Origin of the sequence: Veronia pacifica (genome assembly GCF_001707825.1) — a bacterium.
Taxonomy (GTDB): domain Bacteria; phylum Pseudomonadota; class Gammaproteobacteria; order Enterobacterales; family Vibrionaceae; genus Veronia; species Veronia pacifica.
Genome location: NZ_LYBM01000002.1, coordinates 115,343 through 173,013 on the forward strand (window position 1 = coordinate 115,343; position 57,671 = coordinate 173,013).

52 protein-coding genes, 2 pseudogenes and 2 riboswitches (2 of these 56 running past the window's edge) are annotated in these 57,671 nt (G+C 44.8%); of the genes and pseudogenes, 30 read left to right on the plus strand and 24 right to left on the minus strand.

Annotated features, from left to right (window positions below):
* The 6 genes and pseudogenes from A8L45_RS02035 to A8L45_RS02065 all read left to right on the plus strand — a co-directional run.
* Nucleotides 1-2,461 carry the 3' portion of an AraC family transcriptional regulator gene (locus A8L45_RS02035; RefSeq protein WP_068898701.1) on the plus strand. Its footprint begins 206 nt before the window's first position, so 2,461 of the gene's 2,667 nt are visible here — the last part of the coding sequence; its start codon lies off the left edge, out of view; the stop codon is at nucleotides 2,459-2,461.
* 507 nt (nucleotides 2,462-2,968) lie between these two features.
* The gene (locus A8L45_RS02040) at nucleotides 2,969-3,199 is read left to right on the plus strand and encodes a FeoA family protein (RefSeq protein ID WP_068898703.1); all 231 of its coding nucleotides are present in this window, start codon (nucleotides 2,969-2,971) and stop codon (nucleotides 3,197-3,199) included.
* A pseudogene (gene feoB, locus A8L45_RS02045) lies at nucleotides 3,192-5,470 on the plus strand (Fe(2+) transporter permease subunit FeoB). The gene A8L45_RS02040 and the pseudogene feoB overlap by 8 nt, the downstream one beginning before the upstream one ends.
* Nucleotides 5,457-5,672, plus strand: a complete 216-nt coding sequence (locus A8L45_RS02050) for a FeoC-like transcriptional regulator (RefSeq protein ID WP_068898705.1) — start codon at nucleotides 5,457-5,459, stop codon at nucleotides 5,670-5,672. Before feoB ends, A8L45_RS02050 begins: the two are co-directional and overlap by 14 nt.
* Before the next feature lie 375 nt (nucleotides 5,673-6,047).
* Nucleotides 6,048-7,319 (plus strand): annotated as a pseudogene (locus A8L45_RS02060) (OmpP1/FadL family transporter).
* Between the two features lie 13 nt (nucleotides 7,320-7,332).
* Entirely contained in the window at nucleotides 7,333-10,050 is a 2,718-nt protein-coding gene (locus A8L45_RS02065; protein WP_068898711.1) for a hypothetical protein, read from the plus strand.
* A gap of 25 nt (nucleotides 10,051-10,075) precedes the next feature.
* Here the strand turns inward: A8L45_RS02065 and A8L45_RS02070 are convergent, their stop codons facing one another.
* Nucleotides 10,076-10,513: an HIT domain-containing protein gene (locus A8L45_RS02070; RefSeq protein ID WP_068898713.1), complete on the minus strand. Its 438-nt coding sequence runs from the start codon at nucleotides 10,511-10,513 to the stop codon at nucleotides 10,076-10,078.
* Between the two features lie 393 nt (nucleotides 10,514-10,906).
* Here A8L45_RS02070 and A8L45_RS02075 point away from each other — a divergent pair, with 393 nt between their 5' ends.
* Nucleotides 10,907-11,506, plus strand: a complete 600-nt coding sequence (locus A8L45_RS02075; RefSeq protein WP_068898714.1) for a DUF924 family protein — start codon at nucleotides 10,907-10,909, stop codon at nucleotides 11,504-11,506.
* Nucleotides 11,507-11,592: 86 nt separating this feature from the next.
* On the opposite strand, the gene argS is transcribed toward A8L45_RS02075, so the two are convergent.
* A complete protein-coding gene (gene argS / locus A8L45_RS02080) occupies nucleotides 11,593-13,323 on the minus strand; it encodes an arginine--tRNA ligase (protein ID WP_068898716.1) in 1,731 nt (576 codons plus the stop codon).
* A gap of 554 nt (nucleotides 13,324-13,877) precedes the next feature.
* On the opposite strand from argS, the gene A8L45_RS02085 reads away from it, so the two are divergent.
* On the plus strand, nucleotides 13,878-14,453 hold the full coding sequence (locus A8L45_RS02085; protein ID WP_068898718.1) for a VOC family protein: 576 nt from the start codon (nucleotides 13,878-13,880) through the stop codon (nucleotides 14,451-14,453).
* A gap of 67 nt (nucleotides 14,454-14,520) precedes the next feature.
* On the opposite strand, the gene purU is transcribed toward A8L45_RS02085, so the two are convergent.
* The 3 genes from purU to A8L45_RS02100 all read right to left on the minus strand — a co-directional run bounded on the left by purU (nucleotide 14,521) and on the right by A8L45_RS02100 (nucleotide 18,088).
* Nucleotides 14,521-15,354: a formyltetrahydrofolate deformylase gene (purU, locus tag A8L45_RS02090; RefSeq protein WP_068898720.1), complete on the minus strand. Its 834-nt coding sequence runs from the start codon at nucleotides 15,352-15,354 to the stop codon at nucleotides 14,521-14,523.
* 327 nt (nucleotides 15,355-15,681) lie between these two features.
* Complete coding sequence (locus A8L45_RS02095; protein ID WP_068898722.1) at nucleotides 15,682-17,184, minus strand: flavin-containing monooxygenase; 1,503 nt, start codon at nucleotides 17,182-17,184, stop codon at nucleotides 15,682-15,684.
* Nucleotides 17,185-17,206: 22 nt separating this feature from the next.
* Nucleotides 17,207-18,088, minus strand: coding sequence for a metal-dependent hydrolase (locus tag A8L45_RS02100; protein ID WP_139122283.1), 882 nt, complete (start codon nucleotides 18,086-18,088; stop codon nucleotides 17,207-17,209).
* A gap of 820 nt (nucleotides 18,089-18,908) precedes the next feature.
* On the opposite strand from A8L45_RS02100, the gene yoaA reads away from it, so the two are divergent.
* The 6 genes from yoaA to rnd all read left to right on the plus strand — a co-directional run bounded on the left by yoaA (nucleotide 18,909) and on the right by rnd (nucleotide 26,147).
* The gene (yoaA, locus tag A8L45_RS02105; RefSeq protein WP_068898726.1) at nucleotides 18,909-20,867 is read left to right on the plus strand and encodes a DNA repair helicase YoaA; all 1,959 of its coding nucleotides are present in this window, start codon (nucleotides 18,909-18,911) and stop codon (nucleotides 20,865-20,867) included.
* A complete protein-coding gene (tsaB, locus tag A8L45_RS02110; protein ID WP_068898728.1) occupies nucleotides 20,868-21,563 on the plus strand; it encodes a tRNA (adenosine(37)-N6)-threonylcarbamoyltransferase complex dimerization subunit type 1 TsaB in 696 nt (231 codons plus the stop codon).
* Between the two features lie 24 nt (nucleotides 21,564-21,587).
* Nucleotides 21,588-21,875: a chromosome segregation ATPase gene (locus A8L45_RS02115; protein ID WP_068898729.1), complete on the plus strand. Its 288-nt coding sequence runs from the start codon at nucleotides 21,588-21,590 to the stop codon at nucleotides 21,873-21,875.
* Nucleotides 21,876-22,053: 178 nt separating this feature from the next.
* On the plus strand, nucleotides 22,054-22,914 hold the full coding sequence (locus A8L45_RS02120; protein ID WP_245680626.1) for an alpha/beta fold hydrolase: 861 nt from the start codon (nucleotides 22,054-22,056) through the stop codon (nucleotides 22,912-22,914).
* A gap of 309 nt (nucleotides 22,915-23,223) precedes the next feature.
* Nucleotides 23,224-24,909: a long-chain-fatty-acid--CoA ligase FadD gene (gene fadD, locus A8L45_RS02125; protein WP_068898733.1), complete on the plus strand. Its 1,686-nt coding sequence runs from the start codon at nucleotides 23,224-23,226 to the stop codon at nucleotides 24,907-24,909.
* Nucleotides 24,910-25,022: 113 nt separating this feature from the next.
* Nucleotides 25,023-26,147: a ribonuclease D gene (rnd, locus tag A8L45_RS02130; protein ID WP_068898735.1), complete on the plus strand. Its 1,125-nt coding sequence runs from the start codon at nucleotides 25,023-25,025 to the stop codon at nucleotides 26,145-26,147.
* Between the two features lie 26 nt (nucleotides 26,148-26,173).
* On the opposite strand, the gene minE is transcribed toward rnd, so the two are convergent.
* The 3 genes from minE to minC are packed head-to-tail and all read right to left on the minus strand — an operon-like array spanning nucleotide 26,174 to nucleotide 27,937.
* Entirely contained in the window at nucleotides 26,174-26,437 is a 264-nt protein-coding gene (gene minE, locus A8L45_RS02135; RefSeq protein ID WP_068898737.1) for a cell division topological specificity factor MinE, read from the minus strand.
* 3 nt (nucleotides 26,438-26,440) lie between these two features.
* Nucleotides 26,441-27,253 (minus strand): septum site-determining protein MinD, encoded by an 813-nt coding sequence (gene minD, locus A8L45_RS02140; RefSeq protein ID WP_068898739.1) that lies wholly within the window; start codon nucleotides 27,251-27,253, stop codon nucleotides 26,441-26,443.
* Nucleotides 27,254-27,274: 21 nt separating this feature from the next.
* Nucleotides 27,275-27,937, minus strand: a complete 663-nt coding sequence (minC, locus tag A8L45_RS02145; RefSeq protein WP_068898741.1) for a septum site-determining protein MinC — start codon at nucleotides 27,935-27,937, stop codon at nucleotides 27,275-27,277.
* Between the two features lie 181 nt (nucleotides 27,938-28,118).
* On the opposite strand from minC, the gene A8L45_RS02150 reads away from it, so the two are divergent.
* Nucleotides 28,119-28,433, plus strand: a complete 315-nt coding sequence (locus A8L45_RS02150; protein WP_432416285.1) for a YcgL domain-containing protein — start codon at nucleotides 28,119-28,121, stop codon at nucleotides 28,431-28,433.
* Between the two features lie 10 nt (nucleotides 28,434-28,443).
* Nucleotides 28,444-29,421 carry a lytic murein transglycosylase gene (locus A8L45_RS02155; RefSeq protein WP_068898743.1) on the plus strand — a complete coding sequence of 326 codons (978 nt, stop codon included), beginning with the start codon at nucleotides 28,444-28,446 and terminating at the stop codon, nucleotides 29,419-29,421.
* Between the two features lie 375 nt (nucleotides 29,422-29,796).
* Here the strand turns inward: A8L45_RS02155 and A8L45_RS02160 are convergent, their stop codons facing one another.
* Entirely contained in the window at nucleotides 29,797-30,195 is a 399-nt protein-coding gene (locus A8L45_RS02160) for an H-NS family histone-like protein (protein WP_068898745.1), read from the minus strand.
* A gap of 315 nt (nucleotides 30,196-30,510) precedes the next feature.
* Nucleotides 30,511-30,692: riboswitch (Lysine riboswitch) on the plus strand.
* Nucleotides 30,693-30,780: 88 nt separating this feature from the next.
* Here A8L45_RS02160 and A8L45_RS02165 point away from each other — a divergent pair.
* On the plus strand, nucleotides 30,781-32,361 hold the full coding sequence (locus A8L45_RS02165; RefSeq protein WP_068898991.1) for a Na+/H+ antiporter NhaC family protein: 1,581 nt from the start codon (nucleotides 30,781-30,783) through the stop codon (nucleotides 32,359-32,361).
* 194 nt (nucleotides 32,362-32,555) lie between these two features.
* Nucleotides 32,556-33,134, plus strand: a complete 579-nt coding sequence (locus A8L45_RS02170; RefSeq protein ID WP_068898747.1) for a thymidine kinase — start codon at nucleotides 32,556-32,558, stop codon at nucleotides 33,132-33,134.
* A 41-nt stretch (nucleotides 33,135-33,175) separates the two neighbouring features.
* Here A8L45_RS02170 and A8L45_RS24380 read toward each other — a convergent pair whose 3' ends face one another.
* Complete coding sequence (locus A8L45_RS24380; protein ID WP_175401883.1) at nucleotides 33,176-33,325, minus strand: hypothetical protein; 150 nt, start codon at nucleotides 33,323-33,325, stop codon at nucleotides 33,176-33,178.
* Nucleotides 33,326-33,381: 56 nt separating this feature from the next.
* Nucleotides 33,382-34,014, minus strand: coding sequence for a class I SAM-dependent methyltransferase (locus A8L45_RS02175; protein WP_068898749.1), 633 nt, complete (start codon nucleotides 34,012-34,014; stop codon nucleotides 33,382-33,384).
* A 122-nt stretch (nucleotides 34,015-34,136) separates the two neighbouring features.
* Between A8L45_RS02175 and A8L45_RS02180 the strand changes: the two genes are divergently transcribed.
* Nucleotides 34,137-35,036, plus strand: a complete 900-nt coding sequence (locus A8L45_RS02180) for a LysR family transcriptional regulator (RefSeq protein WP_083228150.1) — start codon at nucleotides 34,137-34,139, stop codon at nucleotides 35,034-35,036.
* A gap of 293 nt (nucleotides 35,037-35,329) precedes the next feature.
* Here A8L45_RS02180 and mobA read toward each other — a convergent pair whose 3' ends face one another.
* From mobA to A8L45_RS02195, 3 genes are all read right to left on the minus strand, one after another.
* A complete protein-coding gene (mobA, locus tag A8L45_RS02185) occupies nucleotides 35,330-35,914 on the minus strand; it encodes a molybdenum cofactor guanylyltransferase MobA (protein WP_068898751.1) in 585 nt (194 codons plus the stop codon).
* 373 nt (nucleotides 35,915-36,287) lie between these two features.
* Entirely contained in the window at nucleotides 36,288-36,752 is a 465-nt protein-coding gene (locus tag A8L45_RS02190) for a hypothetical protein (protein WP_175401884.1), read from the minus strand.
* Between the two features lie 119 nt (nucleotides 36,753-36,871).
* Nucleotides 36,872-38,494, minus strand: a complete 1,623-nt coding sequence (locus A8L45_RS02195) for a trypsin-like serine protease (protein WP_068898756.1) — start codon at nucleotides 38,492-38,494, stop codon at nucleotides 36,872-36,874.
* 441 nt (nucleotides 38,495-38,935) lie between these two features.
* A riboswitch (TPP riboswitch) is annotated at nucleotides 38,936-39,031 on the plus strand.
* A gap of 92 nt (nucleotides 39,032-39,123) precedes the next feature.
* On the opposite strand from A8L45_RS02195, the gene thiD reads away from it, so the two are divergent.
* From thiD to thiE, 7 genes are all read left to right on the plus strand, one after another.
* Nucleotides 39,124-39,948: a bifunctional hydroxymethylpyrimidine kinase/phosphomethylpyrimidine kinase gene (gene thiD / locus A8L45_RS02200; RefSeq protein WP_068898758.1), complete on the plus strand. Its 825-nt coding sequence runs from the start codon at nucleotides 39,124-39,126 to the stop codon at nucleotides 39,946-39,948.
* Complete coding sequence (locus A8L45_RS02205; RefSeq protein ID WP_068898760.1) at nucleotides 39,941-40,699, plus strand: ABC transporter ATP-binding protein; 759 nt, start codon at nucleotides 39,941-39,943, stop codon at nucleotides 40,697-40,699. Before thiD ends, A8L45_RS02205 begins: the two co-directional genes overlap by 8 nt.
* Entirely contained in the window at nucleotides 40,686-41,480 is a 795-nt protein-coding gene (locus A8L45_RS02210; protein WP_139122285.1) for an ABC transporter permease, read from the plus strand. Before A8L45_RS02205 ends, A8L45_RS02210 begins: the two co-directional genes overlap by 14 nt.
* A gap of 36 nt (nucleotides 41,481-41,516) precedes the next feature.
* A complete protein-coding gene (locus A8L45_RS02215) occupies nucleotides 41,517-42,458 on the plus strand; it encodes an ABC transporter substrate-binding protein (protein ID WP_068898762.1) in 942 nt (313 codons plus the stop codon).
* A gap of 21 nt (nucleotides 42,459-42,479) precedes the next feature.
* Nucleotides 42,480-43,148 carry a thiaminase II gene (gene tenA / locus A8L45_RS02220; RefSeq protein ID WP_068898764.1) on the plus strand — a complete coding sequence of 223 codons (669 nt, stop codon included), beginning with the start codon at nucleotides 42,480-42,482 and terminating at the stop codon, nucleotides 43,146-43,148.
* Nucleotides 43,149-43,157: 9 nt separating this feature from the next.
* A complete protein-coding gene (thiM, locus tag A8L45_RS02225; RefSeq protein WP_068898766.1) occupies nucleotides 43,158-43,943 on the plus strand; it encodes a hydroxyethylthiazole kinase in 786 nt (261 codons plus the stop codon).
* Between the two features lie 78 nt (nucleotides 43,944-44,021).
* Nucleotides 44,022-44,633, plus strand: a complete 612-nt coding sequence (gene thiE / locus A8L45_RS02230) for a thiamine phosphate synthase (RefSeq protein WP_068898998.1) — start codon at nucleotides 44,022-44,024, stop codon at nucleotides 44,631-44,633.
* A 164-nt stretch (nucleotides 44,634-44,797) separates the two neighbouring features.
* Here the strand turns inward: thiE and A8L45_RS02235 are convergent, their stop codons facing one another.
* The 8 genes from A8L45_RS02235 to A8L45_RS02270 form a co-directional block, all read right to left on the minus strand.
* Nucleotides 44,798-45,232, minus strand: a complete 435-nt coding sequence (locus A8L45_RS02235; protein WP_068898768.1) for a pseudoazurin — start codon at nucleotides 45,230-45,232, stop codon at nucleotides 44,798-44,800.
* A gap of 587 nt (nucleotides 45,233-45,819) precedes the next feature.
* Entirely contained in the window at nucleotides 45,820-46,083 is a 264-nt protein-coding gene (locus A8L45_RS02240; protein ID WP_068898769.1) for a S24/S26 family peptidase, read from the minus strand.
* 43 nt (nucleotides 46,084-46,126) lie between these two features.
* Complete coding sequence (gene sodN, locus A8L45_RS02245; protein WP_068898771.1) at nucleotides 46,127-46,630, minus strand: superoxide dismutase, Ni; 504 nt, start codon at nucleotides 46,628-46,630, stop codon at nucleotides 46,127-46,129.
* A 3-nt stretch (nucleotides 46,631-46,633) separates the two neighbouring features.
* Nucleotides 46,634-46,828 carry a DUF6732 family protein gene (locus tag A8L45_RS02250; protein WP_068898773.1) on the minus strand — a complete coding sequence of 65 codons (195 nt, stop codon included), beginning with the start codon at nucleotides 46,826-46,828 and terminating at the stop codon, nucleotides 46,634-46,636.
* A 12-nt stretch (nucleotides 46,829-46,840) separates the two neighbouring features.
* Nucleotides 46,841-47,263, minus strand: a complete 423-nt coding sequence (locus A8L45_RS02255; protein WP_068898775.1) for a DUF2753 family protein — start codon at nucleotides 47,261-47,263, stop codon at nucleotides 46,841-46,843.
* 164 nt (nucleotides 47,264-47,427) lie between these two features.
* Nucleotides 47,428-47,967, minus strand: coding sequence for a GDYXXLXY domain-containing protein (locus tag A8L45_RS02260; protein ID WP_068898778.1), 540 nt, complete (start codon nucleotides 47,965-47,967; stop codon nucleotides 47,428-47,430).
* A complete protein-coding gene (locus tag A8L45_RS02265) occupies nucleotides 47,964-49,022 on the minus strand; it encodes a DUF4401 domain-containing protein (protein ID WP_068898780.1) in 1,059 nt (352 codons plus the stop codon). Before A8L45_RS02265 ends, A8L45_RS02260 begins: the two co-directional genes overlap by 4 nt.
* Nucleotides 49,019-49,999, minus strand: coding sequence for a DUF2157 domain-containing protein (locus A8L45_RS02270; protein WP_068898783.1), 981 nt, complete (start codon nucleotides 49,997-49,999; stop codon nucleotides 49,019-49,021). Before A8L45_RS02270 ends, A8L45_RS02265 begins: the two co-directional genes overlap by 4 nt.
* Nucleotides 50,000-50,664: 665 nt before the next feature.
* On the opposite strand from A8L45_RS02270, the gene A8L45_RS02275 reads away from it, so the two are divergent.
* The 3 genes from A8L45_RS02275 (at nucleotide 50,665) to A8L45_RS02285 (ending at nucleotide 52,759) form a co-directional block, all read left to right on the plus strand.
* A complete protein-coding gene (locus A8L45_RS02275) occupies nucleotides 50,665-51,642 on the plus strand; it encodes an LPD7 domain-containing protein (RefSeq protein ID WP_068898785.1) in 978 nt (325 codons plus the stop codon).
* Nucleotides 51,643-51,731: 89 nt separating this feature from the next.
* Complete coding sequence (locus tag A8L45_RS02280) at nucleotides 51,732-51,965, plus strand: DUF2835 family protein (RefSeq protein ID WP_068898787.1); 234 nt, start codon at nucleotides 51,732-51,734, stop codon at nucleotides 51,963-51,965.
* Between the two features lie 281 nt (nucleotides 51,966-52,246).
* The gene (locus A8L45_RS02285; protein WP_068898789.1) at nucleotides 52,247-52,759 is read left to right on the plus strand and encodes a GNAT family N-acetyltransferase; all 513 of its coding nucleotides are present in this window, start codon (nucleotides 52,247-52,249) and stop codon (nucleotides 52,757-52,759) included.
* 49 nt (nucleotides 52,760-52,808) lie between these two features.
* On the opposite strand, the gene A8L45_RS02290 is transcribed toward A8L45_RS02285, so the two are convergent.
* Together A8L45_RS02290 and A8L45_RS02295 are read right to left on the minus strand one after the other, a co-directional pair.
* Nucleotides 52,809-54,659 (minus strand): M3 family metallopeptidase, encoded by a 1,851-nt coding sequence (locus A8L45_RS02290; RefSeq protein ID WP_068898791.1) that lies wholly within the window; start codon nucleotides 54,657-54,659, stop codon nucleotides 52,809-52,811.
* Between the two features lie 248 nt (nucleotides 54,660-54,907).
* Nucleotides 54,908-56,113 carry an NnrS family protein gene (locus A8L45_RS02295; protein ID WP_068898793.1) on the minus strand — a complete coding sequence of 402 codons (1,206 nt, stop codon included), beginning with the start codon at nucleotides 56,111-56,113 and terminating at the stop codon, nucleotides 54,908-54,910.
* Between the two features lie 415 nt (nucleotides 56,114-56,528).
* On the opposite strand from A8L45_RS02295, the gene A8L45_RS02300 reads away from it, so the two are divergent.
* Nucleotides 56,529-57,671, plus strand: partial view of a HEPN domain-containing protein gene (locus A8L45_RS02300; protein WP_068898795.1) — the 5' portion only. 540 nt of this gene lie beyond the right edge of the window; only the first 1,143 of its 1,683 coding nucleotides appear in the window; the start codon lies at nucleotides 56,529-56,531; its stop codon lies off the right edge, out of view.

Below are 57,671 nucleotides of genomic sequence, written 5' to 3' on the forward strand. Positions count from 1 at the left end.
TTTTCATCGCCTTATCTACGATGATGCCAAACAGGCGCTTTGGTTACTTGCTGACGATCAACTGTATCGTTACACACTAAAAAATGATGGCTGGGACGGTTATTTTAAGGGAAAAATCGATACGGAAAGTGTGATTGCGCAAAGCAGTAAAGGGCTCCTTGTCACAATGGGTAAAACATTGTGGCGCTTCGACTCTTCTTCTCGGCTCTTTGTTTTTCAAAAAAGTACAACGTCGGATATCACAGGTATTTTCCTCGCTGACGATAGAATTCATATTGCAACAGCGAAGCAACTTTTATTATTTCAGCATGGTGAATATTCTGAGATCTGGAATTTTTCCGACAAAACTGTTTCTGGTGTTCTTCACCTTGCTAATCTTCACCTGATTGGAACGGATAACGGGCTTTTTATCGTTCATGATGATGGTCAGGCTGAACAAATCCCTCTCAATGGCTCGTCTAAGATCATTGATCTAACTAAAAATACTGAAGCGATATGGGTCGCTACCCCTGATGGTGTTCATGGATTAAGACGTGAGGGAAAAAAGCTCTCAACAATCCAGAATAAAAAGCTCTTTGTCACCACGGACAAGCCAGCAAGGGCAAATGATCTAGCCATCTCAGGTGACACTTTGTGGATTGGTAGTACAACAGGCATTGGTTATCGGCCAATTGAAGCTTCGTCAATTATTAGGCGGATTACGACAGATAAAAAAGGTAATTTGACAGGAATAACTCCGACTGAAAGTGGATACCTGGTTTCAACAGCACACACTATTGAGCTCTATGATTTAACGGGCAAAAAACGTTGGCAAAGAGATATTGTTGACCGAGTCCACTCGCAAACGGTGTTGGAAGATTTCGCCTGGCTTGCTACCTCAGAGGGGATCAGACGTATCTCACTGACTGACGGTAAGGTTGATGATGTGTTGACGATAGATGATGTGGAGTTGTCGTCGGCAGAGCGAATATTTTCAGACGGCCGCTCACTGTGGATATGGTCACTCAGTTCAGGTCTGTCCCGTTACTGGCCTGAAAACCAGTCATATCAGTCGCTGGACTTTGGCTGGGATGGAGGGCGAAATGCGAGGGTGACAAACGTCATACCGGGTGAAGACGAGACAATATGGCTGACGACGACAGCAGGCATCTATTCGTATCGCAATGGTCAGTTTACGTTGCAGAAAGAGTCGGAATATGAAAGGCCAGCAAATGCGCTGATATCGCACCAAGACGTATTGTGGTTCATTGACGCGGGTCAGCTCTTTCAATGGGCTCAGAACTCTGAAACAGAAGCATTTCGTATCGATAACCCTAGGCTGTTTAACGCGCAGTGCATCTTATCTGTGGGTAGCCGAGTCGTTGTCGTTACCCAGCATCACCTTGCTTGGGCTAAAAATACCAGAAGCGGTAAACTGGAATGGAATACATCGCAGTTGGCAGGTACGTTTTGGCCTGATTCCAATACACTGTTTTGTGGTGAAAAAAACGGTAATTTAGTATTAGCGTCGGCAAATAAGCTCGTTATATTCTCTTCACGCTATTTTGACGAAATTGACGTTTTGAAATACAGCGCATTTGTCAGTCAGATTTCTGCAGAGGGGCGTAAGTGGCGTATTGGCGTAGATGCTGATGGGATCTATAACGTCCCGAAAGGGCAAGATATTGAAATCGAGTTGTCGAAGCTCAATGATTCAAATCATGTCACTGATTACCGTTTATCGGGAGACGAGCCGGGCTTATGGCGTCGCATTGGAAGTGGCGAGCCGCTAAAGATTTATCGCTTGCCAGCAGGAAATTATCAGCTGAGTGTCAGAGAGGGAGGAACCGAAAGAAGGGTCATGGCGTTTTCTGTTACTTCACCTTGGTATCACAGCAAACTGACTATTTCATTTGTTCTTTTTCTTTGCCTCGCGTTCGTATCTGTATTGATTACAAAAAATATTCACCTGCGGCGAGTAAATCGAGGCTTAAAGTATTTAGCAAAGACAGAACGGGTAAATGCTTGTCCGCTTATTGATGAAAGCCAGGGGCATAATGCTGAAAAAGTGTTTTCTTCGTCTGACAACACCCCGGTTCAGAGTATTGAGACGCCTTCTTCCTGTGAAAAAGAACCCCTAGAAAATCCAGAACTAAACTGGGTGAGAGAAGTGAAACAGGTTATCGATAATCACTATCATGACCCTTCATTTTCAACATTTTACCTAGCAACCCTACTTTCAACATCAGAAAGAACACTGCAGCGAAAGTTTCGGGCGCACTTTCAAATGTCTGTCAAAGAGTACATTAATGTTACTAGGCTTGAGAAGGCGAGAAAGATGCTACTGAATAATGTTCGTGTTACGGATGTGGCGTTGAAATGCGGATTTAACGAAGCGTCATATTTTTCACAGAGATTTAAGCAGCAGTTTGGGTTATCACCAACCGTTTACATTGAGGAGATGCGGAAATTAGCAAAATGAAAAAAAAGAGCGTGGTATAGCGCAAGCCATACCACGGGCGTCAAAGACACCTTCGCTTGCTGCCGGAGGTGTGTGGGAGGGCCACACACCATCTGGAATTCTTTATTGTGAATCAACTGTTATATTTATAAGATTTTTTACGTTTGATTTATAGTAATTTTCCGCCAATCTGCCCTTTTTTAAATAAACGCTCTTTTTTTGTGATGTATATCAACTAAATTGAACGAGAAGAAAACGTTATAGATACAACTGTTTTTACAGATTGACGTTTTTGACAAGCAAAATAGTGAGAGCTGAGTCACTCCATTCCAATGCATTTGTTAACAGAGATGATCGTATCTTCCGCCTGACGTTTTTTTTTGACGTTTTTGATGTGAAGAAAATGTATATCTGTACACTTTTCCATCCACCCGCGAGATTTTTCAAATTGATCTAGATCAATTTTTATTTGTAACTTTGTGTAATAATCCGCGTGAAAATATTTCTGATTCTCATTTGGGTGTTTATATGAATTTGGCTGAGCTGGAGGCTGGTCGTGCAGCACGAGTGATATCACTCGATAATGTGCCTGTGGTTGCAAAGAAAAAGTTGATGGTAATGGGAGTACTGCCTAATACCGAAGTCAAAATCGTGCGTTTTGCACCAATGGGCGACCCAATTCAACTCCGTGTTCGCGGTTTTGATGTTGCTGTTCGTAAATCTCTGGCGACTGCAATCGAGGTGACGACTGATGCATAACCGTATTGTCACTGTCGGTAACCCAAACAGCGGTAAAACAACACTGTTTAATCAGCTCACAGGTGCGAGACAACAGGTCGGTAACTGGGCCGGTGTAACCGTTGAAAAGAAAACGGGTCAGTACACATTTAACAATAATAAGGTGAGCATCACCGACTTACCGGGCATTTACTCTCTCGATAACTCTGATGACATTAATAGCCCAGATGAATCTATCGCGGTAAAAGCACTTTTTTCCAGCGATGTCGATCTTATTATCAACGTTGTTGATGCAAGTAGTCTGGAGCGTAGCTTATACCTCACCATGCAGCTCAGAGAACTGGGCGATCCTATGGTTGTGGTCCTGAACAAAATGGACGTGCTGGAGCGTCAGGGCTTTAGTATCGATACTGATAAGCTTGCGGCCGCGCTACAATGCCAAGTGCTAACGGTATCAGCGACGAAGAATAAACAGGTTCAGTCATTGAAAGCTGAGCTTGAAAACGTTTTGTCTTCGCCTCTGAGACCGGCTCCTAAAAAGATGGACTACGGCCAAAGTATTGAAACGGCGATTTCAGAACTTGAATCTATCCTAGTTTCGGTTAACGAAGATCATAGACGTGCTTCAGCTATCCGTTTGATGACTGAAGATCAGTTAATGATCAAAAGTCTGCCAACAGATACCGCAATGAAGTATCAAAAGTTATCAAGAAGCACTGTGCTGATGATGACAATGATTTGATGATTGCGAACACACGCTACACTGCCATTGCTAATATTTGTCAGGACTGCCGCAAGAAAACAGTCACTACTCGTCAGCGAATGACTGACGCGATTGACTCTATTGCGCTGCATAAATTTTTTGGTATTCCTTTCTTTTTTGCCGTCATGTACCTGATGTTCTTGTTCTCCATTAACATCGGCAGTGCATTTATCGACTTTTTCGATATTGGTGTTGGTGCCATTCTTGTTGATGGTGGGCATGCCCTGATGGACGGACACCTGCCAGTATGGCTGACGACCCTGTTGGCTGATGGTATTGGCGGTGGTATTCAAACTGTCAGTACATTCATTCCTGTTATCGGCTGCCTGTACTTGTTCATGTCATTACTTGAGAGTTCAGGTTACATGGCCCGCGCAGCATTTGTTCTTGACCGTGCAATGCAAAAAATTGGCCTGCCAGGTAAAGCGTTTGTCCCTCTGGTTCTCGGCTTTGGTTGTAATGTTCCTGCTATCATGGCGACCCGCACACTTGATCAGGAGAGAGAGCGTAAACTAGCAGCAGCAATGGCTCCGTTTATGTCATGCGGTGCTCGTCTACCTGTTTATGCTTTATTTGCTGCGGCATTCTTCCCAGAGTCTGCACAAAACATTGTATTCCTTCTTTATCTCGCAGGTATTGCTGTTGCAATCCTGACTGGTGTCATTTTAAGAAAAACACTGTACCCGGGTGAGAGTGAAAGCATGCTGATGGAGATCCCTGAATATGAGATCCCAACCATGCGTAACATTCTGATCAAAACCTGGAACAAACTGAAGCGTTTCGTTCTTGGTGCCGGTAAGACTATCGTTGTTGTCGTTACTCTTCTGACAATGGCAAACTCTGTTGCACTCGATGGTACTTTTGGTCATACCAATACTGATGAGTCAGTCCTGTCTAAGGCCGCTCAGATTGTGACGCCTATTTTCTCTCCAATTGGTATTGAAGAAGATAACTGGCAGGCAACAGTGGGTATTATTACTGGTATCTTCGCTAAAGAAGCGGTAGTTGGTACTTTGAGTAGCCTTTATAACCAGTCAAACGACGACGAAGATGGTGAGTTCAATCTGAAGGACAAGTTACTGGAAGCTGTGAATTCAATTCCAAACAACCTTGTTGGACTGAACTTCGCTGATCCTCTGGGTATCGCAGTTGATACAGATAAGACGGCACTTGCTGAAGAACAAGATGTTGACGTAAGTATCTTCACAAGCCTTCAGCAGAAGTTTACTGCATCTGGTGCATTTGCTTACCTGGTCTTCATTCTTCTTTACACGCCGTGTGTTGCTGCAATGGGCGCTTACGTAAGAGAGTTTGGCAAACCATTCTCAGCCTTTATTGCCAGCTGGACAATGTTACAGGCGGTGGTCTTCGCAATTGTCACGTACCAGTTGCTTAACATCGTCGATCACCCTGTCCATGCTGCAATGTGGATCGCAATCAGTATGGCTATGTTGGCAGCCAGTGTGATGGCACTTAAACAAGCGAAAGCTCGACAAGACAATAGGTTAGTCGGTTATGATTCTATCTAAACTTGAAAACTATCTCAGAATGCACCCAGGTGCGTCGCAGACTGAGATGGCTAAACATTTCTCACTGACTGAGGATGGAATTGATGCCATGATGGCGGTGTGGTCCCGTAAGGGAAAAGTGAAAGTGGTGTGCAGCCGAGCCGGAAAATCGACGTATCATTGGCTGAATGACACTGAAATCGCCATTAGGATTTGCCACTAAACACAAAAAATAGTTAATAAATAACCCAAAACCAGTGAGTTATATTCATCATTAACATATAGGAAAGGTCAGCATTTGCTGGCCTTTTTTGTTCTTCATATCCGGCTCTTTTAACCCCTCTTTGTAAATATCCGCACATCAATAAAATACGATTTTCAGCATGTAAAACATAAAGATATAAAATTAATTGCTAATAAAGATATTTATTATATTGAAGGTGAGACATGCTTATTTGATGTGAACACTATACTCACGTGGTATGACCAGTGTATAAGCAATTACTTGATCGAATGCGGGATAAAAATAAAAAGAATTTTTTTTTGAGTGTTTTTGCAGGGAAGTTAGCTCAGAAGACAAATATGGAGGTTCTAAAACGTGTTAAAACACCCAGTAACTGTCATTCCCGTAATACTCTTTTCATCATCAGCGATGAGTGCCTCTTTTTATCTCAACGAAAAATATTCTACTGGTATCGGGAGAGCGAATTCAGGCGAAGCAGCAGTGGCTGATGGCCCAACTGTGCTCGCCCACAATCCAGCAGCCATCACCCGGTTCGATGGCTTACTTATCTCTACAAATCTCACTTTAACCTCACAGCAACTTGACATCGAAAGTGTTGAAATAAACTAGAAAGCGACAGATACCATCCCTCTTCTGGCGTTTCCAACCACGTTTGTGTCTTACAAAGTCAATGATGATTTTGCTGTTGGAGCCGGCGTTTATAGTGCGTATGGCTTTGCCGGTGAATATCCCAAAGATTTTGTGCATGGTGATTTAGCTGGTGAGTCCAGAATTATTACCCTCTCACTGAACCCTGTTGCTGCCTACCGGGTAACCGATCAACTCAGTCTCGGCGCGGGTCTGCTCGTCAATTATGGCAATGTCAAAATTTCCAGAACCGTTGGCGCATTCGCACAAGTTTTCGACACATTAAAGATCACTGATCTCGGACTTATTATGCGGACAGAGGGCTTCGGTTTTGGCTATAACTTAGGTGCGTTATTCGAGTTTAATGACGACAATCGTATCGGCCTTTCTTATCGGGGCGCATCAAAAATACGATTCAAAAATGGCGAACTTACTGATTACACTGGCCGCTATATTCCCCCCGATGGCGGTACGACAGATGTAAAGATGGAGCTGACATTACCGGATATTATCCAATTTTCTGGTTACCACCTTTTTCATGATGATTGGGCACTCCACTATGACGTGCTCTGGGCTGGGTGGGAAAAAGTGAAGGGGATTGTCGTCAAAGATAAAACTGGCAACACCTGTCAATTTAACCGTGAACCCGATAAGACTGGACTCTGTGTAGATAACGAACTGATACTTGACAATAATCTTCGCTATTCAGCAGGTCTGACCCATTATTTCAATGATAACTGGACCTTTCGGACTGGCATTGCCTTTGATGAACAGGCAGCTGAGACCACAGTAGCGCTGCCGGATATGAGTGTTCTGACGTTTGCTGGTGGAACGACATATCAGTACTCACCCGACCTCTCCTTTGATGCTGGCCTTTCTTTTTCAAAGCCGAAAACAGTCGAGTTTATCGATCGTGATTTAACCTTCAAACAACCCTACCTATTTCGGGTAACGCGGTCAGCCATTTTTTTGAGTCTTGGTGTCAACTACCAATTTTGATGGGAAGCAAGAGATGAAAACATTAAGTGTCAGTTATTACTTTCAAATTCTGTTTGTTTTTTGTTTTGTTGTCCTTACTGGTTGCGATGCTAAGCCGAAGAATGAAGGGGCCGAAACGGAAACGCTGTTCCTACCGCAGTTTGATGGCAGTTTGAATGCGCAAACGAAGGTGACGTTTATTCTGGGAGGTCCGGGAGAAGATTTGCCAAGGCCTTATTTTATTATTCAGGACTCTCTGGATGGCACAGTTAACCTACCTGCAGATTATGGTACGGACAGTAGTCTTGAAAATCCATTTCACTCGTTAAGCACACTGGATGGTTGGTCTGTCAGTAAGTTTATTCAAGTGGGTTTTTCAGGCAAAGGCTTTCCAGAGGAACAGCAAACCATAACAGAGGGGGTTCACCTGTTCAGAATTAACCAAAGTTTTGACAAAGGTACTCCCGAAATAACAGCGGAAATTCCGGTATCTGCTTATACCCGTGGCAAAAACTTATTTATCCAACCTCTGGAATTGCTTGATGCTAAAAGCGAGTACATCTATGTAGTGACCGATGCTGTTCGGGATAGAGACGGTGTGCCTGTCGGAACCTCACGCGCTTATGCAACCCTTGCCACTGGAACAACACCCGCTCTTGGTGACAGGTTGAACCGAGCATCACGGATCACCGTCAGCCTGAATGAGATCCTTGATGATCACAGTACTGAGAGCTTCGATATTGAATCGGAAGACATTATTTTCTCAGGTTGGTTTACTACCCAATCAATTGGCGATGATCTGAAATCGACCAAATATGCCATGCTGAAGTCGGTCGAGCAGGGGGGCTTAGAGACCTTGTGGAAAGGGAGCAAGGCCAATCCCAATAACGTTGACCTCAGTCGTGCCTACCAAATGTCGTTCGATAACACGCAGGACTTTGGCTCATTTTTAAGTGCAGACCAAAATTTTGATAAGTATGTTGTATCTCAGGCCGGGGGGGATGCACCGCAGCCTGGTAGCGGACCCTCGCCACTGAAACAGTTACTGCTGGACCTTAATGGTGGCCTTGCATTACTCGATCCACTGCTTGGCGGAGTCAAAATGCAGGTGACGACAGGTAAAGTGAGTTTGCCATATTTTCTCTATTCAGATGATAACTGGCGTTCGTTACGTGCAAGGCCAGCATCACCAAACATATACACACTCAGCCACCTCCTTAACAAGGGCGAACCTGAAGATCGCGCAGCCATTACCCGTCAACTGAACACACTGAGTGTTGAGCCAGAACTCATCGCATCGATGGACATTCTGCATAAACAAGATGAAATGATTAAATTGCTTGGGGCGGATATTCGTCTGGCTGATGGGAGTCATCCGGACACAGTCGTTATTGATGGAGGTTCAGTCCCCTCTACAGTGGGAAATATTACCCGGTACAGTCCATATCCTGCAGTTCAACGACTTGAAGATGTGCCATTTCTCCTCATCACCCCCCAAACACTAGCGCCAGATAAGCCTCTTAATTTGGTTATCTACAAACATGCTGTTATCGCCTCAAAAGAGACAGTGCTTGCTATGGCGCCACGCATGATTGCGCTTAATCGTTTGTCATCATTTTGGACTGGACTGGTAGGTTCATTTCAGCCATTTATTAATATTTTTGGAGATATACTGACCTTGTTCGGGATTGATCCCGACTTTTCATGGATCCGAGGCGATTCTGCTAACCTTGCTATTCTGGTGATTGATTTACCTTTGCACGGTGAGCGAAGTCTTGATGAAGAACGGTCTGCGAATGTCGACCCTACTGCTTACATTGCTTTGCAGAATATGGCTGTAGGTAAATCTGTTTTCTATCAGACGGTTTACGACTTACTGGGCTTACGATTGGCCGTTGATATTGCACAAGATACTGGTGCATTAGTGGGGACGCCGCTTGAAGCAATGAATACTGAGCCACCGAGCTTTATGGCACATTCTCTCGGGGGGGTGGCAGGCCTGACCGCGGTTGCGATTGCGCAAAATGACGATGGTAGTGATGTTGACCATGCGTCGTTAAATTTTTCTTCGATTGCCATGGCGACTGTCAGTGCCGGTATCTCAGATACTTTGCTCAACTCCAGTGAATTCGAGTTAACGGTGAAACATTTTATTTCGGAAGCCCAAAGCAAAGGCTACCGCAATTATATGGAGAGTGCCGGTGAGGTATGTGACAGCCAACTCTCTGATGATCTCGGGCAGTGCTACGCTGAATTTGTTGTCGCGGCGCAAAATTCCGCAGAGCTTAGTGATGTTCAGGTGTTTCTTGAGGAGCAGTTTGTCCTGTTCTCTTTTGCCGCGCAAATGATGCTCGATTCTGTCGATCCTCATAACTATGCGAAGCTTAAAAATCAGGATGGCAGTTATTCTCTTGGAGAAATTCCTATTCTAGCTTTTCAGGTAGAAGATGACTTGTTTCTATCAAATAGCATAGATAATTCACCCTTTTCGGGGTCTGAACCTTTGGCTAAATTACTTGGTTTACCATCTATTGATCAGGCGTCGAATCAAGCGAAAGGGGACAGAAATATTGTTAAGTTTAACAGTGATGCTGTTCACACCTCTGTTATCGGGCCAACGAATCCTGATCCCGATACGGGGCAGAGCCTTGATTTTCGTCATAACAGTTATATGCAAATATTGTTCGCAGAGTTTTTTGACAGTCAGGGACAGACATTTGGTGATATCCCAACTGAGTTATTAGCAGAATAAAGTGGGGTCGAAAGACCCCCTTTCTTTATTGGCTATTTGCGGGGATAAAGCCCTCAACCTTTGACAGTTGGTCGCGCCATTTAGCGCATACTTCTTCTTGTGCCTCTTTACCTCTCTGAATGCCCTGTGTATTTCCCCACACAGGGCCCGGCCACGCGATATCATTTTTAAAGCGGGCGATATGGTGGATATGGAGTTGCGGCACCATATTGCCTAGTGCGCCGATGTTAATTTTATCGGCATTGGTAGACGATTCGAGTATCGAGGCAACAGCAGACGACTCTGAAATAAGTTGGATTTGCTGCTCATGTGGTAGGTGATGAATCTCTCTAAGATTATCTATTTTGGGTACCAGTATTAGCCACGGACCGATATCCTCTTTACTCAAAAGGACCCGACATAAAGGGAAGTCGCCAATAACCGTGGTGTCTTGTTCTAACCGAGAGTGAAGTGCAAATGTCATAAAAAATACTGCTACAAGGATAAACTCTAACCCTAAAAGTTCTTGGTGTAGGTGTAAAGATATTACCGTTTGTTAATAAGAGGCATCCTCTCATTGACTCGTTGCCACGTTGCGAATCGCTGATTTGTTACCTGAGTTTGCCGTCATCGTTCAATCGGTTAATTGGCGCTTTTGTTTTAATTTCAGTGGTATTTGATGAACAGGCAGTTCAGTCGATCATTCATCTAAAATGGTTGGGTATATTGAGACGGCGTTACTTAATATTTCGTACAATTTTATGTAACGTCACAAATTTTCACTAGAGTTTATGAAAATTACGTTTGTTTTCCCTGGCAATCGTTAATCTAAAGGAGAAAACTTCAATTTGTTCCCGTAATAGGAGTACAAGTCGCTATGGACAAAAATGAAATACTCCATTTCTGGTTTGGTGAGCTTGAGGGAGATGTGACCAAAGAAAACCGCCAGAAACTATGGTTTACAGGGGGACAGGATGTCGACCAGCAAATCAAAGACAAATTTCAGGATATTGTCAGTCAAGCAGGGCAGGGAAAATTGACAGAATGGATGGATACGCCTGAGGGGATGCTGGCATTGATCGTGTTACTCGATCAGTTTACTCGCAATATTTATCGCGGCATCGGAGCTGCATTCCGTCATGATGAATTTGCACTGGCCATTTGCAAAAAGGGCCTTGCGAAAGGATTTGATTCCCGTTTACCCGCTATTCAGAGAGTGTTTTTCTATTTACCTCTGGAGCACTCTGAGTCGCTTGAAGATCAAGAAGAGTCATTATTTCGTTTTAGTCAGCTGGCAAAACTGGTTGCACCAGAGCACAAAGCCGTCTTTGAAAACTTCTTCGATTTTGCTAAAAAACATCACGATATCATCGCTCAGTTTGGTCGGTTTCCCCATCGAAATTCTACTTTGGGGAGGTTATCAAGCGAAGAGGAAATACGCTGGCTCAATGAAGGTGGAGCCAGATTCGGCCAATAGCACCTGGTAATAATCTGTTCGTTCATACCTTTAAAGAAAAAGCCCCGAAGAGGGGCTTTTTTGCTATAAGGCATTGAGCTTGGATATTACATGCGTTCCAGCGTATTGATACCCAGCAGCGACAAACCTTGTTTGATAGTTTTTGCTGTCAGGGCGGCAAGCTTCAGACGGCTTTGGCGAGTTTCACCCTCTGAACTCAGGATTGGGCACGCTTCGTAGAAGCTTGAGAAGTTACCCGCCAGCTCAAACAGGTAGCTACACATGATGTGTGGCTGACCTTCACGAGCGACAGACTGAACCGCTTCTTCAAACTGCAACAGCTTAGACACCAGCGCTTTCTCTTTCTCTTCGGTAACGATGATGGCACCGTCAAGGTTGTCTGTATCCAGGCCTGCTTTAGCAAAGATAGAAGCTACACGGGTATAGGCATATTGCATGTACGGCGCAGTATTACCTTCGAATGCAAGCATGTTGTCCCAGTCGAAGATGTAATCTGTGGTGCGGTGCTTAGAGAGGTCTGCATACTTAACGGCTGCCATTGCAACTGTTTCGGCAATCTGCGCTTTTTCTTCTGCCGACATTTCAGGATTTTTTTCTTCAATCAACTTGGATGCGCGGATTTCTGCTTCATCCAATAGATCTGCAAGGCGAACAGTACCGCCAGCACGGGTTTTAAATGGGCGGCCGTCTTTACCCAGCATCATGCCAAATGCGTGGTGCTCAAGGCTCACTGATTCTGGGATGTAGCCCGCTTTGCGAACGATAGACCAAGCCTGCATGAGGTGTTGATGCTGGCGTGAATCAATGAAATAAAGTACGCGATCAGCATTTAGCTGCTCATAACGATACTTCGCACAGGCAATGTCTGTAGTCGTATACAGGTAGCCACCGTCACGCTTCTGGATGATCACACCCATCGCTTCGCCATCTTTATTCTTAAATTCATCAAGGAAGACAACTTGAGCGCCATCATCTTCAACGGCGATGCCTTTTGCTTTCAGGTCTTCAACAACACCAGCCAGCATGTCGTTATACATGCTTTCGCCCATCACATCTTTGTCGGTCAGCGATACGTTCAAGCGGTCATAGTTGCGTTGGTTCTGCTCAAGTGTAATTTTAACCAGTTGCTGCCATTTTTCTTTGCAGTACTCATCACCACTTTGAAGGCGAACAACATAGTTTCTCGCTGTTTGCGCGAATTCTTCGTCTTCGTCATAGAGTTTTTTCGATTCACGATAGAAACCTTCGATATCGCTAAGGTCCATCGAGATATCGCCGCCCTCAGCTTCATGACGCTCTAGGTTCGCGATTAACATCCCGAATTGCGTACCCCAGTCACCGAGATGGTTAGCGCGGATAACATTATGACCAAGAAACTCGAGTGTGCGGACAACTGCGTCACCTATGATGGTTGAACGAAGGTGACCAACGTGCATCTCTTTAGCAACATTAGGAGCAGAATAATCAACAATGATGTTTTGTTTCTCTGCGCTTTCTACGCCGAGACGGCTGTCTGCCAGTGCCGATTCAGCCTGCTCAGCGAGCCATGCTGTGCTAAGGAAAATATTGATAAAGCCCGGGCCTGCAATTTCGGTTTTTGCAGCAATGCCATCAATATCCAGCACTTCAATGACTTTCTGCGCAAACTCACGCGGGTTAGTACCAAGTTTTTTCGCCACACCCATGACGCCATTTGCCTGATAATCACCAAACTGAGGTTTAGCGGATTGACGTACGGCTGCCGGGCTTCCTTCAGGGGCGCCAGCGGCCACTAGGGCTGCAGAAACTTTTTCGTTAAGAAGAGCTTGAATATTCACTTACTTACCTTGATATATTAATAGCGGTTAGCCTGCACAGACCCTGCGACCAACCGACTAAATGAGCGTGTTTGCTTCGCACTAAAGCAAAAAATCCGTCAACAATACCCACATGGTCAATTCTTGTTACGGCATTGTTGACGGCTTTAGCGCCGATACCAGATATTCCATTCTGGGCTGGGGGTGATAGCCAAGTCGCCTGATGTCCCAGCTTTACGGTTACTTGGATATATAACCGCTAATGATACCAATAAAGGCACGCACAAGTGCAAGCGAAATTTGAACTCAATCACGATTAAATTTCATCAGGCCTGAGTGACACTATGATGTTCCTAACGTGCTGATTCATGAGGACTGCTGCGTGTTTCAGACTAAAAGTTGGTGTTATTTCTTTCTGTTCGGCTAAATATTATTCACTCTACAACATAACATTCTGACAAATAGCATAAAAGCTTTATGGAACCTTACTCAATATGGGGTCGATAAATTCATTCTGGATACCTGTAATAGGCGTGTTAGAGTTACCCAGTAGTGAATTTCCGTGAATAATTACAATGAACCCAACCCTCTCAATTGAAGAATTAAAACTGGACTTGCCTCGTTTTCATCAACGCATTAAAACATTGATAAGCAAACTGGGTCTGGATTTGTCGTCCTATCAAGCCGATCATATTGCCCTCCGTGTTAACGAGCAGTGTCTTGCCAGCGAGCTTCATCAAAACTGGTCACTGCACGGAAAAGTGATTTCAGACAAGGAAATCAATGGCAGGCCTATTGTCGTCATCAAAGAGACACAGTCATTTTCATTTGGTGAGTGGCTGGTGGATTGTGTTGAGTTACCTTACCCGGCAGCAAAACGGTACCCCCATCAAGGGTGGGAGCATGTTGAATTTGTCGTGCCATCAGACGCGACAGACGCGGACACCTACCTGTCTGAACTTCTTACAATGTTTCCAGCACTTGCAGACAGATGGGATACGTTGGCATCTAGGGGGGTAAAGGTAAAATTGAGTTCACCGGCAGGCGAGGGTGAGCGCATCCCCAATCCAACCGTTGCTTTTAAGGCAGGCGATGTCTGTATTAAACTTCACCCGGTTTCTCTGGAGGATGTGATTGCCAGTGAAAAGTGAGATCAGCAAAGAGGATGATGTTTGTCAGTCACTCCTTCTACATCGCTCGCTGATCCTCAATTTGTAGTTACAGAATGACTGTTTTGTTGCCCTGCACGAAGACTCTGTCTTCAAGAATTTGATGCAGGGCCTGACTCAAAACCGATTTCTCAACATCTCTTCCCGCCCTCGCCATTTCTTCGGCGTTGAACGTGTGGTCAACGTGAATCACGTTTTGTCCGACAATCGGTCCTTCATCGAGGTCGTTAGTGACAAAGTGTGCCGTTGCACCAATAATTTTAACGCCTCTTGAATACGCTTGATGATAAGGGCGTGCGCCAATGAAAGCAGGCAAAAAGCTGTGATGAATGTTGATGATACGGTGCGGGTAACGGGCAACAAAGTCAGGTGTGAGTATCCGCATGTATTTAGCCAGCACGATGTAGTCCGGCTGATATCGGTCGATGGCGGCGATCAGTTCCTGTTCATGCGTATCGCGATCTTTTGCTTCATGGCTGACAAGGTGGAAGGGGATACAGAATTTCTCTGTCAACGCGCAAAGGTTATCATGGTTTCCAATGACTGCTTGAATGTCGACATCCAACGAGCCATCAAAGGCCTTCATCAAAATATCACCAAGACAGTGCGATTCTTTTGTCACCAGAATAACAATCCGTTTTCGCTTTGAATCAATCAGCTGGCGACGGCTTCCCTTAGGTAGGGCTTGATCGATATCGGTCAAAAAGGGTTCATCACAGAAAATGCCTTCAAGCTCGGTACGCATAAAAAACCGACCCGTTTCGTTATCAACATACTCGTTATTCTGAATAATATTGAGCTGGTGCTTGTAACAGATATTGGTAATTTTCGCGATAAGCCCTTTTTCATCGGGACAGTCGTTAAGCAGTATTTTTCGTTCCATGTTTTTGCCTGAATATAAACGGGTTTCATTATTTTACTGGCACTTACAACGACCAAAGCCAGAACCTCAACGCAGTTCAGGTAAATTGCTAAGGCTGTTTACGCGTCACAGCTCTCATTCGTTGTACTGATTAATCTGAGTCAGGTCAAAGTCTAACTCGACTCAAACGGGTGATATGACAAAGTGTTCACCGAATATATTTCGGTTGGAAAAGATAAAAGTAGCAGAAAACTTAGCCAGTTGAGTGCATGGCAGAGATGAATAAGCTCGGGCGTATTAAAAACAGGATTTAACGGGGAATGACATCCGCTGCCATTCCCCCAAACATCAGGCTGTATGGGCAGAAGCCTGTGGAGGTTGATTCACTGTGCTTTTATGGTCTTCTATTTTGTAGAAGGTCATGGCTTTGTCTTCAACATTTTGATATTTCAGATTAATCATATCCTGAATATAGTTTTGGTAAAGTTTCCAGGGTCGGATATGGCCTTGTTTTGGCAGCAAATGAGCAGCCCGTTTGAAATAGCCAGCTTGCAGATCCTCAATGGGTTCTTCTCTGACATATGCTCCTTTCAGCTCCGGCTGACAATAATCGTAGCCGTTTTCATCCATATAATTTAATAGGCGGGTAATGTACTTTGCCGACAGATCGGCCTTAAGCGTCCATGAGTTGTTGGTGTAACCGAAAATAGCGGCATAATTTGGGATACCGCTGGCCATCAACCCTTTGTAGTTCATTACCGAACCGTAATCGACTTCGTCATCATCCATGAACACTTTAATACCACCGAGCGGCTTGAGGATGAGTCCGGTTGCTGTAACGATGAGGTCTGCATCAATACGCTCGCCGGATTTGAGTTGAATGCCTGTCTCATCAAATGTTTCTATGTGATCAGTCACTACACCTGCTTTCCCTGAGCGTATTGCTTTGTATAAGTCGCCATCGGCGACAGCACATAAACGCTGATCCCAAGGGTTATAAGTTGGGACAAAGTGTTTGTCGACATCAAGATGTCCACCAAGCTCTCTTCGGATCATACCCAGCAATATTTTTTTCATTAGAGCGGGGGATTTTCTACTGATGGTGTACACCATGATGGTGTATAAAATATTCTTCCAACGAGACGCCTCGTAAGCCAATTTTTCTGGCAACAATCGGCGCGCCCATTTTGCAAAGATATCAACGGCAGGTCTATATCCCATGTAGGTGGGTGAGCGCTGCAGCATGGTGACGTGGGCAGCTTTGTCTGTCATTGCAGGAACCATAGTCACCGCCGTTGCTCCACTGCCAATGATCACCACTTTCTTCCCAGTATAATCGTAGTTCTCTGGCCAGAATTGTGGGTGAATAATATCACCATTGAAGCGTTCTCTTCCCTCGAAACCGGGGTCATAGCCTTGGTCGTAATCGTAATAACCGGCACACGAGATGATAAAACGCGTCTTGATGATTTCGACGTCTTCACCATGTTGAATGGTAACCGTCCAGTATCCTTTTTTACTGGACCATCTCGTTTCGATCACCTTTCGATTGAAGCGAATCTTCTCATTCATCTCAATTTCGGAAGCCGTCTCCTTAATGTAAGAGAGAATGGTGTCACCCGGCGTTATCGATCTCTCCCCAAGCCAGGGTTTAAAATTAAAACCAAAGGTGTACATATCAGAGTCAGAACGGATGCCCGGATATTTGAAGAGATCCCATGTGCCTCCGATGTTTTCTCTACGCTCCAGAATCACAAACTTTTTACCTGGACTGTATTTTTGTAGATGATAGGTGGCTGTGATACCGGATATCCCAGCTCCTATAATCACTACATCTAATATTTCGGCCATTCCTGAGTTCCTCTCATCAAAATCAATTTATGTCTGAGTATTCACGCTTGTTTTGCTGATATGTTTTGATATATTCCGTCCACTTCTCAAGCAGCTCGCTGTCGTCAACCTTGTCTGGGTGAAATCCTTTTTTTAAAAAACGTTTTAATTCTGGCCAGATACGTCTGAATACTCCTTGTTGACCAAAAGAATATTTCCACGCAGTTTTCCATTCTTGCCACTTGAAAAAACGTTTCTGTTTGAATGTGTGGACTGCTGCACCAAGCGCCGCACCTACCAAAAGTTGAAGCATTGACACCCCGCCCACCCATCGCAGAAGACCGGGTTTGTTGACCGTCTTCTGATACACATTAAATGCAACGGCTTTGTGCTCTATTTCTTCAATCGAATGCCAAACCAACATATTGTGCATGTCTTTATGCACGCCATGTCTGATTGACTCGTTTCGAAGGAAGTAGGCGCCAAGCACTGCGGTTAAATGCTCAAGGGCGACTGTTGCGGCAAGGTTAATTGCTGCAGGGTACCTTTTCGTCAGCCCACGGGTCTTCCTGATACTGGTTGCCGTCACTTTTGAGGACGAAAATTCAGTGCTTTTTTCAATGATGTCGTTGATCATCCTGTGTTGCTTACCGTGGTGCGCCTCTTGTGCGATGAACGCTTCAACCTGCACTTTCAGTGTTGAGTCATGTATTCTTTTACTGTAATGCTGAACAGAGCGAATAAAATAGGCCTCGCCAGGTGGAAAGACGGCAGACAAAAAATAAAAAAAACCGCTCAAAAAACTGCAATCTTTCACCAAAAATTTCGGTACGCTTGTTATTAATTCAAAGTCCATCTCTCTGACAACAGGTATTGAATCGGGTGCTTCACCTGCCCGGGTGTGACTGTGGTGACTCTGAGACACGGCTGCAGCCCTCTTGTGTACGTTGCCATTTCTCCAAGATCTATGTTCGAAACGACGCTGTGAAATATATTGAGTCCATCTGCTGACAGTTAACTGCGAGTAAACAACCCCGTTTCTGAGTTCGACTAATGGTTTTACACCGTCATGCAACTGCCCCAGTCTCTATTCATCTCGCTTGAAATAAATACCCGCAGTACCAACAATCTGAAAACGAATGTAGTCAGTTTTAGTAGAATAAGAAGAAAGATCAACTTAGCTGAGTATCAGGTTTGAGAATATTATGGGGTTCTTCTTGGTGATGCGGCGTAATGACGTTTTTTGACAAAAAAATTCTATTTTTGTCTTCGTTTGAATAGTTTGGCTTTATTGTTATCGCCTAATATTATTTATTTAATATTCTGATTTAATTAGTTATTTTTTTATTTTTGATTGATATCCCTCGTTGCGAATTTTTATTTGTTTGAAAATTGTCTGCTGCAATTATATTTAAAGCCTTATCACCGCTATATTCTCAATGAAGAGAAAAAAAAGAATAAGTTGATACTGATGCATATAGTTTGTAACTGATGTATGACCAGAGTGGGTGTCGACTACCACATGTTCTCAAAACCCTCTTTTGCATTCTACTTGTTGGGTGGGGCATGGAATCGGCTCTGAAATCTATGTATCAGGTTGAGTCAGTGGCATAAACCAAAGCAAATAATCTGACATCGGCCTGATTGATTGCTGCGAGGGTGCCAACACTTCTTCTTGTTTACATAGCTCGGAATAGGATTTGTTGGCATAATGCCTGTCCATAAAAATACTGTATATATAGACAATGATCTCACAGGTTTTCTCACGTAACGGTGCCCTGGCCAAGGCCATCCCGGGCTTTCAGCCACGACAACCTCAAACTGATATGGCTGAGGCTGTATATCAGGCAATCACAGATAACAGCCAACTGGTTGTTGAGGCAGGCACAGGTACAGGGAAGACCTACGCATATTTGGCTCCCGCATTGTTGAGCGGAAAAAAAACGATCATCAGTACCGGATCAAAGAACCTTCAAGAGCAGCTTTTCCACCGTGACTTGCCGTTAATGACTGAGACATTGGGATATTCAGGCCAAGTCGCTCTCCTCAAAGGACGCGCCAATTATCTCTGTCCAGAACGGCTTTCCCGCCAGATGGTTGAGAGCCATGATGGTCATGCTGACCCTACCTTGTTATCGCAACTGGTCAAAGTACGCAGTTGGTCATCTGAGACCAAAACCGGAGATCTTGGGGAGTGTGATGATCTGGCTGAAGACAGTCCGGTGATCCCCAGTATCACTTCAACAAATGATAACTGCCTTGGCAAAGAATGCCCCAGTTATCAGGACTGTTTTGTCGTCAAGGCGCGGCAGCGCGCGATGGATGCGGATGTTGTTGTGGTTAACCATCACCTTTTTCTTGCCGATCTGGCCATTAAGGAAACCGGGTTCGGCGAGCTTATCCCTGAGGCTGAGGTGTTTGTTTTCGATGAGGCGCACCAAATCCCGGATATTGCGAGTCAGTATTTCGGTCAGAGCTTGTCCAGCCGACAACTGCAGGAATTGGCTAAAGATATCAATATTGCTTACCGCACTGAGCTGAGGGACACCAAACAGTTGGAGAAGGTTGCAGACCGCCTTTACGGCGCAGCAGCAGACCTGAGAATAGTTTTGGGTGAGCCCGGCTTCCGGGGCAATTGGCGTGATATGGTGGGATCACCAGCCATTGCTCGTGAGTTAGTGCGCCTCACCGATGCATTGGAGCTGGCGGAGGAAGTCCTGAAGCTGTCTTTGGGGCGTTGTCAGTTGTTAGATGCAGCGTTTGAACGAACCATAGTGTTTAAAGCGAGATTAGCGCGGCTCTGTGATACAACAATTCCGGGTTACTCCTACTGGTACGAATGCAGCAAAATGCATTTCACCCTAAACATTACGCCACTATCAGTAGCCGAAAAATTCAGAGAACAAATCCAGATACAGGTGGGAGCATGGATATTCACCTCCGCGACATTGGCTGTTGAGGATGACTTTTCACATTTCAGCCATCGACTGGGGCTTGAGCCCGCCAAACAGTTTGCTCTGCCAAGCCCCTTTGATTATTCCTCACAGGCTATTTTATGTGTTCCTCGTTTCTTACCTGAACCCAATAGCCCGGGACTCGCTAATACCCTGATTGAGATGTTGACACCAGTAATTGAAAAAAACCAAGGTCGATGCTTCTTTCTCTGTACTTCTCACCATATGGTGAGAAGCTTGTCAGCAGGGTTTCGCGAGACGCTCGACTTACCGGTTTTGGCGCAGGGGGAAACATCCAAACAGAGGCTATTGGCCGAGTTCCTTGAGCTGGGCAATGCACTTTTAGTCGCGACAGGTGCCTTCTGGGAGGGCGTAGACGTAAGAGGGCAGGCGCTGAGCTGTGTTATTATCGACAAGCTGCCGTTTACCGCCCCGGACGACCCATTGTTGAAAGCGCGAATAGAGGATTGCCGACTGCGTGGTGGTGATGCTTTTTCGCAAGTTCAAATCCCTGATGCGGTGATCACCTTGAAGCAGGGGGTGGGGCGATTAATTCGTGACCAAAGCGACCACGGAGCACTGGTGATTTGTGATAACCGCTTGGTCAGCCGTCAATATGGTGATACCTTCCTGCGCAGTTTACCGCCTATCCCTCGAACTCGGGATTTGGGCAATGTCAGTCATTTTTTGGCTGAGATAAATCAAGATAGCAAGTTTGATGCGGATGCATCGCCAACCCCTGAGGTGTAAATGACATCTAAGATCTTGGCTGTAGATACGGCCACCGAAAATTGTTCCGTCGCATTAAAAATCGGTGACGATGTAATTGCCCGTTGTGAAATGGCTCCCCGAGAGCACACCACCAAGGTACTTCCAATGGTCGATGAGGTACTGGCAGAGGGTGGGATCACTCTGAACCAACTGGACGCACTGGCATTTGGTCGCGGTCCCGGTAGCTTTACTGGCGTACGAATCGGTATTGGTATTGCGCAGGGATTAGCATTTGGTGCTGATTTACCTATGGTGGGTATCTCGACGTTAGCAGCGATGGCTGAGCAAGTGCACCGTCTTCAGGGTGGCGAGCAGGTGATCAGCGCAATAGATGCCAGAATGAATGAAATATATGTTGCGCAGTTTACCCGACAGAATAATGGCGACTGGTTAGAAAACCATCCCGAAGCTGTTACGCGCCCAGAGCAATTCTGTCCTGAAAACCTCGATGGTCAGTGGCTGTTAGCTGGAACAGGATGGCAGGCCTACCCAGATCTGGCAGAAAGGCTAAACTTATCAGTAAGCAAAGAGGGCGTATTGTTCCCAGAGTCACAGGATATGGTAGCACTTGCAGACTTTGCTTTGTCCCGGGGAGAGGCTGTAGCCGCCGAATTAGCGAGCCCGATTTACCTCAGAGATACTGTGACCTGGAAGAAGCTACCGGGTCGAGAGTAAACCACTAACTGAATAAGGTCATCTATGGTAGCAATTCATGGTCTGCCTCAGCCGATTTCGCGTCCGTCAGACCGGACGAGTCACTCTCAGCCCAGCGTTGAGGCTGATAATGGAAGAAACCAGACAATAGTGGCCAGAGCGGTATCGAAAGGATTAAAAAATCCCGAAATGGCTGGCGATGCTTACCAGCAAATTCATTATGACCGACCTGACGGTCGCGGCCAGAATGCACTGGCCAGCTACCACGACGTGCAAAATCAGGCCAAGCGGGAGCAGTTGGAAGACTTATTTGGGGTAGACATCTACGTTTGACGTTCTAATTAGTGTCGTCGTCAATAAGATAGATTGCATATAAATCCCGTCGTCAACGGTGTCTGGATGGGTTATTAGCCCTTCGGCATCAATGTCTATTTATCGCTGACTTGCATCTCACTGATATTTCAGTCAGCCTGATTGTTACTTCAGATAACCCTTATTCAGGCGTCAGATAATGTTGAACGAAACCCAGTTTCCCCTGCGTCATGGCAATATTGCTGCCCAGACGTTTTTGACTGCAAAACCACGCCCTGTACTTGTTATGCTTCACGGCTGGCAGGATAACAGCGGCAGCTTTGCACCACTGGCCGAGGCATTATCACAGCATGCCGATCTGGTTATGGTGGATTGGCCCGGACACGGTCTCTCTGACCACAAAGGTGAGGGGTATTTTTATCCATTTTTCGACTATGCCGATGATCTTAATCAGCTTGTCATTCAGTTACCACTTGATGGCAGACCACTTTATATCGTTGGTCACTCACTTGGCGCAATGGTTGCCAGTTGCTGGTGTGCAGCCTGGCCGGAAAAGGTAAAGGGTCTGGTGATGATTGAGGCTCTGGGGCCAATGTCAGAGCGCGATGATAAAGTACTTGAGCGTCTTCGTCGCAGTGCGGAAGGCAGAGACAGGATAAAGCCGTTAAGACCTTTGTCGAGTGTTGATGAAGGTGTAAAACTCCGAATGGGTATCAACAAAGTCCCGGATGCAGCGATTCGTCCGCTGGTGGAAAGGGGAACAGTCTTTAATGGCGAGCAATGGCTTTGGCGTCATGATCCAAGATTACGGAGTGAATCCAATTTTAGGATGACGGCCCGACAGGCTGAGCAGGTGATCCGGGGAATTAAATGTCCTGTTCTTTTATTACTGGGAGATGATGGCTATCCGCAACTCCGAGAACCTCAGGCACAGGACAGAAAAAACTGGTTCAGTGAGTTAGAGACGCGTTTTATTGATGGCGCTCATCATTGTCACCTTCAGAGTCCTGCTAAGACAGTGGAAGAGATACTGAGTTTTGTCGAGAGAGTTGAGACATAAATTACCGTTTACCTTTCATGCCTCTCAACGTATCTAAGTCTGAAATTGAGAGCTTCACCCAGAGAAGACATCAACAACCCAAGAATAAAACGCCCTTATGTGACCGCCCAAATGTTAATTATTTGTGTGACATGTTGTAATTAGAGTTAAACACCTATTTAAAACTAAGCTTTACAAAGAATTTATGATTTTTGGTGTTTACTTTATCAATACCATGGCATTCACGCATGGAGTTAAATGTTCCGTGTTGGTATCCTTCGCATCTATATACGGGTATACCGACCCGAAGAAATAAATAGGAGATTGCAAGTGGATAAGGTTTGGCTTAACCGCTACCCATCGGATGTACCGGCTGAGATCTCGCCGGACGCCTATCCGTCCCTGGTTGAAATGTTAGAAAAGTCAGTACAGAACTATGCTGACCAGACGGCTTTCATCAACATGGGACAGGTGATGACCTTCCGCAAGCTTGAAGAGCGCAGTCGTGCTTTTGCAGCGTACTTGCAGAATGAACTGAAACTGAAAAAAGGTGACCGTGTCGCTATCATGATGCCAAACCTGTTGCAGTACCCGATTGCGCTATTTGGCATCCTTCGTGCGGGTTGTGTCGCGGTGAATGTTAACCCGCTATACACACCTCGAGAGCTAGAGCATCAGCTGACTGACTCTGGTGCCGCTGCCATTGTCATCGTCTCAAATTTCGCCCATACCCTCGAAAAAGTGGTAAAGAACACAGGCGTTCGGCATGTGATCCTCACCAGCGTCGGCGACCAGTTGCCGAGAGCAAAAGGGACTGTCGTCAACTTTGTCGTTAAGTACATCAAGAAAATGGTACCTGACTTTAACCTTCCGCAGGCGACCTCGATGCGAACGGTTCTGTCAAAAGGTCGTCGATTACAGTACGTGAAACCATTTTTGAGTGGCGATGATGTTGCATTTCTTCAATATACAGGCGGAACGACGGGCGTTGCTAAAGGAGCAGTGTTAACCCATAGAAATATGGTTGCTAACGTTATGCAGGCGAAAGCTTGTTACGGCCCTGTGATTGAAAACGGTCGTGAGCTGGTGGTGACGGCTTTACCGCTTTATCACGTGTTTGCACTGACTGTAAACTGTTTGCTTTTTATTGAAACGGGTGGCAGAAACCTGTTGATCACTAACCCGAGAGATATTCCGGGTTTTATAAAAGAACTGAAACAAAATCCGTTCACAGCCATGACAGGCGTTAATACGCTGTTCAATGCGTTGTTGAACAATGAGGATTTTAAAGAACTAGATTTTTCTAAACTCAAACTGACCATAGGTGGCGGCATGGCTGTACAGCGTGCTGTTGCAGAAAGCTGGTATTCGGAAACGGGTACGCATTTGATGGAAGGTTATGGCTTGACTGAGTCGTCACCTCTGGTCGCCGTAAATCCTTATGACCTTGATGGTTATAACGGTTCTATCGGTTTACCGGTTCCTTCCACTGATGTTCGTATCGTCGATGATGAAGGTAAGGTTGTGGGCAATGATCAGGTAGGTGAACTTCAAGTGAAGGGGCCTCAGGTCATGCAGGGTTACTGGCAACGGCCGGGTGCTACAAAAGACGTGCTGACTGAAGACGGCTGGCTATCGACGGGTGATGTTGTCCGTTTTGATGAAGATGGCTTCATGCACATCGTCGACCGCAAAAAGGATATGATCCTGGTCTCCGGTTTTAACGTCTATCCCAATGAGATCGAAGATGTCGTTGCACTGAACAAGAAAGTGTTGGAGGTCGCTGCTATTGGTCAGCCCCACGACGTTTCCGGTGAAGTGGTCAAGTTGTGTATTGTGAAGCGGGACGACAGCCTGACCCGTGATGAGGTGATCAAGCATTGCCGAGAACACCTTACTGGCTACAAAGTGCCCAAAGTGGTTGAGTTCTACGATGAACTACCTAAATCCAATGTCGGTAAAATTTTACGGCGTGTACTTCGTGAGGCGGATAAAGAGAAAAGTGCTGCCCATTAATGCAGACTATCGCCCTAGGGCTTACAATTAGGTAACCCGAGACATGCTGGCTTCTGCCAGCATGTCTGTCTTATCGGCAGTGGTTGCTGATAACCAGATGATTGGAAAAATGTGTGAATTTTGAAATTATTTCAGACACAGAAACACTGGCGAGAGTTTGCGAGCAAGCCCGTCAATGTGATGCTGTCATGCTTGATACGGAGTTCGTTCGGACGCGGACCCTTTACCCCCGTTTAGGGCTGATCCAGCTTTATGATGGCAAGCAACTTTCTTTGATTGACCCGATTGAGTTAAACGACCTTAGCCCGCTTTGGGCGCTTCTCAGTGATCAGTCGGTGATTAAAGTCCTCCATGCGTGTAGCGAAGATCTTGAAGTTTTTCAGCATCATGCTGGAGTGATGCCTTCGCCAATGCTGGACACTCAGGTGATGGCGGCTTTCCTTGGTCATGGTCTATCGACTGGATTTGCAACCTTGGTCGAGGAATATCTCGTTGTTACTTTGGATAAAGGGGAAGCTCGCACTGACTGGTGTGCCCGGCCTCTCACTCAGCGCCAGTTAGAATACGCGGCAGCTGACGTATTTTATCTCTATCCTCTTTACCACCTTTTAGCTGAGAAAATCCGTGAGACAGGCTGGCAACAGGCAGTCAGTCAAGAGTGTGAATTGATCTGTCAAAAGCGAGCCCGACAGCCCGACCCTGAAAAAGCTTACCTAGATATTAAAAACGCCTGGCAATTGCGCCCTGAGCAGCTTGCAGTCTTGCAGAAGCTGGCAAAGTGGCGTTTAAAAGAGGCACAGCGCCGAGATTTGGCTCTTAACTTTGTCGTGAAAGAACTGCATTTATGGAAAATGGCGAGATATAAGATTCGCTCACTGGACCATATGATAGAAGAAGGGTTTGATCGGTTTGAGATTGAACGTCACGGTAAGCGTTTAATTGGCATGGCTCATGAGGCAGACAAATTGCCGAGTGAATATCATCCCGAGCCTATTTCTCGGCTGGTTGATATGCCTGGTTACAAGCAACTGGTTAAGGTTGTGAAAGACGAGATTAATGCAGTTGCGGAAAGCTCGGGGCTGGTACCTGAATTCATTGGGTCAAAAAAGCAAATTAATCAGGCGATAAAGTGGGCATGGGTACATGATAGATCACCTGACAAATGCCCGGATTTATTATCTGGTTGGCGTGATGAACTTCTGTCATCACGTGTGATGCCACTGCTCGATAAAAAATAAAAAACCGGCCTTGATGGCCGGTTCTTTTATTTATCTTCGTCAGGTAATGTCACGTTCAGTTCCAACACCGACAGATCATCATCACGTTGTTCGAGCTGAACATTGACTTGTTCAGGCGTTATCTCAACATATTTCCTGATCACGTTCATGATGTCCTGTTTGAGCTGCGGCAAATAAGAGGGTTGGTTATTACCCGCGCTGCGCCTCTCAGCAACAATGATTTGCAGCCTCTCTTTGGCAACAGAGGCAGACGTTTTTTTCGATGGCCTGAAAAATTCGAGTAATGCCATGCCTTATCCTCCAAAAAGTCTTTTCAGGAAGCCCTTTTTCTCCTCTTCCAGAAAACGGAATGGGCATTCGCCGCCAAGCAAGCGGGTGATTGCATCCTGATAAGCCTGACCAGCATCTGATTCCTGATCCAGTATTACAGGTTCACCTTTGTTAGAGGCATGGAGAACCGAGGGGCTTTCAGGTATCACACTCAGTAAAGGAATACGGAGGATTTCCTCTACATCAGATACACTCAGCATCTCGCCATTGGCGACTCTTACCGGATTATAGCGGGTGAGAAGCAGGTGAGTTTTCACCGGGTCCTCACCGGATTCTGCCCGGCGCGATTTGGAGTCCAGAATACCTAGAATACGGTCAGAATCGCGAACTGATGAAACTTCTGGATTGGTAGTAACGATTGCCTCATCAGCGAAGTACAACGCCATCAACGCGCCTGCTTCGATACCTGCAGGAGAGTCACAGATGATGAAATCAAAATCCATGGCTTTCAGGTCATCGAGTACCCGGCCAACACCTTCTTTCGTCAGGGCGTCTTTATCGCGTGTCTGAGATGCTGGCAATACATAGAGTTGCTCGTGACGTTTATCTTTGATGAGTGCTTGATGCAGATTAGCTTCGCCATTGATGACATTAACGAAGTCATACACAACACGGCGCTCGCAGCCCATGATCAGGTCAAGATTTCTAAGCCCTATATCAAAATCGATTACTGCTGTCTTTTTGCCAGCAATGGCCAACCCTGTGGCAATTGCTGCGCTTGAGGTTGTTTTACCGACCCCACCTTTCCCCGAAGTAATTACAATAACTCTCGCCATGCCTCTTTCCTAACTTGGTATTTATAATGTGAGGTGTTCAATTCTTAGTGCATCACCATCCAGATAAACTCTGGCAGCGTTTTGGATAAGTTCGCTGGGTATAGTGTCACTCAGCGAGTACGTTCCTGCAATCGACAATAATTCTGATTGCAGGTCCTGACAGAATATTTTTGCCTCTCTTTGACCCGTTGCCCCGGCAATTGCACGGCCACGGAGCACACCGTAGATATGAATGCTACCGTCAGCAATCACTTCCGCGCCCGCACTGACATGGTTCAGCACGACCAGGTCGGCATTTTTTGCATAGATTTGTTGGCCCGAACGAATAGGTGTGGTGACCACTTTTGTTGGTGTCAGCACTGGATCATTCACTCGTGAAGATTTAGCCGATGACATAACGGCCAGCCCGTGTTGCTTTGCTGCATTACGTATGTCGTTATTTTTGCACCCGGTTAGACCAACAAGGATCATTCCCGTTGAATTAACAGCTTGCTGTAAACGTGAAAAATCTGGGCAAGTATGTAGTCTTGAAATATCTATTACGACAGGCGCACCATCAAAAAAAGCAGGTGCCTGTTCGACTTTTTCACAAAGAAAACTCACCGCATCACTTAGGTTATTATCCATGAGATGCAGAACGGATAATGTAAATGAACTGCCTTTGAGTTCAGCATTTTTTGTCATAAGGAAATGTTCCGGCATGCCAGAGAAATAATGCGCAAGTGCGCATTATCAGACTGTTTTTAGCATGGTATATTCACTGACAACAGGCAGCAAGTGTAATGGCTTTTTGTGACTGTTTTATCGCCATCTTAAAGGTGTTTTTCTGATCGCCTTCTATTTATAGTTGGAGATTTTTAGCCGGATGCGCATTCCGGGTTTTGAGTTGTATGAGGTTTCTTTAATGTTCTGTGCCATCTATAAAAGCCCAAAAAAAGAAAGTATGTATCTTTATGTAAAAAATAAAGATGATTTCAGTGATGTTCCTGAACTTTTGTTGTCAAACTTCGGTAAGCCTCAGTTTGCTATGATGCTAAACCTTGCTAAGCGTGAAAAGCTTGCGATTGTTGACATCAATAAGGTTCGTCAGAGTTTGATTGATGAGGGATTCTTTTTACAAATGCCTCCTGCACCCGATCAGGCTCTGGCACATATAAGGGCGCAAAATACAAAACTATAGTGAGGGTAAAATGCGCAAAGGAATGTTTCATTTAATTATTGGTTCGATACTCACTTTATCTGCAACCAGTGCTCATGCACGTCAGTCATTTGATGATTATGTGCTGGGATTAAAGAAAGACGCGATTGCCTCCGGTATCAATGCTCAGTTGGTTGATGATGCTTTCAAAAATGTAAAATACAAAGCAAGAGCAGTAAAAGCTGACCGTAATCAACCAGAAAAAAAACTGACATTGGATACCTATATTCAACGGGCAGTCCCTAAGTGGAAAGTAGATAAAGCCAAGGCGATGTTCAGTAAGCATAAACAACTGCTTTCAAGCGTCGGTGAGGAGTATGGTGTTCAGCCAAGATATATTGTTGCGCTGTGGGGAATAGAAACAAATTTTGGTTCTTTGACAGGCAATTTTAGTGTGGTTAATGCACTCACTACGATGGCTTATGAAGGGAGGCGCGAAACATTCTTTAAAAAGGAATTGATGTCTTCTCTCCAAATTCTTCAAGAGGGGCATATATCGCTAAATGATTTTAAAGGTTCATGGGCTGGTGCAATGGGTCAAAATCAGTTTATGCCAAGTTCATTTTTACGCTATGCCGTTGACGGTAATCAGGATGGTAAAAAAGATATCTGGAATTCTTTACCCGATGTTTTTTCGTCTTCAGCAAACTATCTTAAACAAGCTGGCTGGAACGATAATTATACCTGGGGGCGGGTAGTTCGAGTGCCTAAAGGATTATCCCCATCTTTGGTTGGCATAGATAAAGAAAAGGGTCGTTCACTTCAATTCTGGCAATCTCAGGGCATTCGTAAAAATAGTGGTGCGGCACTCCCTGACCTTGATATTACTGCTTGGTTAATTCAGCCTGACGATGGCTTAGGTCGAAGTTATCTTGTCTATGGTAATTACCAGAGTTTATTAGACTGGAACCGCTCTCATTATTTTGCCCTTGCGGTCAGTTATTTAGCTGACAGGATTAAGTTTGGCTAATTAAGGGATATTGTCAGATATTACACTGTGGTTTACAAATGAGTGGTTGTCTTAAATTTGAGTTGGAATTCAGTCAGGGCTGTTCAATATTTGTGCGATTTTTTGTGACAATCATTCATTTTATTACGATAAATGAATCTTTTTGCAATTTTTTCTTCGTGGCGATATCAATATCTAATATTACCGCTCTTAAAGAGTTGGTTTCAAATCAGTCAATATAAGTGGGTAAATATAAAAAAGAAGAGGTCTATGCCTCTTCTTTAATATCACTATGCCAGTCGCAGTTGTCGTTTGATACAAACATTTTAATTTGTAACTACATGTAACAAGGTATGCTTATTGTGGCTTTAGACAAGGGGATTAATGAAGATTTCCTTAGATAAGGAAGTCGTCCATAGTTTTTCCAGAGTCTAGTGCCTCTTTAATAGCTTTAGGAGTACGACCTTGACCAGTCCATGTTTTCTCTAAACCGTCAGTATCAACAAATTTATATTTAGCAGGGCGAGCTGCGCGCTTAGATTTAGATTTTGTGCCGCCCAGTGAAGAAAGTAGTTCTTCAGGATCAATACCGTCATTGATCATCATTTCACGGTACTTCTCTAATTTATCAAGACGTTCTTTCTCTTGCGCCATTACTTCAGCTTCAGCTTCTTCACGCTCAGATACAACAGTCTGAAGTTTATCCAGAGCTTCCTGAAGTTGCTCAAGTGAAAGTTCACGAGCAGTCGCACGCAGGCTGCGCAGGTTTAGCAATACTTTAAGTGCTTCCGACATTATCAAATACCTTTATTTACGAAACGAGTAAAATCATGCTAATAGTAGCAACATTAAAATAAATAATGCAAACTTTAGTTTGTTTATATTCGTAAATAATAGTGTTCGTAAACAAAAAAATTGTTTATTTATATTTTTATTTTCATCATAACATCAATTTTTATTTGTGAAAAAATTGTTCTAGTGGGGTATATCTCAGACTCACATCTCATATGATGTCGCATTTTCTGTACTTTTAAGTAAATTTCTTTGATAGCTTTACAATAGATTATTGGTTGCAAAGTCAGAAGCAGTGAGTAGAATACCGCCCTGCTTTATGCACGTAGAGGTGCGCTATTTATCAGTAATCAGTAGTAGGGTGATACCTTTGATCACTTATGAAAGGAAATAGCGCCGAAGCAAAACGTATTTATCACGTCGTTTTGTTGGGGTTGTTAATGAATAGTTACAACACTGCCATAGTATTTTGTTATTCACTATGGAGCGCTACTGTAGGAAGGGAATCAAACATTCAACGGTTTCTTATCCTTGCTGATTTTCAGCCACTGCAGTAGATCTCCAACCTATATGGTTGATTTAGAGATCATGAATTTAATCGACTTTTCCTCATCTGCCCTTTCAATATTACCAGCCATCCTAGCTTTGGGTTTGGCAATATTAACTCGCCATGTTCTTTTATCTTTAGGCGTTGGTATTGTTTCTGGTGCTCTGTTATTAAACGACTTTTCACTATTTGGTAGCCTTTCTTATATTGCTGATAAAGCCAAAGGTATAGTTATTGATGGTACGAGTATTAATTCTCACAATATGAGTATCATTGCTTTTCTTATCCTATTGGGAATGACAACTGCACTTTTGACGCTCTCTGGCGGTACAAGAGCATTTGCAGAGTGGGCACAGCAAAGAGTTAAAAGTAAGCGTGGCGCAAAATTACTTGCTGCTTTTCTTGGTGTTTTTATATTTATTGATGATTATTTCAACAGCTTGGCTGTTGGTGCAATAAGTCGTCCGGTTACTGATCGCTTTTATGTTTCCCGAACCAAGCTCGCCTATATTCTTGATACGACGGCAGCGCCTATGTGTGTTCTTATGCCAGCTTCAAGTTGGGGCGCATATATTATTACTGTTATTGGTGGGATTTTAATAAGCCATGGTGTGACTGAATATTCACCACTAAGTGCATTTGCGGCAATGTTACCGATGAATTTTTACGCAATTTTTGCACTGTTAATGGTATTTGCTGTCGTTTGGTTTCAACTTGATATCGGTTCGATGCGCCGCTTCGAGTATCAAGCTTGTCTTGGGAATAAAGAGGACGAGGATGAAACTCAGACTCGATCCTTGGATGAAGACCTTGGAATTATTGAAAGCTCCCGCGGGACTATCACCGACTTGATATTACCTATCGTCGTGCTGATCTTATCGACATTTGGCATGATGATGTACACGGGGGCTGCTGCTCTGGCTTCCGAGGGCAAACCATTTTCTATGCTTGGTGCCTTTGAGTTCACCAATGTCAGTCAATCTTTGCTTACGGGGGGTCTGATTGGTTTTGCATCTGCTCTGCTGATGGTGCTGAGACAAGGTTTGGCTGTGGCTGATATCGTCAAAACGTTGAGTGCTGGTGCGCAGTCAATGTTTGGTGCGATTCTCATCCTGACGTTCGCATGGGCGATCGGCGGTGTGATCGGCGATATGGCAACAGGCAGCTACCTCTCCAGCCTTATTCAAGGCAGTTTGCCAGTTCAGGTTCTTCCCGCCGTTCTGTTTCTCCTCGCTGCGTTGATGGCTTTTTCAACGGGTACATCATGGGGAACTTTTGGCATTATGCTGCCAATAGCGGGCGATATGGCTGCTGCTGCTGATATTAGTCTGATGCTACCTATGCTGTCTGCTGTTTTGGCAGGAGCCGTATTTGGTGACCATTGTTCGCCAATATCTGATACCACGATTCTGTCGTCAACTGGTGCGCGTTGTAACCATATTGACCACGTAACGACTCAGCTGCCGTATGCACTGGCCGTAGCCTTCATTTCATGTATTGGTTACTTGATTCTGGGCACGGTTGGGTCTGTCTTTATTGCGTTGGTCGCTTCTTTTGGCGTTTTCTGTCTGATGTGTATTTATTTCTCATGGCTGTCAAAGCGTCCTGGTAGGTTGTGTTAACTCCTCTTCATGGGCTTCCATTCGGAAGCCCATTATTTCTTTGTTAACGATGATTTATTAAAGAAAATACCCTAATTTTTTTGAGGTCGTATTTCGTCGATATGGCTAATCCCCTCGGCTGTTATTTTTGTAGATTTTGACAAGTTCTTTTTTTTAAGTAGCATGCGCACTGATTTTTGTTTCTGGAGTTGCCAATGGCACAGCTTTACTTCTATTACTCGGCAATGAATGCGGGTAAGTCGACCACCTTATTGCAGTCGTCATTTAACTATCAGGAAAGGGGAATGACCCCACTTATTTTCACAGCTGCAATTGATAATCGATACGGTGTTGGAAAGGTAAGTTCACGTATTGGATTACAGGCTGATGCTCAGCTCTTCGGTCCAGAAGATGATATTTTTGCAGCTGTGACTGATTTGCATGGCGCAAACAAAGTTGATTGTTTGCTTATCGATGAGTGTCAGTTTTTAACTAAAGCTCAGGTATACCAGATCACTGAAGTTGTGGATAAATTGAACATCCCTGTTTTGTGTTACGGGCTGCGTACTGATTTTCTTGGTGAGCTATTTGAAGGTTCTAAATATCTTCTTGCATGGGCGGATAAGCTGGTTGAACTGAAAACTATCTGTCATTGCGGGAGAAAGGCCAATATGGTGATTCGTACTGATGAGACTGGCAGGGCAATTGCTGACGGTGATCAGGTCGTTATTGGCGGTAATGACAGGTATGTTTCTGTTTGCCGCATGCATTATAAAGACGCTCTAGACAAGTGATATCTCCTTATAATACGTAGCTATTATTGAATCGCTGTTATCTAACAGGGTATGTTCTGGGGACAGTCTTGATTAAACCGAATCAAGACTTCCTCAGTGATATCGGTGAGGGTACCTGCCAGACATACCTGTTCCAGAGAGTGTTTGATACCACGTTTTTCACTCGTATTAAGTTGAAGTGACCCCCACATATTTCTATCCATAAAACTGAAAAGACTCGGAATAGAGTAAAGGTGGTTTCTCACAATCAGGTGTGCTTAGGTCTTTGCATTACCAAAAACGACTGCTGACTGTTCGGACTCGGTTCCCATTCCTGAGCCAGATCGAAACCCGCATCTAGCATGGCTTGCATCAACTGTTCAGCGGTAAATTTCTCTACATGAGGTGCCTTACCAACTAACTTCATCACAGGCAAAGCGATGTTAAGCCAAGAAAAGCGATCAAAACAAACGCTGCTGGTGATGAAGTAGCCACCGGGTTTCAGCACCTCAAAGCTTTGGCTGATCACCTGTCTATAATCGGCCATCAAATGCAACACATTTAAACCCAGAACGACATCATAGCTAGTATCAGGATGCGCTTGCTGCCAGTTTTCCAATGTGCTTTCGATAAAAGTCAGGTTCGACTGCGGGGTTTGTTGCAGTTTCTCATTGGCAATTTCAATCATACGTGTCGAAATATCCAGAGCGGTATAAGAGTTTACCTTAGGTGCGTGAATCAGGGCTGTCGAACCGGTACCGCAACCAAACTCTAAGATCTCTGATTGTTCCGTCAAATATTTATCCGTAATGGCCAATTTTTGTTGGTAAATCGATTCATTGGCAATAGGGGTATCGGCATATTTATCAGCGACTTTGTTCCAAAAAATGGCATCGGCCATGGGGAAGGTCTCCTATGTCATTGAGAATACAAAACAAAGTCTGCCACAATAGGACCAGATGTAAATTGCATGATCGTTGATACCAGATATACATAAATGTATGGAAGACCAAGAGTAGGCGCATGACGATAAACTGGCAGGCCGTCAATTTTGACTGGAACCACATTAAAGCATTTTTACTCACGGTCGAGCAGGGATCACTCTCGGCTGCTGCCAAAACTCTTCAGGTCGCTCAGCCTACCCTGAGTCGTCAGATGGCGGCTTTGGAAAAAAGTCTGGGTATCGTGTTGTTCGAGCGAGTCGGTAAAGGCATTGAGCCAACCCCGCAAGCTCTGGCATTGGTTGAACATGTGAAAACCATGGCTGAGGCGGCATCTGCACTATCACTAAGTGCCATGGGGCAGACCAGTAGTATTGCAGGTACAGTGCGTATCAGTTGTATGGTTATGTCGGCGTTTGAGCTGTCTCCTGTGTTGAAACAATTGCACCAGCAGTATCCCAATTTACAGTTAGACATCATGGGCACTGATCACAGCAGCGATTTGAAACGGCGCGAAGCAGACATTGCCATTCGTGCCTATCAACCAACAGAGCCAGATTTAATCGCCAAGCGTTTGTGTGATTTTGAATTGGGCTTATATGCCACAAAGAGTTACGCCCAAGAATTGGGCTTTCCTGAAACCATTGCCGATCTTACCCAAGCGCAGTTTATCGGTTTTACTGATGGTCGAGACCAATTTCGTGAGCAATTACACTCAAAGGGAATCTATGTCACTGACGCTCAAATAATGCTGCGTGCCAATAGCCATTTTGCTCATTGGGCATTAGCTCAGCAAGGCTTAGGCGTTGGAGTCATGTTCACCAACGTAGCCCAACAATGTGAGCACATGGTTCGCCTTTGCCCCGATCAGGTCGTCTTTGAAGGTCAATATTGGCTGGTAGTGCATCGCGAGCTTCATACCAGCCGCCGGGTCCGTGTAGTGTTTGATCACTTATACAAAACACTGGGCGGTTCTGGTTGAAATGTAAAACCGATTATTCGTGCATGTAATAAAGACCATATTGATTTTATCGAACCGGCACCTCTCCTAACAGCCTTAACAAAACGAAGCTACATCAACATCCATCGCTAAGGCCTTCATATACATGTCCGAGTGAAACCTCAGTAACGTCCGTCAACTCATTTAAGAATGTTGTTGAAGTTCGTTCTTATCCCAGCCTCAGTCAGCGTTGGAGTTTTTTTCCGGCAGTGTGGTCTTTCCTGTACCGTTTTATGCAGCAAAGCCAAGTACAGGTCGAGAGCATTTCACTTTTCTCATGATAACTGACCATACCTTTCCAGCTCGTCAGGGGTATTCAGATTAATAAAGGCATCGTGTTGATCGCCAAAATCGACAACTTCAGTTTTGCACATGTCATAAAGTAAAACGATTTTTCGGTCACCGCCACGGAGGAAATCATCCAGCTTCTTAAAAAGGCTCCTTTTCATTAAAGTCACCACTGGCTGAACGTGCTCACCGTCGTGGGCAACGACAATCTCAGTATCTGGTTTGATTGCCGACTGCATTCGATCGACTAATGTAGATGGCAGGTTGGGGCAGTCACAGGGCACAAAACCCAGCCAGTCTGAGCTTAGGGTCGTCATCGCTGCATGCATTCCTCCCAGAGGTCCCGGGTAGCCCTCGAAGACATCTCCAAAGACGTCGCCATACTGGTGATAGATATCCTGATTGCGGTTGGCGTTGATTGTGATTGCGGCGCCTTGTTTGGAGAGTTGCTCGTGAACATACGCGATCAAAGGCTTCTCGTTCAGCTTGATCAGGCCCTTATCTTGTCCATTCATTCTTATTGCTCGGCCGCCTGCAAGAATGACCCAGGTGATGTCGGGATGCGACTGCATGTTTTTCCTTTTTCTATTTATCTACAAGTGGGTGGGGAACAAATAAATCAACGGTGAATGAATAATGATATTTCAACGCTTCATGTGTCCACATCAGAACATCGGTAAAAAGCAGAGTGGCATAATGACTATATCAGAGCTTTAATCCTCTTATATTGATTTCACATCATTCTATAATGATGCCTACCTTCTCATTCAATCACAGGAGAGTGAGCAAGTGCTCTGTTAAATAATTAACGCTTATTGTGCAGTAGGTGATATTAGCTAATAAAAACATAGCGGCTAAATTACGATTGTTTGACGGATATTTATCAATGTAATTGCTGCGGTTCTTATATATCTGAGCTGAGTCAATAAAAAATATGTCATAGTTTCACTCACCTTCGGTATCAATGTAGTTTTCCTGCATATCAATGGGGTAGAGGGTGACAGCCAAAGACAGCCCCAGTGCCGCCATTTCTGCCAACGTATCCGACGAGATATTTTCAACAAATCCCCAGTGCGATGAAGACACACTGTAACCGATATTCATACATTTCTGGTGTGCGTGCCCCCATTCTTGCCTGACATCATCCGGGAAACTTTTAATCCATTCAATGTAATATACGATGCAAGCATTTGGCGAATGTTTAGGGTCTAAGCTACTGCTAATTGACCATTCATTTGTGTCTTTATCGAAATGAAGGTGAGCATATTCATCAGCTTTTTCAAAAAAATCAACCAGCTTATGAAAAGGCAGTGACGAACGGATTTCGAGATCAACCGTGATGTATCGCGTGTGTTGCATATTGGCGGGCATATTCGGCAAAGAGGTGATAGAAAAAATTAAGACTGCCACAACACGAGGTGACAGACAACAAAGGGAGCTTAGCGGTTTTTATGATGAGAAATTACTGTTTTTCAGATATAAAAAGCCGGTCTAAAGGCGACCAGCTTTTTATCAATTGATGATTATTGTTAGCAATTACCAACGGATTTCCAAGGTCCCCAAGGCCCTGACGCTGCAGGATTTTCACCTTGAACCCACCATCTGGCTTCATAAACTTTTCCGCCAGCAGAAGCTCGGTCGCCCGTTAAATAAACGGTTTCAGCGTTCCATGCAGGAGCACTACAGCTTCCAGAATCAAGGTTAATCTCTTTGATCTCTTCGTCTGTTTGGCCATCCGTATCAACTACCGTCAGTACAACACGATAAGAACCTCCAGAAGCATAAGTATGTCTTGGGTTCATTGACTGAGATGTTTTACCGTCACCAAAGTTCCAGTTAACGCTTGCGATACCTTTGTCGTCAATGGACGTGTTAGTGAAGCTGACTGTCAGACCACTTTTCGTATAATCAAATGCTGCATTTGGCTCACCACCACCGACATCACCATCACACACGCCTAAGTCTTTCCAGACATTGGTGTAGACATCGGGTGCTGCACCAGTAGACCACCATGTAGCCTCATACTTACGCCCTTTGTAGCTGACAGTGTCTCTCAGTGCATAGTTCTGACTTGCAGACCAGGCAGGTAAACCGTTACAACCTTTCGATGGCTTGCCAACAGTCACTGAATCTGCATGAGTATCTGAAAGGTTATCATCATCAGTCGCTTTGATTGTGACAGTGTAAGTTCCTTCGGTTGCATAGGTGTGCGATACGTTAGCACCAATAGCTGTATTTCCGTCGCCAAAGTTCCATTCCTGAGAAACAACCACACCGTCTTCGTCTCTGGATGTGTCAGTAAAGTTAACAGTAAGGCCGTTCACGCTGTGTGAAAAGTCAGCGACTGGTGGGGTCTCAGTAATACGACCGATATACCCCTGAATCCAATTCAGGTAACTGCTGGTACGGGTAAACACTGTTGCACCACGGCACTGTTTACCCCAACTTACTGTGCCTATACTGTAAACGTCACTGCCTACAGTAACAGCGTATGGGCCACCACTGTCGCCGTTACACGCTGAAACTTGTCTGCCATTTAACGTACCACCGCCACAAATCACTGAGCTTGGCAGATTTGATCGCAGCTCACTGCTACAGCTGGAGTTGGATATAACAGGCAGTACTACTTCACGAAGGACGTCACTTTGTGAACCACGATTGCTGGTGAGACCCCAACCGGACACAACAACATTCTGGCTTCCAACGCCAGCATATTGCTGCTCAATTTGTGCGGTAGGTAGTTTAGCTGGCTTGTATTCAGAGCTTGCAGGTGAAGAGAGTTCTAACAAGCCGATATCATAACCGCTTTGGATGCCTCGGGAGCCTTGCCAGTTAGGGTGTTTTATAATGTTTTTGACCCGGATACTCTGGCCATCATTGGCTCTCATGCTATGAGCGCCGACTCGAACTGTCAGTCCTGATGTTGATGCATTATCCAGACAGTGTGCCGCCGTTAACACCCATCGGCTTGCTACAAGTGTACCGCCACAGCCTTGCCTGCCGTTCATTAACAACGCGACTTGGTATGGACGAGAGTAAGGTACTGACTCCACCCCTCCAACAATTTGTGGATCAATATCTGCCGTGGCCATCACTGGTGAATGCAATGTCATCATTGCAGTTGTCAGCGCGGCTAACGTTATCTTACGCATGGTAATATCCTTTTAACCTATTGTTTATAAACAGTTACTGCGTGGCTCAAATACTCCTTCGATACTTCATAAGATGAGACCATCGAAAAGTAACGCGGATAAAAGGACAAACAAGTCAGACCAGTTGGTTTGGTTGAAGTTTATGCGACCAACTTCAGTCTCATATGAACACCAAGTATGCAACATTATGTTTACATTTGACCCCTGCATCATAGTTAGACTAATTGAGCGAGAGAGTCTATTTGCTGTTTTTTGTTTAATTTTTAATGTTTTAAAGAAACATTATGCTTTTTACTTTTTTCTATCGTCGAACTGGATGGATGCAACTGTTTATTAACAATATTGGCCTTGATTTATTAACACAATTATCATTTAATTTTTAAAGTTCATCATTTTCGTTTCTGTAGGGCTTTACCCGGAGGCGAAAAATAGTTAACAATGAAGAGATAGTCGGGGAGCTTTTCGCTGAGATCGCTGTGCGAGACCCGTTGAACCTGAACAGATAATACTGGCGTAGGGAACTATGAATATTGCAGAAGCGGACTCTGTCAAAAGTGTTACTGCCATTATAAATAAGATAAATACCTGCATGACTTCCGGTTTCCTTTGCTTTTTTACAAGGAACCGATATGCGTACCGACCCGAGCAATTCCACTCCTATTATATTGACTATCGCTGGCTCTGACAGTGGCGGTGGAGCAGGTATTCAGGCCGATATTAAGGCGATATCTGCAACAGGCGGGTATGCCTGCTCAGCTATCACGGCACTCACTGCGCAAAATACAGTAGGAGTACAGGGCATCCTGCCCATTCCTGTTGACTTTGTCTGTCAGCAGCTAGATTCTATTTTTACCGACCTTGATGTCAGAGCAGTCAAAATTGGCATGTTGGCTGACTCAGATATTATTGAGGCTGTAGCTGAAAAGCTGACCCAGTATCAGCCTGATCTTATTGTCCTTGATCCTGTTATGGTGGCAACCAGTGGTGATTTGCTCCTGAAAACCGCCGCCATAGAGTCTCTCAAAACCCGCCTACTGCCGTTGGCTACTGTGATCACTCCGAATCTTCCAGAGGCGGCAGCCCTAACAGGTGTCGATCTGAAAGAGCGAGCGACAGAGTCACTGATTCCACTTCTGCAGCAACTGCCGACTAACGCCGTACTGCTCAAGGGGGGGCATGACGAACACGACGACCAAAGTACAGATTATCTTCTCAAAGCGGGTCAGGTTTCGCGCTTTTCATCGCCACGGATTGCAACCAATAATACCCATGGTACTGGCTGTACGCTGTCTTCAGCCCTTGCGTCCTATCTGGCTCAGGGGATGGAACTGGAGTCAGCAGTAGCAAAAGCCAAAGAATATATTTCAGAGGCTATCCGCTTCGCCGATTCCTTGCAGGTGGGCCAGGGGCACGGTCCTGTTAATCACTTTTTCACGTTGAAGTCTTATGACTGACGCGGTCGGTATTCAATTATCCCGGGTCGCTATTCAGTATCAAACTTCTGAGAACAAGACCTTATCAAGTGTCAACATGGTGATGCCTGCTGGGAAATGGACCAGTATTTTGGGAAAAAGTGGTTGCGGTAAAACCACCATGTTACGCGCTCTCGCTGGACTTCTTGAGCCCGGCACCGTGTTTCACGGGGACGTTCTTACCTCTGACGGTATTCCATTGTCTGATCGTGTCGCCTATATGGCCCAGCAGGATTTGCTATACCCATGGCTGAATGTGATGGAGAACATCTGTCTGAGCCAGCGGTTTGGTGGAAAAAGTGCGGATTACGATAGGGCAAGAATGTTGCTCAAGGCTGTTGGACTTGACGAGGTGGCCGAGAGTTATCCAGAACAATTGTCTGGCGGTATGCGACAGCGTGTTGCATTGGCAAGAACTCTGATGCAAGACAAGCCAGTGGTGCTGATGGACGAGCCGTTTTCAGCCGTCGATGCTGTGACCCGTTATCAACTTCAGGATCTGGCGGTCAGGTTACTCAAAGGTAAAACGATATTACTGGTGACCCACGACCCACAGGAGGCTGCTCGCCTTGCTGATGCCATCTACATTTTTCAGGGAAGCCCGGCATACGCGTCTCCATTAGCAGTACCAATGAGTCAAACACCGCGAGACATTGATGTGGATGCAATCTCTTTGCAACAGACAATCTTATCAATGCTGGGAGCAAAGGGAGGGCAATATGCAGGTCTTTGAACCACTGCTTACTCTTAGCCGTTACCGGACGAAGCTAACCGATGTAGGCAGGCCTGTTCTGCGGGTGATAATAAGCCTCATTGTTCTCATTGGTCTCTGGCAAGCCATCGTAAGTCTTTTTGAACTGCCTAGTTTTATTTTGCCGTCACCGGATGCGGTTTTTTCTCGGCTTATCAGCCGCCACGATGTGTTACTGAGTCATGCATTCGTGACGGGACAGGAGATTTTACTTGGCTTGGCCTTGGGGCTGAGTGTTGGTTTTATCTTTGCCCTGCAGATGTTGCTTTTTCGTCCATTGAAAGTCTGGATGTTACCGCTATTGATTGCCAGTCAGGCTATTCCTGTTTTCGCCATTGCGCCTGTATTGATGTTGTGGCTTGGCTACGGCATATGTTCAAAGGTGGTAATGGCGGCCATTATTATCTTTTTTCCTGTGACAACCTGCTGTTTTGATGGCTTGAATGCAACCCCCAAAGGCTATCTGGATCTTGCGCAGACCATGGGCGCCTCAAAGTGGCAGTTATTACGCCATGTCAGATTACCCGCAGCTATGCCCTCAATCGCGTCTGGTCTCCGAATTGCGGTGGTTATTGCACCCATAGGTGCAGTTGCGGGTGAATGGGTAGGTGCCAGCAAAGGGTTGGGATACCTCATGTTGCAGGCAAATGCTCGCATGATGATAGACGAAATGTTTGCTGCACTGTTTTTGCTATCGCTGATGGCGGTCGCGCTTTACTTCATTACTGACTTTTTACTGAAAAAACTGATCCCTTGGTCTTAACCGGGGCAACACTGTTTAAAAAAGGAATTTACTCCAATGAAAAAAATTGTTGTTACTTTTGCCATATGGCTTTTGTTTCCACTTTCAGCTTTTGCAGAAGAAAAACCCCTGACTCTTATGCTTGACTGGTTTGTGAACCCAAATCATGGACCCATAGTGATTGCTCAGCAGAAAGGATATTTCCAAAAAGCAGGGCTTAAGGTCACTATTCAGGAGCCTGCAGATCCGAGTACGCCACCTAAATTGGTTGCGGCAAACAAAGTGGATCTAGCCATCTCCTATCAGCCGAACCTGACTATCGACGTTGCAGCCGGGTTACCCCTTATTCGCGCAGCCACACTGGTTGCGACACCTCTTAATACCCTTATGGTGCTGGACAACAAAAAGCTGACTGACCTTTCTGATTTAAAGGGTAAAAAAATTGGTATTGCCATTGCGGGTAATGAAGAAGCGACCATTGGCACCATGCTAGGCAGCCAGGGGATCGAATATAATGACGTTGAAATCATCCATGTAGGCTGGGCACTGTCATCATCATTGGCATCAGGCAAAGTCGATGCAATCTGGGGTGGTTTTCGAAACTTCGAAACTAACCAACTGGCGATAGAGGGCTATAAGTCAAAAGCCTTTTTCCCAGAAGAGCATGGGGTACCTGCCTATGATGAACTGGTCTTTGTCGCCAACGCCAAAAGTTATGATAAATCGGCCATTCAAAAATTTAATCGGGCAATCGAGCAAGCAACGACGTATATCGTGAATCATCCAGATCAGGCGTGGAACGAGTTCGTGGCTTACTCCCCTGATACGTTGAACAATGAGCTTAACAAGCGGGCGTGGCAGGATACGTTAACCCGTTTTGCGCTGCGCCCCTCTGCTGTTGACCTGAAACGATACGATGATTACGCACGCTTTATGTTCCAACACAACATTATATCGTCTGTGCCTGTAGCAGCGGATTACGTTCCGGATCTCAACTGACGTTAGCTCTTTGGATAAAACATGAAATATACCGATTTGATTGCCGCCTGCCAGCAAGAATGGCAGGAATATACAGAGCACGAATTTGTCAGTCAGCTAGCGGACGGAACACTGGATCAAACCTGTTATCTGCATTATCTAAAGCAGGACTTTCTGTTTCTAAAGCAATATGCACGTGCTTATGCACTGGCAATATACAAAGCTAGAACGCTGAGTGATATGCGACAGGCACTGCCAAGTGTACATGCTTTACTTGAGCATGAGATTAACCATCACATCACTTATTGCAGTGAGTGGGGCATCACTGAAGCAGACCTTGAAAAAGAGCCTGAAGATGCTGGCACCGTTGCCTATACACGCTACGTGCTAGATACAGGTATGGCTGGAGATATGCTGGACCTTTTTGCGGCGTTGGCTCCATGCTCTATTGGCTATGCCCAGATAGGTAAGCGACTTCTGAGCAATACTGATGCAAGTAAGCTGGCCGATAATCCCTATGCCAGTTGGATAAAGCTCTATGGGGGAGAAGAATTTCAACAGAGTGTTGGGCAGGGTACCGAGCAGATTGATGCCCTGCTGGCAGATGTTGATATCAATAGCAGGCGTGGTCAACAGTTGATTCAAGTGTTTGCCACTGCAACCAGAATGGAAGTTGCCTTCTGGCAACAGGGTTTGGATATTTTGCGTTAGGGAGTGACTATGAAACTGGATGTAATTATTAATGCGTTAGGCCAAGTGCGAGAGCAGAAGCCATTAGTCGTTAATATCACCAACTATGTAGTAATGAACAACACGGCCAATGCGTTACTCGCCGTTGGTGCGTCACCTATCATGGCGCATTCAAAGGAAGAAATGGCGGAAATGATGAGTTTCTCCGGGGCGTTGGTAATAAATATCGGCACTCTCGACAGTGTCTGGATTCCAAGAATGCTGTTTGCTGTTGAGCGGGCCAATGCTAATAAAAAGCCTGTGATCCTGGATCCTGTCGGTTGTGGTGCCAGTACCCTGCGTACTGAAACATCGCGTGATATTGCGAGATTGGCAGATTCGTTGATCATCCGTGGTAACGCATCTGAAATTATGGCCCTCGCAGGAGAAAACGCGCAGACAAAAGGCGTGGATGCACAGGATAGCAGTTCTGATGCAATCGTAGCCGCACGTTTTCTGGTGTCTGAATATGGCGCGAACGTAGTGATTTCAGGTGAGACAGACCACATCGTAACGGCCGATGACCAGATAACGTTGTCGAATGGTGACGCCATTATGCCTTATGTAACGGGCATGGGGTGCACACTGAGTGCACTGACTGGTGCGTTCGCTGCCGCTGGTGACCACACGGGTTTGGCTGCCGCAGCTGTTATGGGTGTTGCCGGGGAGATTGCGGCGGAAAAATCCCAGGGCCCAGGTAGTTTCCAGTTACAGTTGACGGATGGACTTTACAATCTGACCGATGATGAGTTAGCTAAACGGCTAAAAATTGCATAAATCTAATGATATCCAAACAGCCTGAGTGAGTTTGGTCAGGGTGTTTGGATGTGTTTTATTCGTGTGAGAGATAAAATGATGAATCCATATCGGCTCTATCTGGTGACCGATGAAAAACTAGATACTGTAGCACTGCCCCAAGTGGTTACTCAGGCCATTCAGGGAGGAGTCACAATGGTTCAGTTGCGGGAGAAACAAACAAGTACCCGACGTTTTCTTCAACGAGCGGAGGCCGTTAAAAAAGTACTGGCTGGCACTGGCGTCCCTCTTATCATCAATGACAGATTGGATATTGCACTGGCGATAGATGCTGATGGTGTCCATCTGGGACAATCGGATATGCCAGTAGCTAAAGCCCGCGAGATATTGGGCCCTGATAAGATTATAGGCTTGTCCATTGAGACTGAACAGCAGTTGGTGACGGTGAGCAGTGAAGCTGTCGATTACATCGGACTCAGTGCCATATTTGCCACACCCACTAAAACAGATACAGTCAATGCTTGGGGTCTTGATGGCTTAAGTCGGGCAGTTAAGGTATCACCGTTTCCTGTTGTGGCGATTGGCGGCATTGATATAAACAACGCTTCTGATATTTTCGAGACGGGAGCGAACGGTATTGCCGTTGTATCAGCGATTTGCGGTGTTGATGATCCTACTGAGGCTGCAAGGGCGCTATTGGCAAGCATATAGCTGTCGATGGGGAGTGAATTTTCATTCTATGCATCAAGGAAGAGAAATTTGATGTGGCCGTGGCCTTACGGACTTCGATGTGAGCTTTTATTTACGTTTGGGCCGCCTATCTATGTAGCGATAGTGAACGGCCCAGTACTTGTGTTTAATTGTTTATTTAAACGTTATTTCACCTGTTCGGCGTAGGTTTTGAATCTGCCTTTATTAATGGCGAATTCACCTTCTTTTGTATCTACATACTTCATAAAGTCGTCTTTATTTGAAGCATCGCCGACTTGAATAATACCCACCATCGCCATTATGGCATGAGGTGTACACTGGTAGGCATAAACACCCTCTTTGTCGAAAGTTGCACTCACTGGTTTGTTCAGTTCGCCTTTCCAGGATGCTCCTCCGTCAGGGCTAAATATTGATTCTGAGTTGTGACCAATGTCTGTCGGAACGAACTTTACAGTGTCACCAACATTGATTTTCAGATAAGCAGGTGAAAATACCATAGCACCTTCCGGGCCACCATTAAGCATCTTTACTTCATGCTCAGCAGCCATAATAGAAAATGCGGGTAATAGCAGGCTCAAAATCAATAAAACCTTTTTCATTTTTGCACTCCTTTTTCAAAAAATTAAATATGGGCGCCAAACGAATCATATTATCGAATATTAAATAATATTGTTTCTCATTATTGCTTATGTCTTTGGAAATTCAACTTGAGTAGATAAAACACTCAGTTAGATATCAAAATAGTCTGTAAAGCTCAATGTGTTACAGAATCAGATGTATTGAAGACAGTCGAAGTTAACGGTGAGGAGGCGTTGTCTTGCAATTATTCGAGACAAAGAGTGACAAAATCAAACGCTTTTACTCTACATATAAATAATCAACATTATGATTTTAGTGAGTAGTAATAAAGTAGTGTTTGTTCATATATGTAATTAGTTGATGCTAAATTTAATTAATACAAGTGCTTACTGTTATTTAAGTTATTCAGTGCTTACTTATTCTGATTAAATAAGACGTGTGAAGAAGTAATTGTGTTAATGAAAAGAAGTTGATTGGTATGCGACGTTCATCGTTACTTTTTGATTTAAGATAAACATTCCGTGCAGGATAACGTGTTGGGTTACGGCTTAACTTGCGTTGGCAGGAGAAGATGGAGACCCGCTGGGCCGCCATCTTATTAATCCGTTTATGGTGAAGGAATGACGTACAGTACGCGATAAATAGGTGATGAGTCAGAGGGTATAACAGCACCAATCTGCTCCTTACTCACACTGTCTCGGTTTTCACCGCAAAACCAAAATGCGTTGTCATCGTCAACATACTCTAGCTTTTTTATCATGTCACCATAAGTGGGATGTGATAACACATACATATCGCCGAGGCGGGGCCTTGCCCCACTCCGTTGGCGTAATGAAACCACGTAGTCGCCTGGGCTGAGCCGAGGAAACATACTGAATCCCTTCACCTTGTTTAAACGAATACCGAACATTGAGTTAGGCTTTCAGGTCCGGATATAAAACGGGTAGAGCGGGTGGATAAGGGCAGTCCGCAGTGTAAGTGGCTACGTTTTTACTCTCCCAGAATATCTGTGCGAAGCGATTAACTTTCTCAAGAAGTTGCTCGCCTACATCTCTGTCTAAGCCTTGTTTCAGCTTAGAAGTCAGTAACATAATGGAATGAGTGAGTTCGTGAATTTCAGGGAAGGCATCCAGTTGTGGTTGCTTGAAATAGTCACCCCAGATCACTCTGATTTCGTCTTTAACCTTTATTCCATGCTCTTCTTTTTGCGCCACCAGACGGACAAACTGAGCTTCTTCTGTTTTGGTCAGTGAATCTTTCTGGTTCAGTTCCTCGAGAAGGTCTAGGGTACGAATCATAGTGAGCACTGCTATTTGAGCATGATGAGGGTCGTAAATTTTACAAGGGATGTCGCAGTGTGCGGAGACCTCGCCGAAGGAATGAATGCGCTCGATGGTTTGGAGCAAATTGTGCAGCATGACTTATTTCTCCTGTTTGTTTTTGATGTTGCGGCGTTTTAGCAGGCTGAATCCCACTGCAATTGCCAGAACGACAGAACCTATCCATGCCGCGTGAATTGCATATGATGACCAGTGGCTGTGATCGTGTCCTGGGTGCGCCTGTGCTAATGGACTAAGTAGCAGGGCAGTAAACAGGGTAATGAATACCGATCGCATAAAAACTCCTTTTTAATGGATTGTGTCTCCGGGCTTTGCCGGATTTACATTTTCTAGTGTCGATTGTTGACTCTTAATACTGCTGGAATCAGTGTTTAGACTCAGCTCGAGCTTACACTTATTCAGAGCATGAAGAATGGTGGGATAATGGCCATCTGAAGGAGCGGTTACTCTAAGTTGATCCCTCAACACAATAAATGGTGTTGTCAGGTGCTTAATTTGCTCGTCTTTATCGCCCGTTGCTCCGTAGAGGCTTGCTAAATTGTGATGGGTTACCAGCCACGCCAGCATTACTGCATCGTCTGATGGTGAAGATGAAAATAACTCATCCATGATCACCAATGCCGATAGGTAAAAATGTTTGGCTTTGTGCCATTGGCACTGGTTAAAACATTCATTACCAGCTGTACACAGCATCTCCCATTCTTTCATCATAAAAGCAACCTCTAATGATAATTATTATCATTATCGATCTAATGATGAAAAAGTAAACACATTTTTGTTAACGGAGTGTGAGCTTGGCAGTGATGGAAGACTGCAAAATGTATGTTTTCTTAATACGTTGAAATTCCTTTAGGCAGCTTGCCATTTCACTGTTTTTATTCGGTCTGTTGTTGTTTTTCACGGCCTGATATCAGCGTAAGATTTTGATTGTGAAGCGATGCCAGTAACCAATTTTTACTGTCTTTACTTACCCGATACTTAGCAAAACGCGCCTCTTCGTATATTTTTGCGTCACCTTCCTGAAAGAAATAACTATTCACACCAAAATAGAGCCGATTTTTTCTCACTCGATAGGTGATTTTCCATTCATTCGCTGCCAATGGGCTGTCATCATTAATCCGGATAAACTGGGCAATATTTTTTTTATCAACCGAAATCACAGCAACCCCATCACTGTCCCTCTTTGGCATACCAGGTTGCTGAGGTTCTCTTATCTTGATTGCCTGATATATATCATTAGTGATGGCATAATTGAGCCGCATATAGTCTCCCTGCATCAGAGAGCGGGGGTCGACGGGGGCGAGAGCAAAGTAAATTTCCTCGCCATTAAGTAGCAATTGCTCTTTGCTGACGATGATAAAATTAACAACAGCCAGTGATAAAATGAGTCCGGCAACAGCGATCCATCGTCTCATGATTTGCTCTCCGTATCCGACTCATTATCTATGTCAATGAGAGATAAAATCCCCCATCTTGCTATTAACAGCGTGCAGCCCAGCATGCCCAGTGTGTAGGCTTTATCAATCAATAAGCTCTCGAGATCATAGTAATACCAAGACAAAAAAAGCAGCATGCTGACGATACCCAGCCCTTGAATCAGGCGTTGGCCAGAACTGAACCCCAACAAAACTAATACGACGCCTACGGTTAACCCATTTGCATGGTAGGACAGCACACTGACAAATACTGTCATGACCAATGCGGCCAGTTTGGGCCAAAACTTGATTGCCGTTGAACGGTTGAAAAGTAAGACCGCGACGAGTCCGACAAGAACCGCTGTATTAAGCAGTTCTGCGCTCAATCGCAGAGATGAGTTAGCGGCTGTCGAGCTTGAATCAGCCTGAATAAAAATTTGCGCTGCAAGTAAGGCCGGTATCAATCCAGAATAGAGTGCTGATTTTACTTTTTGGCTTTTCGGTGAGTGAAATTCAGTCAGTATTAAATAGCTAACAAGTGCCAGAAGGATGCCTGTTGCGAGGAATTGATAGTCGTTAATTAGCAGTAAAAAACAAAAAAGGCTCGCGGCAAATAAACAGCTAAGCGTGCGATGCAGTGAATGAGAAATAAACGACACCAACAGAATTTCGACCAGTAACATCGAGGCCGTCATCTCGTTATCTTGGTTGTTTTCATAGAGTCCAAAAAAACAAACGGCGGCGAGAAATTGCCCGGTCAGACTGAACACAAAGGCGAGATTTGTTTTAAGAAGGGAATCAGAGTGTCGGAAGGTAAGGTAACCTGCTCCTATCAACAGGCTTGCCAATGAGCCTGTGATAAGGGGGCTTTTTATTAAATCGCCAAGCATAAACCCGAAAAAACCAAGGCCGAAAATTGCTGCCAACCAGGCGGAGATAGCCTGAAAAGCATCCGTATACCAATTACGAAGGTCGTCTGTTTGCGGCGTAAACTCCCCGACAATTAAATGGTGATGTGTTAATTTTTTCCAGAGAAGCCGCGGTTCATCTGTCATGAATTAAACTCCCTATTTACGCGCTTGAGCCAAGCCGTTGCAAGCGTGGACACCGCAATCATATATACGGTGCTCACCAGAAGACTGACAGTTGTTCCGTTAAAAAACCAATCAATTAACCCGATGCCACTCAGCAATATCAGCAACAACGCGAGCAAAGTGAGAAAGTACAAATCCTGCTGCCGATATTTGTAATAAAGGTAAGAGCCGACAACCCATGTAACTGTGATTGAAAGAGGTACAAAGACGACTTTTTCTGATGTGATCATTAGTGTCCCCAGTCCTAATACAGTGAGTGTGATGGCAACGCCAATCAAACGGAGCGGCCAACGATGAGTCTCTGCCGAAGTAGGGTGCTGTGTGTTCTTTTTTAGCATTGACTCCCACACAAACAGTGCCAGCGTGTTGAGAAGAAAAGCCCAGATGAAAAAGGAATATTGTGAAGGCCACCACTGCCAGTGAAACCCATCATTAACCCCCAACCAGAGATAAAGGCTCAGATTGAGAAGTGATAAAGTTAGCAGTGAAAGCGGGTTTGACTGGGCTGTGTATACCCATGGAAGCAACAGGCTGGCCCATAACAAAAACAGTTGCCAAGAGTCAGCGCCCGTCTGATAGGTTTGCCCCATTAATGCGAGAAGCCCCCCGAGCACAAGACTGGTTAAAAATAACAGGCAATCAGAGACAGTAGGCAAATGTTGGAAGCGCCAGTACAGGAGAAATGATATTACAAGTGCTGTTTGCGCGACGGCAAAACGCGTCAGCCTTGCCATGTCTTGCCAGTTATAGGCGATCAAAAACAAAAACGATACGGCAATTGCGGATACACCAGCCCAGAGAAGAAAACGAGTAATAAATATCTGCCAATCACGCTTATCTGGTGTTACACCCGCTATTGAAAGGGCTTTGGCTATGTTCTCCCGGGGTATTTTTGATTCAGCATACCAATCGCTAATCTGCCTTCTACTGTTGAACATGGCAATTCCTAAGTGGGTAGTGCAACTTGATATTAAGATACCAGTCGGTGATCTGCATACGATGACCAGAAATCATATTATGAGGTATCTCACTTCTGAATGTCGTTAACTAATATAGACATCATTAACAAATTTTTAAGTCATACATGCATGTTTTTAGTCATGGTAAAACACTGAAAGCACCACTTTTCAGCAATATGAATAAATGAACATATAAAATGACGAAAAATATAAATAAATTTTTCGTCGTTTTGGCGGGTAAGGATAAGTGTCATGGCTGACATTTTGCACCACAAAATATAGTTAAATGACTCATATTTGATATCAGAAAAATAATCTTAAATAAGATATTTCCTCACTAATTTTTTTTTGGAGAATGTGTCTAATATTTTGTTGGTCACTGGATATAAATCGCTTAAATACGCTTTCTCAATTACTCGATATATGAGTGATTATTTGGACATAAAGATTCAGCGGCATGAGTTGAGCCAAGCAGATTGAACATTACGCATTTTTGTTGTTTGGCAGAGAGCAGAGAGGGAACCTCTGACTTGTCGTTGCCCGGAGATTTAAAAAGGAGCACCACATAAATCATGATTGACTTTGTGATTACGTATTTTGCCACCCCTTCCGATATCAACTGTATATGAGGGTGGGTGACTGAGATGGATTTATTTACTGTACTTGCAATGTGCTACGCACTGAATGCAAAACAAGCTGAACTGCCAATCAGGGATGTAACGAATTGCGAGGAAGCGAAAGCTGAGTATCACTCAAGGCTTCGAGGAGTAAGGCTTTCGCGTGATGATCGTGAGGCGATAGCAAGGGTAACTTATGCTGAAGCATCAAACCAAGGTGATGCTGGGCTGGCAGGAGTGATCTATACGATACTCAATCGCCTGATCAGTGGTAAGTTTGGCTATTCGGTCACGTCGATTATCGATGCTCCCTATCAATTTGAGCCCGCTCACAGTGCTGGTGGTTGGCGGCGATTGCCTGCATTGTCACCAGAAAAGAAGATTAAAGTAGAAACTATTATTAATCTTGCGCTCGAGGGCCGGTTGCCTGACCCAACGAACGGCGCATTGTACTTTCAGAATCCAGATATTGTTGCCTCGCGTGAACGTAAAGGAAAAGTGTCGAAAGGGCTCACTCATTTCGGCGGCGCAGTGCCGTCCTCGGTGATCCGTGATCATCATTTTTATGCGTCTATCAACCCTAAATTTTACGCCAAAATTGGCACAGGCGTGCCGAGCTTCAATCGAGATGATGGTTATCATCCCCAACACTATGCGGATACAAGGCGACCAAGCAATAATATTCTGAGGAAAGAGACAGATTATCGTTCCGCTTTTCAACGTGGTCTGGATGTGGCACTGGACGGAGAATATTATCTCAGCAGCTTATTCGATAAGCCTGCATTCGTCTCGAATGGGCTGAGTATGGAGACGGAAAAGCCCAGTCCGAAGGTCGCTGCCTCCATGATAAATCTCGCGCTTGCCAAAAGCTGGAGTGAGATAAAGGTTCAGGGAACAGAAGAGTTCAAACGTGAAGTATGGCTGCAGGCGTCAGTTCACGGGATAAAAGTGGTGGGTTATGAACCCGGCATATTTGATCATTTCGTCGCCTTGTTCTATTGGTGATAACGTACCCGGCAGCTGCTTATTGATAAGAGATATACGCAGCTGTCGCTGTCACATGTGAAGAATCAACATCTTGTTAAGAAGGATTTATGAGTTCAAGAACCTTTACTTTCTCAGTGGATATTCCTTATCAAAACTTTCTCGACTATTACAAAGGTATTGCCAGCACGGTTGTTGTCACGGCGGACAGTGGAGAGTCGATGGAGCTTGATGCATCACACTTTAGGGACTTTGTTAGCCCACATGGGGTAAGAGGGAGATTCCGCTTGGTATTAGGAGATGGAAACCGTTTCGAGTCGTTGGAGATGATTGACGAGTTTTGATAACGAGGATTTTCGCGCCTTCGTCGTAACACGTATGTGAATTTAAATGATGATGGTGAGTGTAACTTGCGATGATTAGCATAATTTCTGCCTGATAAACAAAGATAACAATGAGTAAGATAGTGAAAACCTCAGCAGGCAGGGGGGGCTTTAGCTGTGTCGATACTGCGTTTCTGTCTGAAAACGCCACACTGTGCATAACGCCTGAAGTCTGATAAATCTTTGAATGGGTGTCTGTCAGCTGCAAGGCCTTGTTGAATCAATTTTTTTGGAAATGTGCTATGAAAGTGAGACGAGTCAGACCACATGATGCCGCATCCGTGGTTACGCTTATGCAAAAACTAGACGGTGAGTCTGAGTTTTTGTTATACGAGCCGGGTGAAAGGAGTGTGTGTGTTGAAGAACAGCAGGAAATTCTGACTTCATTTACCGAACAATCACATAAGGTGATGTTTGTCGTAGAGAATGAAAATGCGCTTTCTGGCTTTCTCTCGGCCACGGGAAGCACAATAAAAAGAAAGAAACATGTAGCGAATTTCACGATGGGCTTGCTCAAATCGGCTGGTGGCAGGGGATTAGGTAAAACTCTTCTCTCTCACCTTGAAGTTTGGGCTGAGCAGAATGCGGTCACGCGCCTGGAACTCAGTGTCATGTGTGACAATGAGAGGGCTGTGGGGCTGTACCAATCTCAGGGATACCAGATCGAGGGGACAAAAGTAAACAGCGTGAAACTCAAAGACAGGTATGTTGACGGGTATCTGATGGCAAAAATTCTTCCTGAAATTCCAACCTGATTCAGGGCTTCTCAAAATATGGCCCCGCCTATCGGCGAGGCTACTGACATCAAGCGAAGTAACGCTCCTTCACATAACTTTCAAATGATGCACACATATCAGCATCTGATAGTTCATTGGTTGCGATAACTGTTTCGCCGTCAACAAGGCTAATTTTCGCATCTAAAGGTCGTCCAATTCTCTCTTTTTCTTCCGTCCTACGAGCAAGGCGCTGGATTTGTTCCTGCCACGCATCATCAGTGCTTTGATTACAATGATCAGCGAGATAAGCAGGGTTGAATCCCTCTCCTGTCAGGTTTCTCAGTGTCTGATCATGCGTGTGCGAATTACCCGGATTCCAATAATGTTCAGCCAATGCCGGCCCAATTTCAGGGTTGTCTGATAGATAACCGTATTTATCAATAAAATACGCACGGGTCTGATACACCGCCATATGTGCAAGCAGATAGCCATGGTAGGCACAGGCATACTCGTGAGTAAGCAAATGGGGTATTGCCAGAATAGGGCGCGGTGCAACATCAAAACCGAGAACACTTTTTTCTGTACGACGGATCAGTGCAGTGATGCTTTCTGGGGTCAGGGTGCTCTCATCCATTGCATAGAGTTGGTGCTCAAATAATGGCACGACGAGGATCGAGCGTTCACTGTAGGCCGCGAGAGGTTGCCCTGAAGAGATCATTGCTTTGATCACGTCATCAGGAACAGTTTCTCCATATTGGTCTTTGGCGTAGGTTTTTAGCCATTCTGCATCCCCAAGCAGGCTGTCACAAAACATCGATTGTGTTTCGGCATAAGCCATGGTTGTTGGTGCAAATTCTTGAGCAAAACACGGTGCGTTCTGACGAACGTTAGCAAAGTGTGCAGCGTGGCCTCCCTCATGGAAAAGCGTGTTTAACTCACGGTAACCACAACCAGACTGATTGGGTTTAGCGTTACTGGTAAACGCCACTTTTGCAGGCTGCCAACGCCCCTGATCATAGAATGATGGGGTAGGGCCGTGACAGAAGCCATTCTGATACTTGCCCTCACGCTCAAGAAGATCCAGCGTAAGTTCAGCATTTGAGAAAGGAATGTGTAGCTGACTGAAAGACTCAATCCAGCGTTCAACCGATTTAGCAAATGGCAGATATTGTTCAAGTGCTTTTACTGCATCACCGCTGCTTTTCGCACCAAAATTGTAGGGCTTAAGTACATCGTTGCCGTGTTCCGCCACAAGGCTATCAAGACCTCTTTGGCACGCGTCACGGGTAGCTTCCTCAAACTGGTTCAGGATTGACATGAGGGTTTCAGCCGGCATTTGGTCTTTTTTGGCGGCGGAGTAATCAAAATAGTTCGCAAAGCCCATCGCTCTGGCATAGGCATTTCGCTGTTTGACCATATCGATAAAGCCATTTTCCAGTACCCATTGCTCCAGTCGTAGCAGAGCATCATGAGCACTTTTTCTGACAGTCTCAGATTCATGGGTAGAGATCACTGCGCTTAATACAGGTAGACCTGCTTCGACCTCATTTCCGCTTTCGTCAACATAGCTGAGCGTATAGTCCTTACGCTTTTTGAAAAAAACGGCTTCATCATCAATGATTGCACGTTTTAACTGAGCGGCTTGGTCTGTTTCAGGCACGTGGCTGCTGAACATATTTAGCCAGCCTTCAAGGCCATGCTTGGTCGTTGTGTTCTGTTCTGAGGGCTCCTGCGAAGATAAGATGTCCAATTGTTGCTTTATTGCTTCAATTCGATCCGCATCAGAGACAAAATCGTTCCATGATTTTTCAGCGTCAGCCAAAGCCTGTTGATCATCACTGATCCCCATATATACCTGCCAGAAAAGTTTCTCTTTATGTTGATGCACTGAAAGGTATTCATGATTGAGCGCGTGTAGAAATGTTGCTGGTGAAGTCATAAACCATCCCTGACTGTCTGATTGATTCAGCAGATATTACGGAACTTCTGCACGTTTCATTTCCAAACGCACATGTTTTTGCGAGCAATAGCACTATAACTTTGGCGTTTACTCCCATTATTCTTTTGAGATCATGACGCCTGAGTTATATCGACATGATCGCATTATGCGGTTCGAGCATTCATGGAATGGCGAAGGATACTTTGGTATTGCGACAAGTCTTCAGTAGAGCAATGTATGTCGTTCTGTTATCCCGGCCTTCCGTCTGCTCTCGGCGTTGTCAATATCCGAAAGTAACCGAGAATATAAAATACGAAGGCCAGTATCCAGAGTGTCCCTGAAATAGTCAGTGCCATGACTGAAGGCCAGACGCCTGATAGAAAACGGACGCCGGTGGCGATAAAAATAATATAAAAAGCGATAACGGTCAGATTAGTGATCGTAAGTGCCCGACCGGAATGGCCTAGTGATACCCGTGAGATCATCGCCAAAATCATTCCAGAAATCACACCCAATGTCATGACGTGAAGCGCAGCAGAATGAGATATCCAGCCAAATCCATAACTGGCTACCATTGACAGTGCACCAAGGGGGATACACCAATAGGCAAGATGTAATGACCAGACAAGAGGTACTCGGGCTGTCACCCAAGGTCGCCAGCGTAATGCCCTCAATCCATGGCAAACAGCCACTGCGAGCCAAAGCAGAGTCAATATTTCTGATAGTGCATTATGCTGGGGAGAAAAAGCGGCAAATAAGCTGACGCCAACGACTGCCAGCGTGGATAAAATAGCTAATTTATCCAAGAGAGGAGAAGGCAACACTTTGGTTGTATTGGTGCCGTTGGCGGTGAACATAGGGATCACTCTGCCACCTATCAGAGTAACAAGCATAACAATGAGCAGCACCGCCGTATCTGTCATGGCTAATGCCAGCCGAAGATCACCGGTCTCGACAAAGTAATAACCCGCAATATCAAGTCCTGCCAGTGTAGAAAGAGCCGGGATAAAAACCAGATTTCGGTACTGTTTTATCTGAATAAGCGGACGGGCAAGGTGTACGATCACCATGATAAAAAATAATAACTCGGCTGCGGCAATGATGATAAGGGGTAATGTAAAGTCAACCAGATTAAGCACTCTTGCTATCAGCCAAAGGGTGACTAAAGCTATCAGTGCGTTGCCATTCACACCCCTTTTTCCTGTCCAGTTTTGCACTGCAGTGAGTAAAAACCCACACACGATAGCCATTGCAAAGCCAAAAACCATTTCATGGCCGTGCCAGAAAATAGCAGGTGTCGTGAACGAAAAATGTGTTGCCTGATTGAGTAACGATAACCATAGGCTCAACGAAATGACGGCGAACAGAGCGCCAAACAGAAAAAAAGGACGAAAAGCCTGTCGCCAGATAGGCGTCATGCGAGATTCAGATTCGGGATCAAGTATGTTGTTCATCAATTTTTACTCCATACCATAGACTCTGTAAGTGCATTAACATGTATCATATATACATGTTAATCGTTGCTTTCATCTCGTCACTTTTGAGGACTATCAGATTTTGATAGGAATTGTTGCTTTTTTAACGTTGGCTGAGGTGGATTGAGAGTGCCGACGGAGCGGTTGTCCCCCCTTTGAAACGGTATTCTAATATCAAGCTGGATACACTATGACTTTTAATGGAAATGCTTGCGCTTTCCGACTCTTATGGAAGAGAGACCTATCATTATTCTTTTCCGGATAAATGGAATTGCAGAGTTTTGTATTAGTTGCCCAAACTATACTAAACAATATGAAGCTGATGGCGGTTTATCTGACGACGAAGTGTGAGGACAGATAATCTATATGGAACTGGGTAAGACTGGAGGTCTGTTTGAAACATAGTGATATCAATCTGGATACTGAAATTGCCATTGATGTTCGTTTCCAGATGGATAACATTGAGCTGCATGGCACGCTGAGTGTCGCACTGAATGTTATGGCACGTGTTACCGTTTCTAGTTTAGATCTCGAAAAAGTCTGTAATCTAGAAGAGGGATATGCCATACCTTCACTGAAGTGTACCTCTGTTGATGGAGATTACACTCTGATTGACTGCAAATACTTCTCAGGTGAAATCTATCCAGAATTTATAGTGAAAGGTCACTTTGACTTTGATTTTGATACGATTGTTCTGGGTATGTTTGGTTTATCCACCTGGTTTGAAAATAGCCGCCCCTACAGGCTGAGCAATGAAGGTCTGCATAAAGATTTTGGTTTCGAAAAGTTCTCCCATAAAGTGACATTTAAAGGAGTTGAGTATGAAATTGAAAATCAGCACTCCTGTACGATTAAAAATCAGGATGAAAAGAATTTTTTAGTGCTAGAAAGAGATTCTATTCAGATTAAATGTTTAGATAAAAACTTGACCCTACAAGATGTCAAAAGCCTTTCCTGGAAAATGAAGGTATTCCTTTCCATTTTGTCTGCTTCTTCTTTGCCATTACAGAGTGTGCACCTGATAAATAAGGATACGGGCTACCAAACCTCCCTCTATTTTTTCGAATCTATTGTCTCCAAAACGCCGATTGAACGTTCTTTTCATTGTTTTTGTACTGGTGGGTATTTATTCCGTGAAGGGTTGTGGGAAAAAGTCATGACCAATTACTTTGCCAAGGAGAGCTTTGAACAACTTTGGCCGAACCTTTACGGCATCTTTACTTTTGAGGGCTCGTGGCAGTTTGACTTTATGAGCCACGTTATTTTGTTGGATCGTTACTGTAGCTTGATTGCTGAAAATACGGGGTTCAGGTTGGCGAGTTGGGATACCAACGACTTGAAGGCGCAGTTAGATGAGGAAGTCGAAAAGTACGCTGAAGGTACCTACAGGGACAAACGTCAGTGTGTAAACAAAATCATTAAGCATGTTAAGGCAGCAAAAAGAGAGCCTAACTTTTCACAAAAGTATGAGAATGCGATGAAGTATGTGTCGTCTGATGTTAAAAAGCTCATCGCCTTTAGTGAAGATGATTTTGAT

Coding starts and splice junctions, on each gene's coding strand:
- A8L45_RS02255 (WP_068898775.1), bottom strand. CDS start 47,263: ATGATGAAAGAATGGGAGATGCTGTGTACAGCTGGTAATGAATGTTTT.
- A8L45_RS02280 (WP_068898787.1), top strand. CDS start 51,732: ATGAGTTCAAGAACCTTTACTTTCTCAGTGGATATTCCTTATCAAAAC.
- A8L45_RS02295 (WP_068898793.1), bottom strand. CDS start 56,113: ATGAACAACATACTTGATCCCGAATCTGAATCTCGCATGACGCCTATC.
- tsaB (WP_068898728.1), top strand. CDS start 20,868: ATGACATCTAAGATCTTGGCTGTAGATACGGCCACCGAAAATTGTTCC.
- purU (WP_068898720.1), bottom strand. CDS start 15,354: ATGGAACGAAAAATACTGCTTAACGACTGTCCCGATGAAAAAGGGCTT.
- A8L45_RS02275 (WP_068898785.1), top strand. CDS start 50,665: ATGGATTTATTTACTGTACTTGCAATGTGCTACGCACTGAATGCAAAA.
- A8L45_RS02165 (WP_068898991.1), top strand. CDS start 30,781: ATGAATTTAATCGACTTTTCCTCATCTGCCCTTTCAATATTACCAGCC.
- A8L45_RS02160 (WP_068898745.1), bottom strand. CDS start 30,195: ATGTCGGAAGCACTTAAAGTATTGCTAAACCTGCGCAGCCTGCGTGCG.
- thiD (WP_068898758.1), top strand. CDS start 39,124: ATGCGTACCGACCCGAGCAATTCCACTCCTATTATATTGACTATCGCT.
- thiM (WP_068898766.1), top strand. CDS start 43,158: ATGAAACTGGATGTAATTATTAATGCGTTAGGCCAAGTGCGAGAGCAG.
- A8L45_RS02075 (WP_068898714.1), top strand. CDS start 10,907: ATGGACAAAAATGAAATACTCCATTTCTGGTTTGGTGAGCTTGAGGGA.
- A8L45_RS02205 (WP_068898760.1), top strand. CDS start 39,941: ATGACTGACGCGGTCGGTATTCAATTATCCCGGGTCGCTATTCAGTAT.
- A8L45_RS02180 (WP_083228150.1), top strand. CDS start 34,137: ATGACGATAAACTGGCAGGCCGTCAATTTTGACTGGAACCACATTAAA.
- A8L45_RS02215 (WP_068898762.1), top strand. CDS start 41,517: ATGAAAAAAATTGTTGTTACTTTTGCCATATGGCTTTTGTTTCCACTT.
- minE (WP_068898737.1), bottom strand. CDS start 26,437: ATGGCATTACTCGAATTTTTCAGGCCATCGAAAAAAACGTCTGCCTCT.
- A8L45_RS02270 (WP_068898783.1), bottom strand. CDS start 49,999: ATGTTCAACAGTAGAAGGCAGATTAGCGATTGGTATGCTGAATCAAAA.
- A8L45_RS02250 (WP_068898773.1), bottom strand. CDS start 46,828: ATGCGATCGGTATTCATTACCCTGTTTACTGCCCTGCTACTTAGTCCA.
- A8L45_RS02115 (WP_068898729.1), top strand. CDS start 21,588: ATGGTAGCAATTCATGGTCTGCCTCAGCCGATTTCGCGTCCGTCAGAC.
- mobA (WP_068898751.1), bottom strand. CDS start 35,914: ATGCAGTCGCATCCCGACATCACCTGGGTCATTCTTGCAGGCGGCCGA.
- A8L45_RS02170 (WP_068898747.1), top strand. CDS start 32,556: ATGGCACAGCTTTACTTCTATTACTCGGCAATGAATGCGGGTAAGTCG.
- tenA (WP_068898764.1), top strand. CDS start 42,480: ATGAAATATACCGATTTGATTGCCGCCTGCCAGCAAGAATGGCAGGAA.
- A8L45_RS02285 (WP_068898789.1), top strand. CDS start 52,247: ATGAAAGTGAGACGAGTCAGACCACATGATGCCGCATCCGTGGTTACG.
- A8L45_RS02070 (WP_068898713.1), bottom strand. CDS start 10,513: ATGACATTTGCACTTCACTCTCGGTTAGAACAAGACACCACGGTTATT.
- thiE (WP_068898998.1), top strand. CDS start 44,022: ATGAATCCATATCGGCTCTATCTGGTGACCGATGAAAAACTAGATACT.
- A8L45_RS02195 (WP_068898756.1), bottom strand. CDS start 38,494: ATGCGTAAGATAACGTTAGCCGCGCTGACAACTGCAATGATGACATTG.
- A8L45_RS02150 (WP_432416285.1), top strand. CDS start 28,119: ATGCGCATTCCGGGTTTTGAGTTGTATGAGGTTTCTTTAATGTTCTGT.
- A8L45_RS02210 (WP_139122285.1), top strand. CDS start 40,686: ATGCAGGTCTTTGAACCACTGCTTACTCTTAGCCGTTACCGGACGAAG.
- A8L45_RS02050 (WP_068898705.1), top strand. CDS start 5,457: ATGATTCTATCTAAACTTGAAAACTATCTCAGAATGCACCCAGGTGCG.
- A8L45_RS02065 (WP_068898711.1), top strand. CDS start 7,333: ATGAAAACATTAAGTGTCAGTTATTACTTTCAAATTCTGTTTGTTTTT.
- sodN (WP_068898771.1), bottom strand. CDS start 46,630: ATGCTGCACAATTTGCTCCAAACCATCGAGCGCATTCATTCCTTCGGC.
- A8L45_RS24380 (WP_175401883.1), bottom strand. CDS start 33,325: ATGTGGGGGTCACTTCAACTTAATACGAGTGAAAAACGTGGTATCAAA.
- A8L45_RS02235 (WP_068898768.1), bottom strand. CDS start 45,232: ATGAAAAAGGTTTTATTGATTTTGAGCCTGCTATTACCCGCATTTTCT.
- A8L45_RS02240 (WP_068898769.1), bottom strand. CDS start 46,083: ATGTTTCCTCGGCTCAGCCCAGGCGACTACGTGGTTTCATTACGCCAA.
- A8L45_RS02290 (WP_068898791.1), bottom strand. CDS start 54,659: ATGACTTCACCAGCAACATTTCTACACGCGCTCAATCATGAATACCTT.
- A8L45_RS02040 (WP_068898703.1), top strand. CDS start 2,969: ATGAATTTGGCTGAGCTGGAGGCTGGTCGTGCAGCACGAGTGATATCA.
- A8L45_RS02095 (WP_068898722.1), bottom strand. CDS start 17,184: ATGGCCGAAATATTAGATGTAGTGATTATAGGAGCTGGGATATCCGGT.
- yoaA (WP_068898726.1), top strand. CDS start 18,909: ATGATCTCACAGGTTTTCTCACGTAACGGTGCCCTGGCCAAGGCCATC.
- A8L45_RS02175 (WP_068898749.1), bottom strand. CDS start 34,014: ATGGCCGATGCCATTTTTTGGAACAAAGTCGCTGATAAATATGCCGAT.
- A8L45_RS02260 (WP_068898778.1), bottom strand. CDS start 47,967: ATGAGACGATGGATCGCTGTTGCCGGACTCATTTTATCACTGGCTGTT.
- A8L45_RS02120 (WP_245680626.1), top strand. CDS start 22,054: ATGTTGAACGAAACCCAGTTTCCCCTGCGTCATGGCAATATTGCTGCC.
- A8L45_RS02265 (WP_068898780.1), bottom strand. CDS start 49,022: ATGACAGATGAACCGCGGCTTCTCTGGAAAAAATTAACACATCACCAT.
- minC (WP_068898741.1), bottom strand. CDS start 27,937: ATGACAAAAAATGCTGAACTCAAAGGCAGTTCATTTACATTATCCGTT.
- A8L45_RS02155 (WP_068898743.1), top strand. CDS start 28,444: ATGCGCAAAGGAATGTTTCATTTAATTATTGGTTCGATACTCACTTTA.
- A8L45_RS02085 (WP_068898718.1), top strand. CDS start 13,878: ATGAACCCAACCCTCTCAATTGAAGAATTAAAACTGGACTTGCCTCGT.
- minD (WP_068898739.1), bottom strand. CDS start 27,253: ATGGCGAGAGTTATTGTAATTACTTCGGGGAAAGGTGGGGTCGGTAAA.